Raw genomic sequence first — 57,671 nt, 5'->3', positions numbered from 1 at the left:
CACACGCCGATGACCGGGAGGATCAGCACGGCCACGCCGAAGGTGACGGTGATCCAGGTGCCCTGCCGGAGCAGCATCAGGCCCCGGCTGCCGACCAGGACGAAGTAGACGACCAGGACGGCGGCCGTGATGAAGTACGTGATCTTCGCGCGCATGGGACTACTGCCTCATCAGCCGAGGTCGAGGAAGTTTTCCAGGCCGAAGGTGAGGCCCGGGGTCTGCGTCACGCGGCGTACGCCGAGCAGGATGCCCGGCATGAAGCTGCTGTGGTGCAGGGAGTCGTGACGGATCGTGAGGGTCTCGCCCTCACTGCCGAGCAGCACCTCCTGGTGGGCCAGCAGGCCCCGGAGGCGGACGGCGTGCACCGGCACCCCGTCGACGTCCGCGCCGCGGGCGCCGTCGAGGGCGGTGGCGGTGGCGTCGGGCTGCGCGCCGAGGCCGGCCTCGGCGCGGGCGGCCGCGATGAGCTGCGCCGTACGGGTCGCGGTGCCGGAGGGCGCGTCGACCTTGTTCGGGTGGTGCAGTTCGACCACTTCGACGGATTCGAAGTAGCGTGCGGCCTGGGACGCGAACTTCATGGTCAGGACGGCCCCGATGGAGAAGTTCGGGGCGATGAGCACCCCGGTCCGCGGGGAGCCGGCGAGCCAGGTGTTCAGCTGTCCGAGGCGGCCCTCGGTCCAGCCGGTGGTGCCGACCACGCCGTGGATGCCGTGGCGGACGAGGAAGTCCAGGTTCTCCATGACGGAGTCGGGCGTGGTCAGCTCGACCACGACCTGGGCGCCGGCCTCGGCCACCGTCTCCAGCTTGTCGCCGCGGCCGAGGGCCGCCACCAGCTCCATGTCCTCGGCGGCCTCGACGGCCTTGACCGCCTCGGAGCCGATGCGGCCCCGGGCGCCGAGGACCGCCACGCGCAGCTTGCTCATGTTCCGTCCTTAAGTGTGTGCAGCCTTGTTACGGGTACGGGCCCGGGCCCGTACGGAGCTAGGCCACCGCTTCGTCGAGGCGGGCGGCCTGCTTCTCCTTCAGCGGCCCGATCACCGCGAGGGAGGGGCGCTGTGCCAGTACGTCCGCGGCGACCGCGCGGACGTCGTCCGGGGTCACGGCGGCGATCCGGGCCAGCATGTCGTCGACGGACATCTGGTCGCCCCAGCAGAGCTCGCTCTTGCCGATGCGGTTCATGATCGCGCCGGTGTCCTCCAGTCCGAGGACGGTGGAGCCGGAGAGCTGGCCGATGGCGCGGCGGATCTCGTCGTCGTCGAGTCCGTCGGCGGCGACCTTGTCGAGCTCGTCGCGGCAGATCCGCAGGACGTCGTGGACCTGGCTGGGTCGGCAGCCTGCGTAGACGCCGAAGAGGCCGGTGTCCGCGAAGCCCGAGGTGTACGAGTACACGCTGTAGGCCAGGCCGCGCTTCTCGCGGACCTCCTGGAAGAGGCGCGAGGACATGCCCCCGCCGAGGGCGGTGTTGAGGACGCCCAGGGCCCAGCGGCGTTCGTCGGTGCGGGCGAGGCCCGGCATGCCGAGGACGACGTGCGCCTGCTCGGTCCTGCGGTTGACGAGTTCGACCCGGCCGGAGGTGCGGATCCGTTTGGTTCCGGTGCGCGGGCCCACGGGTTCGGCGTCGGTGCGGGTGAGCGCGCCCGCCTTCTCGAAGGCGGCGCGGACCTGGCGCACGACCTTGTCGTGGTCGACGTTGCCGGCCGCGGCGACGACCAGGCGGGTCGGATCGTAGTGCTTCTTGTAGAAGCGGCGGATCCGGTCGGCGCCGAGGGCGTTGATCGTGTCGACGGTGCCGAGGACGGGGCGGCCGAGCGGCGAGTCCCCGTACATGGTGCGGGCGAACAGGTCGTGGACCACGTCGCCCGGGTCGTCCTCGGTCATCGCGATCTCTTCGAGGATGACGCCGCGCTCGGCGACGACGTCCTCCTCGCGGATCAGCGAGCCGGTGAGCATGTCGCAGACCACGTCGATGGCCAGCGGCAGGTCGGTGTCGAGCACCCGGGCGTAGTAGCAGGTGTACTCCTTCGCCGTGAAGGCGTTCATCTCGCCGCCGACCGCGTCGATCGCGGAGGAGATGTCGAGGGCACTGCGCTTCTCGGTGCCCTTGAAGAGGAGGTGCTCCAGGTAGTGGGTGGCGCCGTTGAGCGTGGGCGTCTCGTCCCGGGAGCCCACGTTCGCCCAGATGCCGAAGGTGGCGGAGCGGACGGAGGGCAGCGTCTCGGTGACGATGCGCAGTCCGCCGGGGAGGACGGTGCGTCGGACGGTGCCGATGCCGTTCTGCCCCTTGAGCAGGGTTTGGGTACGGGCGACGGCCCGCCCCTCCGAAGAGGGGCGGGCCGTCACACGGGAACTACGCGACGTCACTTGTCGGAGTCGTCCTTGTCGGCGTCGTCACCGGCGGCTTCGCCGTCGATCACGGGGATCAGGGACAGCTTGCCGCGCTGGTCGATCTCGGCGATCTCGACCTGCACCTTGGTGCCGACCGCGAGCACGTCCTCGACGTTCTCCACGCGCTTGCCACCGGCGAGCTTGCGGATCTGCGAGATGTGCAGCAGGCCGTCCTTGCCGGGCATGAGGGAGACGAAGGCACCGAAGGTGGTGGTCTTGACGACCGTACCCAGGTACCGCTCACCGACCTCCGGCATGGTCGGGTTGGCGATCGCGTTGATCGTGGCGCGGGCGGCCTCGGCGGCCGGGCCGTCGGAGGCACCGATGTAGATGGTGCCGTCGTCCTCGATCGTGATCTCGGCGCCGGTGTCCTCCTGGATCTGGTTGATCATCTTGCCCTTGGGGCCGATGACCTCACCGATCTTGTCCACCGGGATCTTGACGGTGATGATCCGCGGGGCGTTCGGGGACATCTCGTCCGGCGTGTCGATCGCTTCCATCATCACGTCGAGGATGTGGAGGCGGGCGTCACGGGCCTGCGTCAGGGCCGCGGCCAGGACGGAGGCGGGGATGCCGTCGAGCTTGGTGTCCAGCTGGAGCGCGGTGACGAACTCCTTGGTGCCGGCGACCTTGAAGTCCATGTCGCCGAACGCGTCCTCCGCACCGAGGATGTCGGTGAGGGCGACGTAGTGGGTCTTGCCGTCGATCTCCTGGGAGATCAGGCCCATGGCGATACCGGCGACGGGGGCCTTGAGGGGCACACCGGCGTTCAGCAGCGACATGGTGGAGGCGCAGACCGAGCCCATGGACGTCGAACCGTTGGAGCCGAGGGCCTCGGACACCTGACGGATCGCGTAGGGGAACTCCTCGCGGGTCGGGAGGACCGGCACGATCGCGCGCTCGGCGAGCGCGCCGTGGCCGATCTCGCGGCGCTTCGGCGAACCGACGCGGCCGGTCTCGCCGACGGAGTACGGCGGGAAGTTGTAGTTGTGCATGTAGCGCTTGCGGGTCACCGGGGAGAGGGTGTCCAGCTGCTGCTCCATGCGGAGCATGTTGAGGGTGGTGACGCCCAGGATCTGGGTCTCGCCACGCTCGAACAGCGCCGAGCCGTGCACGCGCGGGATGGCCTCGACCTCGGCGGCGAGGGTACGGATGTCCGTGAGCCCGCGGCCGTCGATGCGGACCTTGTCCTTGATCACGCGCTCGCGGACCACGGCCTTGGTGAGGCTGCGGTAGGCGGCGGAGATCTCCTTCTCGCGACCCTCGAAGGCCGGGAGGAGCTTGTCGGCGGCGATGTCCTTGACGCGGTCCAGCTCGGCCTCGCGCTCCTGCTTGCCCGCGATGGTCAGCGCCTGGGTGAGCTCGCCCTTGACGGCGGCCGAGAGGGCCTCGTACACGTCGTCCTGGTAGTCCAGGAAGACCGGGAACTCGCCCTCGGGCTTGGCGGCCTTGGCGGCCAGGTCGGCCTGGGCCTTGCAGAGGACCTTGATGAAGGGCTTCGCGGCGTCCAGACCGGAGGCGACGATCTCCTCGGTCGGCGCCTCGGCGCCGCCCTTGACGAGGGCGATGGTCTTCTCGGTGGCCTCGGCCTCGACCATCATGATCGCGACGTCGCCGTCTTCGAGCGTGCGGCCCGCGACGACCATGTCGAAGACGGCGTCCTCAAGCTCGGTGTGCGTCGGGAAGGCCACCCACTGGCCGCGGATCAGCGCGACGCGGACGCCGCCGATCGGGCCGGAGAAGGGCAGGCCGGCCAGCTGGGTGGACGCGGACGCGGCGTTGATCGCGACGACGTCGTACAGGTGGTCGGGGTTGAGCGCCATGATCGTCGCGACGACCTGGATCTCGTTGCGCAGGCCCTTCTTGAAGGACGGGCGCAGCGGGCGGTCGATCAGGCGGCAGGTGAGGATCGCGTCCTCGGAGGGCCGGCCCTCACGACGGAAGAAGGAGCCGGGGATCTTGCCGGCCGCGTACTGCCGCTCCTCGACGTCCACCGTCAGGGGGAAGAAGTCGAGCTGGTCCTTGGGCTTCTTCGACGCGGTGGTGGCGGACAGCACCATCGTGTCGTCGTCCAGGTAGGCAACGGCGGAGCCGGCGGCCTGGCGGGCCAGACGGCCCGTCTCGAAGCGGATGGTGCGGGTGCCGAAGGAACCGTTGTCAATGACGGCCTCGGCGTAGTGGGTCTCGTTCTCCACTAGCGTTTTCTCCATTTTCGTCGTCTCCGTCCGCCACCCGTGTGGTGGTGGACGGTTCCGGAGAAGCGCTCCTGGCGTGCGGGCCGGTCTTCGATCGAAGCACCCGGTTCTGAGCCCCGTGGCGGGGCTTTCCGGATACCACTACCGAGGACCGGCGGCGTAGGGAGGGCGCTCCTCCTCTTCCTCTTGTGCGCTGTTTCCAGACTACAAAGCGTCCGGTGCGTCGCGCACGTACAGCAAAGGGAGCGGCCCCATCGTTGTGGGGTCCGCTCCCTTCACAGCGTCTTTACTTGGCGCCGGCCGCACCGCGACGGATGCCGAGGCGCTCGACCAGCGCACGGAAGCGCTGGATGTCCTTCTTGGCCAGGTACTGCAGCAGGCGGCGACGCTGGCCGACCAGGATCAGCAGACCACGACGGGAGTGGTGGTCGTGCTTGTGGGTCTTGAGGTGCTCGGTCAGGTCCGAGATGCGGCGGGACAGCATCGCGACCTGGACCTCGGGGGAGCCGGTGTCGCCCTCCTTGGCACCGAACTCTGCGATGAGCTGCTTCTTGACTGCGGCGTCGAGCGGCACGCGTACTCCTTGTAATAGGTCTTCGTTGCCTTCGAGTGCCCCAGGTCGAATTCTCTGGGGATCTTCCGTGACTCGGGAGGCGGGGTCCGCTGAGCGCAGTCCACAGACCCTCTGTCGAGAGATCCGGGGGACGCGTACACAAACGGCCGTCACACAGCGTACCAGGCGTGCGGGTCTCGCCGTCTCAGCCGGTGAGAGCGCGGGCGCGGTCGTGGACGTCGAGCACGGCCAGGGTCAGCGGAACCAGGCTTAGCAGTACCGCCGCCTCGGTGAGGTCGAGCAGCCGTCCCCAGAAGGGTGACAGGCCCTTGCGGGGGATGACAAGCGCAATTCCCGTGAGGAGGGCCGCGCCGGCGGCGACGGCGCCGGCGAGACGGAGCGTACGGAGGTCCCCGTCTCCGCCCGGGTGGGGGCCGGCGGGCCCCTGGAGCAGGCCGTCGGGGGCGTGCAAGGCCAGGGCCAGGACCAGCAGGCCGATCGCGGCGATGCCCGCGGTCAGGGCGCAGACGACCTGCGCGGTGCGGCGGAAGAGACGGGCCCGCAGGAGCATCGCGAGTCCGGTGGCGAGGGCGAGCAGTCGGGCCCACGGGTCGCCCGAGGCGCCGAGGACGGCCGCGGAGGCGACGGTGACGGCCGCGCAGCCACCGAGCAGACCGAGGAGCAGTTCGTGTCCCCGGCGGGCCCGGGCCGCGATGAGGTCGGCGTCGAGGGGGGCGGCCGGGGCGGCGGCGGAACCGTACGGATCGGCGTCGGGGCGGTCCGGGGTGGTGGCGTACCCGGTGTCCTCGGGCGCGCTCCGGGGTGCCGCGTAGCCGATGGACAGCCGGGCGGAGCGAGCGGCGAGGCCCGGGAGGAAGGCGACGAGCCCGATGGCGACGGGGCCGCAGACGGCGGCGCCGGCGGTCGCGGAGGCCCCGGTGGTGAGGACGGCGAACCCGGCGAGGCTGCCGGTGGCGGCCAGGAACGCGGCGGCCACGAAGGGGGCGTCGCCCTGCGGGGTGAGGGCGACCAGGGCGGCGGAGGCGACGAGGACGCAGACGCAGCCGAGGAGGAACTGGAGGCGGCCCGGTCCGGCACCGGGCCCGGGGGCGACGAGACCGGCGCCGGCGATCATGAGGAGTGGGAGGGCACCCAGGCCGAGGACGGCGGCGCAGGCCCGGTCGCGGTGGACGCGGGCACGGGCCCCGGCCGCGGCGGTGAGGACGAGGCCCAGGGCTCCGGCGGTGAGGGCGGGCGGTCCGTGGACGTCGTGGCGGACCGGGTCGGCGTACCGGAGGACGACGGCGAGCAGGACCAGGAGCAGGGCGGCGCCGGTCAGGCCCGCGCCGCGCAGCATGTCGTCGTTCCAGCGGCGGCGGTCGCGGACGACGGCGGAGGCGACGGCGTCGCAGACGTCGTCGAACACGGCGGGCGGCAGCGACTCGGCGAAGGGGCGCAGGCCGAGCACCTCGCCGTCGAGGACGTGCTGGGCCGCGAGGGTGCGGGCGCCGTCGAGGACGGCGCCGGAGCAGCGTACGAGGTGGAAGCCGGTGGGGGCGCCGACGGGCTGGGGCGGGCGGGTGAGGCGCAGCAGTTCGGGGTACACGTCGGCGACGGCGATGTCCTCCGGAAGGGCGACGTCGACGCGGCTGTCGGGAGCCACGACGGTGACCCTGCGGAATCCCGTAGCCCCGGCCGTACTCACCTGTGTGACCCCCTTTTTTCGGCGCCTCGCGGCGGGCCCCGGTTCGGGGTCCGCGCGTACTGCGGGCGTCACCCTAACCGGGCTTTCGGGGGCCGTTCGGCCACTAGGATCACCGGCCCGCGATGGAATTCCCCTTTCTTGAGCGGGACTTGGGGGCGTCGGTCGTGGCGGCCCGGCCGTCGTCAAGGGACTGGTGCTCCGGTGAGTCAGATCGTCGTCAAACGCCCGCCCCGGTCGCTGCCGCCGGAAGTTCCCTCGGAAGAGGTGCGGTTGGAGCCGCCCCCGGTCCTGCCGCGGGGGCAGGAGGACGGGGTGCTGATGCAGCTCCTGCCGATGCTCGGCATGGGGTCGTCGGTCGTGTTCTTCTTCCTGCCGACCGGTGGTCCCTTCATGAAGGTGATGGGCGTGCTGATGCTGGCGTCCACGGTGGCCATGGTCATCGCGCAGTTGGTGCGCCACCGGCGCGGTACCCAGGGGCGGATGGCGGACGTGCGCCGGGACTACCTGGCGCACCTGGCGCGGACGCGCCGTCGGGTGCGCGGTGCCGCGCGGGCACAGCGCGACGCGCAGTTGTACCTGCACCCGGCGCCGGAGCAGCTGTGGGCGGTGGTGGCGGGCGGGTCCCGGGTGTGGGAACGGCGGCCCGGGGATGCGGACTTCGGCCAGGCCAGGCTGGGGCTGGGCCCGCAGCGGCCCGCGTCCGCGCCGGTGGCGCCGGAGACGGCGCCGGTGGACGACCTGGAGCCGCTGGCGGCGGGCGCGTTGCAGCGCTTCCTGGAGGTGCACTCCTGCCTGGACGGGCTGCCGGTGGCGGTGTCGGTGCGGGCGTTCTACCACCTGACGGTGTCCGGGGACGCCGGGTCCGCGCGCGGGACCGCGCGGGCGTTGGTGGCGCAGCTGGTGGCGTTGCACTCCCCCGACGACCTGGTGGTGGCGGTGGTGGCCGCGCGGGACGCGGCGCCGTTGTGGGACTGGACGAAGTGGCTGCCGCACGCGCAGCTGCCGGGCGAATTCGACGGCGCCGGTACCAGGCGGCTGTTCGGTGACGACCCGGGTGAGGTGGAGGAGCTGCTGGCGTCCCGGTTGGAGGGGCGGCCGCGGTTCGGCCGGGACGCGTCGCCGGTGCTGGACCGGCCGCACCTGCTGGTGGTCCTGGACGGGGCGGCGGTGGCGGCGGATTCGGCCTTCGCGGCGGTGGAGGGCCTGCAGGGCGTGACCGTCGTGGAGGTGGTCGCGGGCGAGCTGGACGCGCCGCGCGGTGGGCTGTCGGTCGTGGTCCGGCCGGGGCTGCTGCGCCTGGAGGCGGGTACGGGCGACGCGTACGAGGGCGTCCCGGACGTGCTGTCGCTGCCCGAGGCGGAGGCCCTGGCCCGGCAGCTGGCGCCGCTGCGCACGGATGGCGGTGACGACGAGCCCCTGCTGACGAACCTGGACTTCACCGACCTGCTGGACCTGGGCGACGCCGCCGCCGTCGACGTGGCACGGACCTGGCGTCCCCGGTCGGCCGGGGACCGGCTGCGGGTGCCCATCGGCGTGGGCGAGGACGGCGCGCCGGTGATGCTGGATCTGAAGGAGGCCGCGCAGGAGGGCATGGGTCCGCACGGGCTGTGCGTGGGGGCGACGGGTTCGGGCAAGTCGGAGCTGCTGCGGACGTTGGTGTTGGGGCTGGCGGTGACGCACGATTCGCAGACGCTGAACTTCGTCCTGGCGGACTTCAAGGGTGGTGCGACGTTCTCCGGGATGGGGCGGCTGCCGCACGTCGCGGCGGTCATCACGAACCTCGCGGACGATCTGACGCTGGTCGACCGGATGGCCGACTCGATCGGCGGAGAGCTCCAGCGGCGTCAGGAGCTGCTGCGCGCGGCCGGCAACCACGCGAACCTGCACGACTACGAGCGGGCCCGCGCGGCCGGGGCGCCACTGGAGCCGCTGGCCTCACTGGTCCTGGTGATCGACGAGTTCTCCGAGCTGCTGACGGCGAAGCCCGACTTCATCGACATGTTCGTGCGGATCGGCCGCATCGGGCGGTCGCTGGGCGTGCACCTGCTGTTGGCCTCGCAGCGGCTGGAGGAGGGCAAGCTGCGGGGGCTGGACACGTACCTGTCGTACCGGATCGGGCTGCGGACCTTCTCCGCGGCGGAGTCGCGGACGGCCCTCGGCGTGCCGGACGCCTACCACCTGCCGTCGGTGCCCGGTTCGGGGTACCTGAAGGCCGGTACGGACGGGATGACCCGCTTCAAGGCGGCGTACGTCTCGGGCGCCCACGGCGCCGGCGGCCCGGTTCCGGTGGCGGGGCCGTTCCCGGCGGTGCGGCGGCCCGCGCTGTTCACGGCGGGTCCGGTGGCGCCGGCCTGCGCGGATCCGGCGGCGGCGCCCGGGGATGCGGTGGACGCGGACGCGGTGGACCCGGCGTCCCGGGTGGATCCGGCCGGGGACGACACGCCGGGCGACACGGTGCTGGACGTGATCGTGGGACGGCTGGAGGGGCAGGGGGCGCCCGCGCACCAGGTATGGCTGCCGCCGCTGGACCAGGCTCCCCCGCTGGACCGGCTGCTGCCCGCCCCAGCGGTGGACGACGTACGGGGTCTGCACGCGCGGGGGTACGACCGGCCGGGCGGGCTGGTGGTGCCGCTGGGCCTGGTCGACAAGCCGTTCGAGCAGCGGCGCGAGGCGCTGCTGCAGGACTTCTCGGGGGCGACGGGGCACCTGTTGGTGGTGGGCGGGCCGCGGTCGGGCAAGTCGACGCTCGTGCGGACGCTGATCTCCTCGTTCGCGCTCACCCACACCCCGCGCGAGGTGCAGTTCTACGGGTTGGACTTCGGCGGGGGCGCACTGGCGTCGATCGCGGAACTGCCGCACGTGGGCGGTATCGCCTCCCGCCTCGACCCGGAGCGGGTGCGGCGGACGGTCGCGGAAGTGGTGGGCGTCCTCGGCCGGCGCGAGGAGTTCTTCCGGGCGAACGGGATCGACTCCGTGGACGGGTACCGGCGCCGGCGCGCGGCGGGCGAGCTGCCCGACGAGGCCTGGGGGGACGTCTTCCTCGTCATCGACGGCTGGGGCGGTTTCCGCGGGGAGTACGAGGGCCTGGAGCCGGTGGTCACGGACATCGCCTCCCGGGGTCTGGGATTCGGCATCCACGTGGTGGTCACCGCGTCCCGGTACATGGAGGTCCGCCCGGCGCTGAAGGACCAGATGCCGGGGAGGCTGGAGCTGCGGCTCGGCGACGTCATGGACTCCGAGTTCGACCGACGGGTCGCGGCGAACGTACCGGCGGGCGTCCCGGGGCGCGGCCAGGTCCCGGAGAAGCTGCACTTCCTGGGGGCCCTGCCGCGGATCGACGGGGGCCACGGCACGGACGACCTGGGGGAGGCCACGGCGGCTTTCGTGGCGGCGGTGCGATCGGGCTGGGCGGGGCCGCCGGCTCCCGCCGTGAGGCTGCTGCCGAGGTCGCTGCCCGCGGACCGGCTGCCCAAGGGCGGGGAGTTCCCCGAGCGCGGCATCCCGATCGGCGTCGGCGAGAGCGACCTGGAGCCGGTGTTCGTCGACTTCGCGTCGGACCCGTTCTTCCTGGTGTTCGGCGAGAGCGAGTCGGGCCGGACGAACCTGCTGCGCCTCATCGCCCACCGGATCGCCCAGCGGTACACCCCGGACGAGGCGAAGCTGGTCGTCGGGGACTACCGGCGCGGGCTGCTCGGGGCGCTCCCGGAGGAGCACCTGCTGGAGTACGCGCCGACGTCGGACTCGCTGCACCTGCACATGGAGGCGCTGGTCGGGGTGTTCTCGCGGCGCCGACCGCCGGCGGACGTCACCCCGCGGCAGTTGCGGGACCGCAGCTGGTGGACGGGCCCGGACGTGTTCGTCATCGTCGACGACTACGACCTGGTGGCCGGCGGCCAGGGCAATCCGCTGGCACCGCTGACGGAGTTCCTGCCCTTCGCCCGGGACGCCGGTGTCCGGTTCGTCATCGCGCGCGACTCGGCGGGGGCCTCGCGGGCGCTGTACGAACCGTTCATGCAGCGGATCAAGGAGTTGGGCGCGCAGGGCGTGGTGCTGTCGGGCGATCCGTCGGAGGGCGATCTGCTCGGCACGGTCCGGCCGCGTCCGATGTCCCCCGGTCGGGGCCACTTCGTGTCGCGCCGGCGCGGCACCTCGCTGGTGCAGCTCGGGCGGATGCCGGGGCTGTAGCGGGGATCACCCGGAAAACCGCACCCGGGAGCCGTGTTCCGCCGATAATCGGCAGCGAAGAGCCGAGCAGCACCGCACGACCGAGGGAAAGGCCGCACATGGGCACCCAGCAGGAGAAGGACGAGCTGTACGCGCTCGACATCAGCGGCGTCGAGTGGCAGGGCCCTCCGGGGACCAGCCCGGACGAGGAGCGGGTCGAGATCGCCAAGCTGCCCGAGGGCGCGGTGGCCATGCGGTCCTCGCTGGACCGGGAGACCGTGCTGCGCTACACGGCCGCCGAGTGGGAGGCCTTCGTGCTCGGTGCGCGGGACGGGGAGTTCGACCTGACCTGAGGTCCGGTGCGGGCGGGGAACCGCCCGTCGCGGGGGCGCGCCCGGTGCGGGCGCGCCTCTTCGTGCGCCGGGTACGGGGTTCAGTAGGCCTCGGTGAACAGGCGCGAGGCCTTCAGGTCGGTGGCGCGGTAGTCGCCCTTGCCCTGTTCGATGAGCCGGGCCACGGACTCCAGCTGCCGGCGCATGTGGTCGGCCCTGCGGTGGTACTTCGTCTGGAGCGCGACGTACTCCAGGTGCGCCTCGCCGTCCCAGGTGTCGGTGACCACCTTCACGGCCTGCTCCATCTCGGCCAGGTCCTTGACGATGTTGTTCGAGACGGTTCTGATGCGGTCCGCCATCTGCTGGACGCTGTCGTACCGGACCCGGGTGTAGCCGTCGGTGCCGGACATGTCGTTCTCCTTCGGGGGGTGGTTCGCCGGAGCTGGGGGCGGGCGGGCGTGGGGGTCAGACGCCGTTCAGGCCGGACGGACCGCCCGGGGTGATCGCGGCGAACACCGAACGGACCTCCTCGTCCTGCGCGTTGGTGAGGTTCTTGGTCTGCGCGACCGCGTGGTGCAGGACGCCGAGCAGGCGGCGGATCTCGTCGTGGTCGATGTTGAGGTCCGCCTGCGCCTTCTTGAACCCCTCCGCGCCGGCGCCGGTCCAGCCCGCGCCGGCGGTGGCGAGGATGTCGGCCAGTTCCCGGGACTGGGTGGTCACGGCGTTGGCCGTCTCGGAGATCTTGTTGGCGGCCCTGACGACCGGATCGTCGGCCAGTCCGAAGGTGTTCGTCATCCGAAGCTCCTCGCTCCTCGTTTTCTTGCGGGGGGTGTGACGGGTCCCGCCGGGCGTGACGACCGGCAGGCCGCGCGGAGGTCATCGCGGGGTCGGGCGGGTGCGGGCATCGCGGACCACGCTCGCCGTCCCGGCGATGACGGCCACCAGGAGCCCGCCCGCGCCGAGCGCGTACGTACCGATCCGCACCTCGCGCTCCCGCGCCGTCACGGCCGGGCCCAGCGGCGCCGCCTGTGGGGCGGGGGCCGGGCCGGGGTCGGGGGCGGGGGGTCCGGGTGGTACGAGGTCCCGGGTGACGGCGCGCACCGGGTCGACGACCCCCCAACCGAGCTGGTCGTCACGGCCGTTGATGCCGCGCTCGGCCGTGCTCTGGATCTGCCGCACCACCTCCGGGGCGGTCCAACGGGGGTGCTCGGCGCGCAGCAGGGCGGCGACGCCCGCGACCCAGGGCGCGGAGAAGCTGGTGCCGTTGTCGACGCACTGACCGGAGCCGGGGACCGTGGAGACCATGTCGACGCCGGGGGCGGCCACCCCGATGAAGTCGCCCGATTGGGAGAAGGGGGCGCGTTCGTTGTTGCGGTCGGAGGCGGCCACGGCGAGGACGCCGGGGAAGGCGGCCGGGTAGGTCCTGCGCCCGTGACCGGCCGGGCCGTCGTTGCCCGCCGAGGCGACGACCACGACGTTCGCGTCGAGGGCCCGTCGGACGGCCCGGGCCAGGTCGGAATCGGTGGTGAGGGGTGCGTCGGTGTCCTGGGAGATGTTGATGACGTGGGCGCGCGCGGCGACGGCGTGGTCGATCGCCCGGGCGAGTGTGGTGGCCCCGCCGTTGCCCCGGCCGTCGTTGTGCCGGATCGGGATGACGGTGGCCTCGGGGGCGAGACCGACGAAGCCGGTGCCCCGCCGGGGTCGGGCCGCGATGATTCCGGCGACCTTGGTGCCGTGCCCGACGGTGTCGTTCGTCCCGTCTCCGCCCTTCGGATCGACGAAGTCCTTCCCGGCGGCCGTGTCGAGGGCGCCGGCGAGTTGCGGGTTGATCCGGTCCACCCCGGTGTCGATGACCGCGACGCGCACGCCCTTGCCCTTCGTCCCGGCCCACAGGGCGTCGAGGAGGAGCCGCTGGAGGGCCCATGGCCGCTCGGCGATCTGCCGTTTCATGGGAAAGGTGCACTCGCCCGTGCCGTCGAGCACGAGCGCAGGCCCGCGCTCGTACGCCCTCCCTTGCTCGTACGGGGTGTGCGGCGCGGGCGTTCCCGCCGTGCCGCACGCCACGAGGAGCCCGCAGGCGGTCACGAGACGGCCGGCACGGGAGGGCACCGTGCGGGACGAAGGGGACTCCGGGGGCCGTCGGGTGAAGGGCCTCTTCATGAACCCTGCGTCCGGCGCGCGGAGTTGGTGTCCAGGCGCGGCCCCTTGGACAGGAACTCCGACCAGGCGATCGGCACCGGGACCGGGACCACGCCGGCGTAGCCGAGTCGCGCCTGGGCCTGACCGGGATCGGCCCGCCCGACCCCGGTCCCGCCCGTGTCGCCGTCGCCGGCCTGGACCGCGTAGCGCAGGCCGGTGTCGGTGAGCAGGAACAGGGTGCCGCCGGTATCGCTCCGGAGGCCCTGGATCTGCCGGTAGAGGAGGCCGGAGCCGGGGGTGACGTACGAGCCGGTGCCGCTCGCGGTGATGTCGACGGGGAAACCGGGGCCCGCCCAGGTGCTCAGGGTCGTGCCGCCGCGAGCGTCGACGGAACGCAGGACGCTGCAGACGGTGTCGCGTCGGGCGCCCGCCCGCCCCCCGCCCGGCGCGGTATCGACCCGGTTGACCTGGGCGCCCCGAGAGCTCGGCCATCGGGCCCCCGCCCCGAAGTCCGCGGTCCCGGAGGGGAGGGACTGGAGGTCGACCTCGCGGGCCCGGCCGTGCATGTCGAGGGTGTCGGTGGCGGGTGCGGCGATCAGCAGCCGGGCGACGAACTCGGTGACGGACGCGACCCGGCCGGGCAGGACGACGTAGTACTGGGTGCCGGAACCGGTCTGGGCGCTCAGGACCATGCCGACCCGGTCGTCCCCGGCAGCCAGGCCCCGGACGCCGGCGTGCGCGCCGGGGGTGCCGGGCAGGCGCGGGAAGCCGAGGCGGTCGCCGGAGCCGAGGGTGGCCAGCCACTGTTCGGTGACGGGTTGGGGAACGGCAGCGGCGCCGACCAGGGCTGTGGTCAGGGTGCCCGCTTCGGGCCCTCCCTCGGGGAACGCGTACTTGATGCCCGCCGCGTCGACCAGGTACCGCTCCTTGCCGGCGCCCGTGCTGCGGACGTACAACACCTGCCCGTCGGTGGTGCGGCGCCCGCCGTCGAGCAGGCCGGCCTCGCGGTCGGCGAGCACGAAGACGGCGCTCTGCACGCCCTCGCCGTTGCCGCCGGGCCGTTGGCATACGGCCCAGCGTTTGCTCCTCCCCGCGTCCTTCCCGTCGGGCAGCCGGTCGGGGGCGTAGGGGATGCCGATGACGGGCCCCCGCGGCGGCCGGCCGACGTCCAGCACCTTGTCCTCCACGTGGACGACCTTGAACTTCGCCGGATCGAGGAGGAGTCGGGCCGAGGCCAGGTTGAGCACCGGGTGCAGCCGCGGCCGGCTCACGCCGGCGACCTCGGTGGAGAGGACCACGTAGCGCGTCGTCGACTGCTTCCCGACGATGACCCGCGCGCCGGGCTCGTTCCACCCCTTGGGCGCCTGCGGTCGGAACATGCCCCAGGCCCCGAAGCCGACCAGTACGAGGGCGCCGACGATCAGGGAGGGGAGCACCGCGCGCAGCGGCCTGGGGGCGCCCTCCTCGCTCCCCGTGACGGAAGGCTGGAGGAACGCGGCCACCGTACGGCGCTTCGCAAACGTGTACGCATTGAACTCGTCGCGTCGTGATGCCAAGACCGCCTGCTCCCCCCACATCGCCCGGTCCGCGCGTCCGACCCGGGCCCCGACCCACGGACCGGGCCCTACTATGCCCCTTGACGGGGAGGCGACCCGGCGGCGCCGGCCGCACCACCCTCTCCCTGGGTGAACAATTCGGCTTTTGGCAGGGTGATTTGAGCGGGGGCCGGGTGGGGCGGCAGTGGTCGCACCGCACTGGAATCCCCTGATCCACCCGTTGCGGAGAGGGAGGTGCGCGTGTGGGAACCGGCGTGACGCAGCAGCGCGGGGACGTGGCCGCACCCTCGCACGAAGGGGTGACACCGCGTCCGGTGTCGAGCCCCGGGACGTGCGGACCGTTCCGATTGCAACAGCTCGTGCTCCTCCAGCTGGCGTGCGCGGCGCCGCTGGTGGCGGGAGTCGTGGAACCGCTCCTGGTGGTGCCCGCGGGCGTGGTGGCCCTGATCCTGGTGCTCCTCGCGGTCGTACGACGCCACCGGCTCTCCCTCCCCGAGTGGCTCGGCGTCGTCCTCGCGCTGCGGGGCCGCCGTCGTCGGGCCGCCGCCCTGCCCGCCGGGGTCGCGGCGGGGACGGTGGTGGAGGCCGATCCGGCGCTGCGCACGCTGACGTACGACTGCCGCGACCGCCGGCCGGTCGGAATGGTCGGCGACGGCACCTTCCTGACGGCGGTGCTCCGGGTGGACGCGGACGCCACCGCGCTGCGGGCGGACCGCACGGCCCGTCCGCTGCCCCTGGCCGCCGTACGGGACGTCCTCGAAGTGGACGGGATCCGACTGGAGTCGGCCCAGTTGGTGCAGCACACCCGGCCCGCCCCGGCTCCCCACCTGCCGGCCGACTCCGCGGCGGCCCGCTCCTACACCCCGCTCCAGGCCCTGGCGGGCACCCCTGCCGTACGGCTGACCTGGATCGCCCTCAAGCTCGACCCGGAACTGTGCCCGGAGGCGGTCGCCGCGCGCGGTGGCGGGTGGGAGGGGGCGCAGCGCTGCCTGGTGCGGGTCGCCGACCAGCTGGCGAGCCGACTGGCCGGGCACGGGTTCCGGGCCACGGCGCTGACGGAACAGGAGCTGACGTCCGCGCTGGCCACATCCGGCTGCGCGAACCCGACGGCCCTCCCCCGGTCCGACCGGCCGGCCGGCGCGGGCCGCCGCACGGAGGAGACCTCCCGCGCCTGGCGCTGCGACGACCGACGGCACGCCACGTACCGGCTGGGCCGTTGGCCCTTGCTGGGCGGCCCGGGGGCGGGGCTCCCGCAGTTCGTGGCGCTGCTGACCTCGCTGCCCGCCCTCGCCGTCAACTTCAGCCTCACGATGGCCCCGGCGGGGCGGCAGGGGGTGGCGCTGACCGGGCACGTCCGGGTGACGGGGCGCGGCGACCGGGACCTGGCCGTCGCGTGCCGCGAGTTGGAGCGGACGGCGCGCGGCGTACGGGCCGGGCTGGTGCGGCTCGATCGGGAGCAGGTGCCGGGGCTGCTCGCCTCGCTGCCGCTGGGAGGCTCCCGGTGAGGGGCGGGTCGGGCCTGTTCTCGGCGGCGCTGGGCGGCTTCGGACTGCCGGCCCCGCGCCGCGAGCGGCACGTCGTCACGGCGGCGGAACTCGACCTGTTGGCGGTGCCCGTCGGGGACGACGGGGTCGTCATCGGTGAGGACGCGGAGGGCCGTCCGGCGGTGCTCGGTGTCAACCGCCCCACCCCGTACGAGATCACACTGATCGGCGGCCTGTGGACGGCGCAGGTGCTGGCCCTGCGCACGGCCGCCGCGGGAGCCCGGGTCGCGGTGGAGACCGGACGCGGGCGGGCGTGGGCGGACCTGGCCCGCGAGGCGGGCGGCGGGCAGCCGTGCGTGACCCTGCACGAGGTGGGACGCGTACCGGCGCAGGGCGCTTCGGCGGGCGGTCCCGTACTGGTGGTCCGCGACTGCGGGATGCGGCCGCCGCGGGGGCGGGTGGTGGCGGGCGCCTGGCAGTCCGTACTGACCCTGCTGCCGTACCTGAGCCCGACGGCCCCCCGGCTGCTGCGGGGTTCCGCGCTGGTGGGGGTGCAACGGGTGTCCCCGGACGAGGCGGAGCGGATCGGTGAACTGATGCGGCTGCCGCGGTCGGCGGTGGAGGCGTTGCCCACCCTGGGGGACGCGGTGACGCTGTGGTGCACGCCACGGGACCGGAAGTTCGTCCGGACCCGGGGGACGCCGGAGGAGACGGCCCTGTTCGGGGCGGCCCGGCGCGTCGACTGACCGGGGCGGGGCTCGCGGTGGGCGGTGACGGTTGCTCAGGGCGCGGGGTCCCTGTAGGCAGGACTCCGGGGGCGCCACCTCGCGGGATATTGCGGGCCGGCCGCGATTAGGCTGAGCGCGGGGCGCGGCGTCGAGTGTCGAAAGTCGAGTGTCGAGTTGGGCGCCCGACCGTGTTGACAGACCAGGAGGACCAGTGACCGGCGATCGGAACGAGAGGCGCGGCGGGGCGTGGGACGTCCCGACGGACGATCAGTCCGACGCGGAGCCCGAGGGGACGGGCGAGTTCACCATCGACTACACCCCGCCGGCCTGGTACACCCAGGGCGCTCCCGCCCAGGACGTCCCCGGCCTCCCCGAGGGCAGCGGCTTCGAGCCGCACCGCCCGTCGGACGTGGTGTCACCCCCGACGATGCGGATCACCCCGTCGGCGATCCCCCGGCAGCCGCAGGCGGAGGGGGACCCGGAGTTCGCGGCGCCCGTGACGGGCGTGGAGGCCGCGAAGGCCCCGGAGTTCGACCCGAAGCCGGTCGACATCCCGCCGCCCTTCCCGCCCCCCGCGTTCCCGCCCGCCCCGCCGACCCCGCCGCACGCCCCGGAGCCGACACTCGCGGCGGACGCGGGCGGCACCGACGCCCCGGGTGCCGCCGACGGCACGGCGGCTCACACCCCGAGTGGGTCCGACGGCCCGGACCCGGCCGGCGCCCCGGGTGCGGCCCACGCCCCGGGTGCGGCCGTCACGTCGGGCGCGGCCGGTGCGCAGACCCCTGCCGCCCCGCCGTCCCCGGCCGACGCCCCTCGTCCGGGGGACGTTGCCGCCCCCGCCGCCACCCCTGATGTGACCGGACCACCGGCCGCCATCCACCCCCCGGCCCCGGCCGACGCCCCACCCGTGGCGGGCCCCCCGGCCGTACCCCGGCCCCCGGGAGCACCGGGCGCCGAGTCCCCCGTTCAGGACACGCCGCCCGCGGCCTACGCGGCCCAGGCACCGGCGTTCCCGGCTCCCCTCGGTGGCGCCCCGGCACCCGCCCACCCGGCCGTACCGCCGGCCCCGGTGCTCCCGCCCACGCCCGCCGCGGAAACCGCGCTCACGGATGCCCCACCCGCGGCGCCCGCCCACCCGGCCGCCGTACCGCCGGCCCCGGGAGCACCCCGCCCGGAAACCCCTGTGCGGGACACCCCGCCCACGCCCTACGGGTCCCCGACACCGGCACACCCCGCCGCGCCCGCCATGCAGGCCGCTGCCACGGCCGGTCCGCCCACGGCACCGGCGTACCCCGCCGCGCCCCACCCGGAGCTGCCCCGCACCGAAGCCGCCGCCACGGACGCGCCGCTCCCGCATGCGTACCGGTACCCGGGCGCACCGGTCGAAGTACCGCGCGTCGAGGCCCCCGTGACGGACGCCCCGCCCACGGCACCCGCGTACCCCGCAACGCCGGACGCGCAAGCACCGGTCGCAACACCGGCGTTCCCGGTTGCGGAGCCGGCGGCGGCGCCGGTCGCTGACGCCCCGCCCGGCCCCCACGAGCAGCCGTACGCGCCGGCGCCCACCGAGGAGCCCCTCGCGGACGCGGCGCGCGCTCACTCCGCCGTGCGGGCACCGGCACCGTACCCGCCCGCGGCACCCACGGATCCGGCCGCCGGAACGCCCGTCGCGGACGCCCCTCCCACGCCCTCCCCGGCTCCCGTACCCGCCGCCGCGCCGGTTCCGGGGTTCCCGGCGCCGCCCGCCCCGGGTGGCGCGGAGGAGCTGTCGGCGACCGACTCCGAGCGGACGCCCGCTCTCCCCGAACAGGGCCCGTACGCACCGCCGGCCGCCCCTGTGGCTCCCCAGCAGGGCCATGGGCAGCCGTCGTTCGAGGGGTCCACCGAGCAACTGCCGCCACCGCCTTATGAATTCAGTTCCCCGGTGACACCGCATGGCTCCGACTTCCCGCAGGCTCCGACACACGAGCAGGCACAGGCACCCCAGCAACCCCAGGGCTACGGCTTCCCGCCCACCGGCCAGCCACAGCCGGGGTACGGCTTCCCCCAGCAGCAGGCACAGGAGCAGGCACAGCCGCAGGGCTACGGCTTCCCGCCCACCGGGCAGCCGCAGCCACAGCCCGGCCACGGCCTCCCGCAGGCTCCGACACACGAGCAGGCACAGGCACCCCAGCAACCCCAGGGCTACGGCTTCCCACCCACCGGCCAGCCACAGCCGGGGTACGGCTTCCCCCAGCAACAGGCACAGGAGCAGGCACAACCGCAGGGCTACGGCTTCCCGCCCGGCGCCGCCCAGCCCCAACCCCAGGCCGACCCCCGGGCCTCCGCCGCTCCGTGGCCCCCCGGGGCCCAGCAGCCGCACGCCCCGTCGCCGGCCCAGCCGCACGCCCAGCCGCAGGCGCAACCGCACCCGCAGCAGGCAGCCGCGTACCAACAGCCCGGCCAGGGCCACGGCGGGGCGCCGCTCGGCTACACCGCGGCCGTCGAGCTGTCCTCCGACCGGCTGCTGCGCTCCAAGCAGAAGCCGAAGGGCGGCCGTTCCGGCTTCCGTTTCGGTGGCAAGGCCGCGGAGGCGGACCGTCAGCGCAAGCTGGAACTGATCCGGACGCCGGTGATGTCCTGCTACCGCATCGCCGTCATCAGCCTCAAGGGCGGCGTCGGCAAGACCACGACCACGACCGCGCTCGGCGCCACCCTCGCCACCGAGCGGCAGGACAAGATCCTGGCGATCGACGCGAACCCGGACGCCGGTACCCTCGGGCGCCGCGTGCGCCGCGAGACGGGCGCGACGATCCGCGACCTGGTGCAGGCGATCCCGTACCTGCACTCGTACATGGACATCCGGCGGTTCACCTCGCAGGCCCCCTCCGGTCTGGAGATCATCGCCAACGACGTGGACCCGGCCGTCTCGACGACCTTCAACGACGAGGACTACCGCCGCGTCATCGAGACGGTCGGCCGTCAGTACCCGATCATCCTCACCGACTCGGGCACCGGGCTCCTCTACTCCGCGATGCGCGGCGTGCTGGACCTGGCCGACCAGCTGATCATCATCTCGACCCCGTCCGTGGACGGTGCGAGCAGCGCCAGCACCACCCTCGACTGGCTCTCCGCGCACGGCTACTCCGAGCTCGTCGCCCGCTCCCTCACCGTCATCTCCGGGGTCCGCGAGACCGCCAAGATGATCAAGGTCGAGGACATCGTGCAGCACTTCGAGACCCGCTGCCGCGGCGTCGTCGTGGTCCCGTTCGACGAGCACCTCGCGGCCGGCGCCGAGGTGGACCTCGACCTGATGCGGCCGAAGACCCGGGAGGCGTACTTCACCCTCTCCGCGCTGGTCGCCGAGGACTTCACCCGGGCGCAGCAGCAGGCCGCGCAGGCGCATTGGGGTGCGCCCCGGTCCGACCAGCAGCCGTACCCCCAGCAGCCGGGCCCGTACCAACAGCCCCAGGCGCCGCAGCAGCCGTACGGGCAGGCCTACCCGCAGCCCGGCCAACCCTGGCAGCAACCCCAGGCCCCGCAGGCGCCGCAGCAGCCCGGCGGGCCCCCGCGCGACCCGCGCCTCGGCTGACGGATACGGATACGGCCACGGCCACGAGGGGCTGACGCGCGGAGGGCCCGTACCCCCAGGAGGACCTGGGACGGTACGGGCCCTCCGGCTCGTTCGCGGTGCGCGCTCCGGGCTCCGGGCGGCTCAGCGCCCGGCGCGCTCGCTGTCGTAGGCGTCGGTCAGCACCCGGGAGCGCTTCACGTCGTCCGCGATGGCCTCCAACAGGCCGTCCAGCGACTCGAACTTCGCCATGCCCCGCACGTAGGCGAGGAAGTCCACGGCGACGTGCATCCCGTACAGGTCCAGGCCGATCCGGTCGATCGCGTACGCCTCGACGGTCCGCTCCGTGGCGTCGAACTGGACGTTCGTGCCGACCGAGATCGCGGCCGGCATCCGCTCGCCGTCGGCCGTCAGCCAGCCCGCGTACACGCCGTCGGCCGGGATCGCCGTGTGCGGCTGCGTCTCGACGTTCGCCGTCGGGTAGCCGAGCTCGCGCCCGCGCTGGGCCCCGCGCACGACGACGCCCTCGACGCGGTGCGGGCGGCCCAGGATCTCCCCGGCGCCCTCGACGTCGCCCTCGGAGACCAGTCGGCGCGCCAGCGTGGACGAGAACGGCACGCCGCCGCCCGCCTCCCCGCGCACGACCAGGTCCACGACCTCGACCTCGTAGTCGTAGGTGGCGCCCAGCTCGCGCAGGAAGTCGACGTTGCCGGCGGCGCGGTGACCGAAGCGGAAGTTCGGGCCCTCGATGACGGCCCTCGCGTGCAGCTTGTCGGCCAGCACCTTGACGATGAAGTCCGCCGGGGACAGCTGGGAGAACTCCGCCGTGAACGGCAGGATCAGCAGCGCGTCGACCCCGAGGCCGGCCATCAGTTCGGCACGACGGTCGTACGAGGCGAGGATCGGCGGGTGGCTGCCCGGCCGTACGACCTCGCTGGGGTGCGGGCTGAACGTGACGACGACCGACGGGAGACCGAGCTCGCGAGCCCTGGCGACGGCCCGTCCGATGATCAGCTGATGTCCGCGGTGCACACCGTCGTAGGAGCCGATGGTGACGACGCTGCGTCCCCAGTCCTGGGGGATGTCCTCCAAGCCACGCCAGCGCTGCACTGTGACCGCTCCTCGCCCGAACCCGTGTAGTCCCTGTACCGATTGCCGATTGCAGGTCTAAGACTGCCATGCCGGTGGCCGGGGCCCCGCATCGGCGTCGGCGTCGGCCCGCTGCCGCCTCACGTGATGTCCGGGACGGTCCGGCTGAGCGTCTCCACCGTGCGCCGCGCACCCGGCCCGAGCAGCGCGGCGGCCTCCGCCCCCGCCTGTGCGAGCCAGCGCGCGACGAGCGCCCCGAAGGCCGGGTCGGTCCGGACCAGCTCGACCGTGCGGTGCTCGAACTCGGTGGGACCGCCCGGAACCCGCAACAGCTGCCGGCCGGTCCGACGGAGCAGCTCCCGGGTGCGTTCCTCGGGGCGGGCGCGCGTCCCGGCGGCGAGGGCGTCGAGGAAGGCGCCCAGCACCGCGGGGTCGCCCTCCTCGCGCAGCAGCACGTCGGCCAGCTCGCCGCGCAGCCCGTACGGGGGCGCCGCGCCGGGCGCGCCGAGGACCCGGGCCAGCTCGGCCCGTACGGGCGCCGGCCCGGTCCGCAGCAGGTCCAGTACGAGGGGGCGCACCACGGACGCCGCGGCCGGCCCCTGGTCGAGCCGCCGGTCCACGAAGGCGGCGGCGTGCGGGGCGTCCTCGGGGTGGCACGCCAGGTGCTCCCGTACGAGGTCACCCGCGCGGCGGGCCAACCCCGGTGTGGTCAGTGCGGCCAGGGCGCGGAGCACCTCCCCGTCGGCGCGGGCGCCCAGCGCGGCGAACACCGTGTCCGGGTCGGGGAGTACCGGCAGCGCCGCGACCAGCGCGGACGCGGGCAGCCGGGAGCCGCGCCCGGGGTCGCGGAAGCAGGCGAGGGCGTCGGGCAGGTAGCGGGCCCGGACCTGGGGATCCCGGAGCAGGATCCCCAGGGCGCTGCCGTGCAGGGCGCCGTCGGTCGGCCGGGCGAGCAGGGCCAGGGCGGCGTGACGCAGCAGTTCCCGGTCGGCCGGGGTACGGACGTGGGGGGCGGTGGCGAGCCCGTACGCGGCCGCCGCGACCCGGCGTCCGGGCCGCTCGTCCCGCGCCCAGCCGTCCACGGCCCGGCACAGGGCGGAGGGCTCGTCCTCGGCGAGGGCGGCGAGCAGTTCGTCGGCGCGGTGGTGCGCCGCACTCACCAGGGCTTCGGTGAGTGCGTCCACGGCGCGCCCCCGGTGGGTGTGCAGGAGGGCCTGCGCCGCGGTGGCGACGGTCGCTCCCGGGCGGTCGCGCAGCCGGCGTTCGTCGGTGAACCAGCCGCAGAGCAGGGGCTGGACGAGCCCCGGGGACCGCACGAGACGGCGGGCGGCGGCGTCCAGGTAGCGGTGGTCGGCGGGCAGCAGGCGGCGCAGCAGGTCGAGCCGGTCGGCCTCGGACAGTCGGAGCCGGTTCCAGAACCAGCCGCCGAACTCCTCGGGGCCGGCCCGCGCCACGTGTTCGGCGAGGGCGTGCAGGACGGGCAGGTGCGGGGTGGCGTCGGCGGCCCGCAGCAGGGACTCGCGCAGCAGCCGGCCGGCCCACCAGACCCGGTCGGGGTGAACGGCCGGGGTCTCCTCCGCGAAGGTGTTGAGGGCGCCGACCAGCCGGGTCAGCCGGGCTCCGATGTCGGGCGGGGGCAGCCTGCGCAGCGCCTCCAGGACGGTCCCGACGCGGTGCCGGGGCACCGGCGGGCCGGACTCGGCGGGGCCCGAGTGGACCAGGGCGTCGAGTGCGGTCGGCACGTCGAGGTGGCCGGCCTGGATCCAGTCGGAGAGTTCCTCGTGCGCGAAGCGGTAGCCGGCGGGCCCGGCCGGCGCGAACAGTCCCTCCGCGAGGACGGCTGCGGCCCAGCCCGTGCGTCGGGGGAACAGCTCCTCGAAGTCGGCGCGGTCCAGCCGCCCCTGGCCCAGGCACCGCCGGGCGGCCTCGTGCACCCGCCCGGCCACCCGCGCCGCGAGCCGCCGCACCCCGGGCCCGTACACCCCACCGAGACCACTGCCGGCGCACGCGACGGAGGCTTCGGCTTCGGCTTCGGCTCCGGCTTCGGGGGCGCCTACGGTACGGGCGGCCGGCCCCGGCCCGCGGCTGCCGGGGTACGCGCAGCCGTTCCCGTCGGGGCCGACGTTCGGGGAGCCGCTCCTCGGGAGGCCCGGGAGGGCGACACCGTACCCGTCGCCACCGGTCCGAACGGAGCCGTACCCGGACCCGTACCCGGTGGGCCGGGCGGGGTCGCGTTCCGCGGCGCCCGGGTGGGTCGGCCCGCCGACGGCGGAGTTCCGGTTCCCGGGACCACATCGCTCCGGACCCGGCCGGTCCGGGGCCGGGGCGCCCACGTCGGTCGGGACCGCGCGTCCCGGCCCGGGGTCGGTCCCGCTCGGTCCGTGCACCCCGGGGTGGTCACCCCTCGGCCCTCCGTGGCCGGCAGCGGCGGCGTCCGGGCCCTGCCCGTCGGGGCCGTCCACGGTGGGCCCCGGCGCGTCGGGGCCCACCGTGGACGGCCCCGACGGCCCGCTCCCGGTCGCCCCCGCACCGACTCCGGCGGGGTCGACCGAGCCGGTGCGGCGGTTCCCGGGCGCGGGTCGGCCTCCCTGCGGGCCCGGGGGCGACGGCAACGCGCCCGAGGTGGCGATCCGGACCGCCACCCGCAGGGCCACCAGGTCCAGGTGCGCGGCGAACACCTCGTCCCGGCCCGGACATCCGGCGGTGACCCCGGCGGCACGGATCCCGGCCAACAGGCGCAGGGTGAGCGGATGCCGCGCATCGACCTCCCGGATGCCGTCGGCGGGGATCCCGTACCGGCCCCGGGCGGTCTCCGCACCGGCCGGGTCCAGGTCTCCGACGGGAAGCGCGGCCGGTAGCCGCCGGGCCGGACGGGCCGGGGTGTGCAGCACCTCGGGCGGGTACATGGCTCCGGCCCGCTCCCAGTACTCGGGCCGCGTGGCCACGACGAGTCGGGCGCCGCTGGAGCGCAGCCACGCGGTGGTGGCTCCGGTCCAGTCCGCGAGGCGGCGCGCGAGGTGCGGCGGCATCTCCTCGGGCGTGTCCAGCACCACCAGCAGCGGTCGCCCGGCCGCCACCGCGACCCGGCACACCCGCTCGACCGCGACCCCCGGACCAGGTCCTCCCGAACCGACCCCGGAGGCCCCCGACCCCGCGCCCCCGCCGGGCCCCGGATCCGACGCCGGCCCGGGATCCCACCCGACCCCCTTCCCCGCCACCGTCCCGAGCCCGGGAACCGGCCCGGGAACCGGCCCCGCGCCCGTCCCGCCCCCCGCGCCCGCCACCACGGAGGCGGCCGATGCCAGGGCCCGGGAGACCGCGTCGGCCAAGGAGGAGTCGCCATCGCGCAGGTCCGCCCCGCGAAGCCACAGGGTGGGGGCCGGGCGGGGGCCGGCGGCGCGTTCGGCGGTCAGCGTGGCGAGGGCCGTGGTGCGGCCGGTGCCGGGGTTTCCGACCAGCCCGAGGACGAAGCGGTCGCCGGCGGTGAAGGCCGCGAGGCCGGCGGCGAGGTCGGGCCGGGCCACGGGTTCGGGTTCCGCCTCCGCCCCGGGCCGGCCGACCGGGCACGCGGCACGGACGGTGGCCGCGGTCAGCTCCAGGGTGCCCGCGAGGTTCAGGTCGGCGCCGTACCCGGGCACGGTCGCGGAGTTGCGGTCCAGCAGGCGCGCGAGGGGCCCGCCCGGAGCGGTCGCGGCGGCTTCCCGCAGGGGCAGGGCGAAGATCCCGGAGCGGTGCTCCGACTCCAGAGCGGTGCCCAGCACGGCGAGCACCGCCCCCGTCGCGGCGTCCAGGACCGGCCCCCCGCCCGCTCCACCGCCCGGACCGAGGGCATCCCGCCCGGCGGTGCCGATCGCCAGCTCGACCGTGACGGGCAACAGGTGGGAACGCCCCGCCGCGCCGTACGTGACCCCCGCACCCGCCCCGAGCACCCGCGCCTGTCGCCAGCCCCGGGCGAGGAGCCGTACGTACGTCCCCACGGAAAGACCCGACCGCACCGCGACCGGCAGGGGTCGCAGTCCGAGCCCGTCGGTCCGCACCAGGGCCAGCGCCACCTCGGGCAGCGGCGTCACGTCGGCCGCCTCCGCGAGCCAGGTCCGCCCTCCCGGCGCGTGCAACACGATCGGGCCCGGTCCGTCGACGGCGTCGTGGCCGGTGATCACCGTGCCACGGTCGTCGGCCAGGAACCCGGTCCCGCGCGGCCGGCCGGCCGGATCACAGACGCTGACGAGCCCCTCGAACCCCGGCCGACCCCCGAGCGCCGTCTCGCCGATCGCGCCCGGCTCAGCGCACCCGCCCCGGTGGCCGTCGCCGACACCGTCCGCGGTGGCGTCCGCGGCCGTGCCGGACTCCGCCGTCGCCGAACCAGCCGTGACCTCGTCCGTCATCGCCGCACCACTCCCCCGCCGCGAGCTCCGTGCTCATGACGGTAGGCAAGTGAAGATCAGCACGAAAAGAACGCGAGGCGAACGCGCCCCCGTACGCTCCCTCCATTCACTCCGAGCGCCTGCTCGGACGGGTGAACAAAGGGCTTCGGATGGATGGAGACTTAGCCCGAGGGGGGTCGTGGAGCGGTGAGCAGCAGACCTTGTGCGCTCACCGCTCCACGTCAACGCGCAGCCCTCGGACCGGGCCACGGGCCACGTCCCTCGGCCACGGGTCTCGGCGCTCGGCATCCGGCCCTCAGACGAAGACCGCGAGCGACTTCGCCTTGCCGCCCTTGCTCTCCACGAGGCCGAGCAGTTGACCCTGCGGGCCGTACACGGCGACCGTGCGGCCGTCCCGGTACTCGTCCGGCATCTCGATCCGCACCCCGTTGCCGAGGAGCGACGCCCGCCGGGAGTCCAGGTCCCAGCGCGGGAAGGCGGCGGCCGCGGCCTCGCCGATCGGCATGACGGTCAGCTCCTCCTGGAGCTGGTCCAGGGTGCGGGCCTTGTCGAGCTTGTACGGGCCCACCCGCGTGCGTCGCAGCGCCGTCAGGTGTCCGCCCACGCCCAGGTCCGCACCGAGGTCACGGGCGAGCGCGCGGATGTACGTACCGCTGGAGCAGACGACGGAGACGACCAGGTCGACGACCTTCGTGCCGTCCTCGGCCTCCGCCTCCCGCATGTCGTACACCTGGAACGACGAGATGGTCACCGGGCGGGCCGGGATCTCGAAGTCCTCGCCGTCGCGGGCGCGCTTGTAGGAGCGCACGCCCTTGATCTTGATGGCGCTGACCTTCGAGGGGACCTGCATGATCTCGCCGCTCAGCTTGGCGATGCCCGCGTCCACGGCCTCGCGGGTGACCCCGGAGGCATCGGTCGACGAGGTGATCTCGCCCTCGGCGTCGTCCGTGAGGGTGTACTGCCCGAGACGGATCGTCCCGAGGTACTCCTTCTCGGTCAACGCGAGGTGACCGAGGAGCTTGGTCGCCTTCTCGACGCCGAGGACGAGGACACCCGTCGCCATCGGGTCGAGGGTGCCGGCGTGGCCGACGCGTCGGGTCCTGGCGATCCCGCGCATCTTGGCGACCACGTCGTGCGAAGTGAAGCCGGACGGCTTGTCGACGATGACAAGGCCGTCCGGAGTCTTCCCTGCTTCGGTGCTCATTCCGCGGCTGCGTCCTCGTCGTCCTCGTCGCCCGGCTTCTTGTACGGGTCGGCGTCGCCGGCGTACTTGGCGCCGGAGGACACCTCGCGCACCTGGGCGTCGGAGGTGCGCGCCTTCTCCAGGAGGTCCTCGATGGTCTTCGCGTTCTCCGGGAGGGCGTCCGCGACGAAGGTCAGGGTGGGCGTGAACTTGGTTCCCGCCGCCCGGCCGACCGCGGAGCGCAGTACGCCCTTGGCGCTCTCCAGACCGGCAGCCGCGCTGGCCCGGTCCTCGTCGTCACCGTAGACCGTGTAGAAGACCGTGGCCTCCCGCAGGTCGCCGGTGACCCTGGTGTCCGTGATGGTCACGTGCGTACCGAGGCGGGGGTCCTTGACGCCGCGCTGCAGCTTCTCGGCCACCACCTCCCGGATGAGGTCCGCCAGCTTCTTCGCCCGCGCATTGTCGGCCACTGGTCCGTCTCCTTCTTTTTTCTTGCAGACAAGCAATCAGTCTTCATCACCGTGGAGGCGCCGTCGTACCGACAGCAACTCCACTTCAGGACGCGCCGCGACCAGCCTCTCGCAGCGGTCCAGTACGTCCGACACGAAACTCACGTCGCCACTCACCAGGGCCACCCCGATACGGGCCCTGCGGTGCAGGTCCTGGTCGCCCACCTCGGCCGCGCTCACCGAGAACTTGCGTTGGAGCTCGGCGACGATGGGCCGGACGACGGAGCGTTTCTCCTTCAGCGAGTGAACGTCGCCGAGGAGCAGATCGAAGGACAGAGTCCCCACGTACATGCAGTTCCGGATGTCCCGCCGGTTCGGGTTCGATGGCCTGCCGGGCCTTCGTCCGGCAGGTACCCGCCGAGTCGTGGTCCGGCGGGTTCACCCGGCCGTGTGCGGCAGGATCACCGGACTTTCGGCTGGGTCATCAGAACCGTACACGCAACGGCCGGGGCCGATCGACGGATATTCCGCCGACCGGCCCCGGTGTCACGAGCTACGAACTACGAACCTGTGCGATGTGCCTCGCGCTTACGCGCGGGGCTTCTCGCGCATCTCGTACGTCGCGATGACGTCGTCGATCTTGATGTCGTTGAAGGAGCCGAGGTTGATACCGCCCTCGAAGCCTTCGCGGATCTCGGTGACGTCGTCCTTGAAGCGGCGCAGACCGGAGATGGTGAGGTTCTCGGCGACGACCTTGCCGTCGCGCAGGAGCCGCGCCTTGGTGTTGCGCTTGACCTCGCCGGACCGGATGAGGACACCCGCGATGTTGCCCAGCTTGGACGAGCGGAAGATCTCGCGGACCTCCGCCGTACCGAGCTCGACCTCTTCGTACTCCGGCTTGAGCAGACCCTTGAGGGCCGCCTCGATCTCCTCGATGGCCTGGTAGATCACCGAGTAGTAGCGGACGTCGACGCCCTCGCGGTCCGCCATCTGCGCGGCACGGCCGACAGCGCGGACGTTGTAGCCGATGACGATGGCGTCGGAGCCCATCGCCAGCGAGATGTCCGACTCGGTGACCGCACCCACACCGCGGTGCAGGACGCGGATGTCGACCTCTTCGCCGACGTCGAGCTGGAGCAGCGAGGACTCCAGGGCCTCGACCGCACCGGACGAGTCGCCCTTGATGATGAGGTTGAGTTCCTGGACCAGACCGGCCTTGAGGACCGAGTCGAGGTCTTCCAGGGACACCCGGCGGACGCGCTTGGCGAAGTTGGCGTTGCGCTCACGCGCAGCACGCTTCTCGGCGATCTGACGGGCGGTGCGGTCCTCGTCGACGACGAGGAAGTTGTCGCCGGCGCCGGGGACGTTGGTGAGACCCAGGACCAGGACGGGGGTCGCGGGACCCGCTTCCTCGATGTTGTTGCCCTTGTCGTCGAGCATGGCGCGCACACGGCCGTAGGCGTCGCCCACGACCATCGTGTCGCCGACGCGGAGGGTACCGCGCTGGACGAGGACGGTGGCGACGGCACCGCGGCCGCGGTCGAGGTGGGACTCGATCGCAATACCCTGAGCGTCCTGCTCCGGGTTGGCGCGCAGGTCGAGCGAGGCGTCGGCGGTGAGGACGACGGCCTCCAGCAGGGAGTCGATGTGCAGACCCTGCTTGGCGGAGATGTCGACGAACATCGTGTCGCCGCCGTACTCCTCGGCGACCAGACCGAACTCGGTGAGCTGACCGCGCACCTTGACCGGGTCGGCACCCTCGACGTCGATCTTGTTGACCGCGACGACGATCGGGACGCCGGCGGCCTTGGCGTGGTTGAGCGCCTCGATCGTCTGCGGCATGACGCCGTCGTTGGCCGCGACCACGAGGATCGCGATGTCGGTCGACTTCGCACCACGGGCACGCATGGCGGTGAACGCCTCGTGACCCGGGGTGTCGATGAAGGTGATCTTGCGGTCCTCGCCGTTGACCTCGGTGCCCACCTGGTAGGCGCCGATGCCCTGCGTGATGCCGCCGGCCTCGCCCGCGACGACGTTCGTCTTGCGGATGGCGTCGAGCAGTCGGGTCTTACCGTGGTCGACGTGACCCATGACGGTGACGACCGGCGGACGCGGCATGAGGTATTCCTCGCCGCCCTCGTCCTCACCGAACTCGATGTCGAAGCCTTCGAGGAGCTCGCGGTCCTCTTCCTCCGGGCTGACGATCTGAACGACGTAGTTCATCTCGCCGGCCAGCATTTCGAGCGTCTCGTCGGAGACGGACTGCGTGGCGGTGACCATCTCGCCGAGGTTCATCATCACGGCGACGAGCGACGCCGGGTTGGCGTTGATCTTCTCCGCGAAGTCGGTGAGGGAGGCACCGCGCGACAGGCGCACGGTCTCGCCGCCACCGCGCGGCAGCATGACGCCGCCGACGGACGGGGCCTGCATGGCCTCGTACTCCTGGCGCCTCTGACGCTTGGACTTGCGACCACGACGGGCCGGACCGCCGGGACGGCCGAAGGCACCCTGCGTGCCACCACGGGCACCGGGACCACCGGGACGCCCGCCGAAGCCGGGACGACCGCCGCCACCGGCGCCGGCAGGACCGCCACCGAAGCCACCACCGGGACGGGGACCGCCGAAGCCGCCACCGCCGCCGGGACGCGAGCCCGGACCGGCCGGACGACCGGCGAAGCCGCCGCCCGCGGGACGACCGGCGCCACCGGGACGGGCGCCGCCCGCACCGGGACCACGGCCACCGGGGCCGCCGCCGGGACGGGGACCGGGACCACCGGCAGCGGGACGCTGCGGCATCATGCCCGGGTTGGGACGGTTACCACCGGGAGCACCACCGGGACGCGGGGCGCCGCCCTGCGGACGCGGCATGCCGCCCGGGGTCGGACGGGCGCCACCGGGGCCGCCCTGCGGACGCGGAGCGCCACCGGGGCCACCCTGCGGACGGGGAGCACCCTGGCCGCCACCGGCGCCGGGGGCACCGGGACGGGGAGCGCCGGCCGGACGGGGCGCCTGCGGGCGCGCCATGCCGGTCGAGCCACCGGAGGTGAACGGGTTGTTGCCCGGACGGGGACCGGCCGGACGGGCGCCCTGGGGGCGCGGGGACTGGGCACCACCGGCGGCGGGACGCTGTCCCTGACCACCGGGGGCGTTGCCGGCCGGACGCGGGGCGCCGGGACGGGCGCCACCCTGACCCTGGGCCGGACGCTGCTGCGCCGGACGGGGGCCGGGGGCGGCGGCGGGACGCTCGGTGCGCGCCGGAGCGGCCGGAGCCGCCGGGGGCGCGGAGAACTCGGTCGCCACGGGCGCCGCCGGAGCGGGCTTCGGGGCGGCCGGAGCCTTCGGACCGGGACGCGGGCCGGAAGCGGCCGGAGTCACCGGGGCGGGCGCCGCGGGGGCGGCCGGAGCCTCGGCGACGACCGGCTTGGGGGCCGGTGCACCGGGCTTGGGGGCAGCGGGACGCGCCGGGGACGGAGCCCCGGGCTTGGCGGGTGCGGCGCTGCGGGGCGCACCCGGCTTCGCAGCGGACTTGCCGGCGTTGCCGCCGGGCCCCTGCAGTGCGTCGGTCAACTTGCGTACAACCGGCGCCTCGATCGTCGAGGACGCCGAACGGACGAACTCACCGAGTTCCTGGAGCTTGGCCATGACGACCTTGCTCTCAACTCCGAACTCCTTGGCGAGTTCGTATACCCGGACCTTAGCCACTTCGCTCCTTTTAGGTCCGGGTTACGCCGGACCGTCGCTACTTCATGGGCGTACTCATCGCGTACTCATCGAGTGCTCATCGCAATCTCGACCTACTTCCAACTCGCGAGGTACCTGACCGCACGGGTTACCCGTGCCGTTCTTCTTGCTCTTACGGTGTCGCCTCGGCCGGTACGGCCAAAGCTGTGCGCAGTTCCGCCGTGTCGAGCGCTCCGGCGGACCGGAGGGCCCGGGGGAACGCCCGGCGGCGGACCGCCTGGTCGAGGCAGACCACGGCGGGGTGCACGTAGGCACCCCGGCCGGGCAGCGTACCGCGTGGATCGGCGACGCATTGGTCACCGATCGCCACGATGCGCAGCAGATCGCTCTTGGCCGCTCGCTCCCGACACCCCACACAGGTTCGTTCGGGGCATGCGCGGGCTTGCGTCCGGCCAGACACGCCTAAGTCTACCTCCCCGTAGCGACCTCACCCCTTCAGGTGAAAAATCGAACGGACGTCGTGGTGATCATCAAGGGACTCCGAGGTTTCGGAGTCCCTGTCTACCGGCCGGGAACCCCCGGCCGGTAGAGGTTTATTCCCGACCGCGTCCGTGGTCGCGGCCGCCGTCACGGTCGGCGCCGCGGTCCGAGCCGCGGTCGCGGTCGTCCCCGTCGGCGGCCGGCTCGGTGTCCGGGCGGATGTCGATGCGCCAGCCGGTGAGGCGCGCGGCGAGGCGGGCGTTCTGGCCCTCCTTGCCGATGGCCAGCGACAGCTGGTAGTCGGGAACGGTGACCCGCGCGGAGCGCGTGTCCCAGTCCACGACGTCGACCGCGCTCACCCGGGCGGGTGACAGGGCGTTCGCGACCATCTCGGCCGGGTCGTCCGACCAGTCGACGATGTCGATCTTCTCGCCGTGCAGCTCGGCCATGACGTTGCGCACACGGCTGCCCATCGGGCCGATGCAGGCGCCCTTGGGGTTCAGGCCGGAACGGGTCGACCGGACCGCGATCTTGGTGCGGTGACCGGCCTCGCGGGCGATCGCGGAGATCTCGACGCTGCCGTCGGCGATCTCCGGGACCTCAAGCGAGAAGAGCTTCTTCACCAGGTTCGGGTGGGTGCGCGACAGGGTCACGGACGGACCGCGGACACCCTTCGCCACCCGTACGACGTACGCCTTCAGGCGCAGGCCGTGCGTGTACTCCTCGCCGGGAACCTGCTCCTGCACCGGCAGGATGGCCTCCAGCTTGCCGATGTCGACGAGGACGTTCTTGGGGTCCTTGCCCTGCTGGACGACGCCGGTGATGACGTCGCCCTCACGGCCGGCGAACTCGCCGAAGGTCAGGTCGTCCTCGGCGTCGCGCAGACGCTGGAGGATCACCTGCTTGGCGGTCGTCGCGGCGATCCGCCCGAAGTCCGACGGCGTGTCGTCGAACTCCTTCGGCTCCTGGCCCTCTTCGAGGTCCCTCGGGTCCTCCGTCGCCCACACCACCACGTGACCGTTGGTGCGGTCGAGCACCACACGGGCGCGGCGGAAGCTGCCCTCGGTGCGGTGGTACGCGATGAGGAGGGCCGACTCGATCGCCTCGACGAGCAGGTCGAAGGAGATCTCCTTCTCGCGGACCAGACCCCGCAGGGCACTCATGTCGATGTCCACGACTACGCCTCCTCTTCCTTCTTGTCCTTGCGGTTGAACTCGATTTCGACACGCGCCTTGGCGATGTCGGCGAACGCGATGCGGCGGGTGGTCGCCTTGCGGCCCTTCACACCCGGGACTTCGAGGTCCATTCCCTCGTCGTCGACGTCGAGGATGCGGGCGACCAGTTCACCGGCACCCTTTTCACCATCGGAGGTCAGCTGAAACTTGACGAGACGGCCGGTCGCCCGAACGTAGTGACGGTGCTCGGTGAGCGGGCGGTCCGCGCCCGGGGAGCTGACTTCGAGGACGTACTCGTCCTCGCCCATCACATCGGAGGCGTCGAGCGCGTCGGACACCTCACGACTCAGCTCGGCACAGGCGTCGAGTTCCACACCCTCATCGGAATCCACGATGACCCGCAGCATCCGGCGCTTGCCCGCCTTGGACAGCTCGATCTCTTCGAGGTCCAGGCCCTTGGCGGCGACGAGCGGCTCCAGCAGTCCGCGCAGCCTGTCGCTCTGGGTCGTGCTCATCCGGGTGACTCCTCGGCCGCGTGTGCTGTTGTGGTTTTCCGTCGCGTGTCAGGTCAAAGGGTATCCGGTCGCGGGGGGTGTTGCCGTCCGCGCTGCGGACGGCACCCCCGGGTACCGTGATCACACCCTGTCCCGCCTTCACCCCGAGGACGACGCCCGTGCCCTGGACCCTGCCCTTGAGGCCCTCGCGTAGGCGCCTGCTCGTCGGAGCCGCCGGCGCGGCCGGGGCCCTCCTGCTCCCCGGGTGCTCCGGCGGGGGCGACCCCTCGGACGCCGACACCGGCGTTCCGCTCGAACGGCGCATCCGGGAGGGCGCCGTGCGTGACAGCGAGCGGCTGCTGGAACGTTACGACGCCACCACCGCCGCCCATCCGGCCCTCGCCGCACGCCTCGCGCCGCTGCGGACGGCCGTGGCCGCGCACGTCGCCGCCCTGGCCCTGCCGGGCCCGACCGCCGCCACGCCGTCGGCCACGGGCAAGCCGCTGTCCGCCGGTGCCTCCGGGACGCCCTCGGGGTCGCCGTCGACGCGCCCCGACCCGGTACCGCCCAAGGAGGCGGACGCCCTGACCGCGCTGGCCGACGCCGAACGGGACCTCTCCGAGGCCCGCACCGTGTCCCTGGCCGGCGCGCCCGGGGAACTGGCCCGACTGCTGGCCTCGGTGGCCGCGTGCGGGGCCGTCCACACCTACCTGCTGACCTCCACCCCGAACCCGGGAGCCGCTTCGTGAAGCCCGAACCTTCCCCCGCCGGCCGCCCGCTGGAGGCCGCGCAGGCCGCGCTGGCCGCCGAGCACTCGGCGGCGTACGCCTACGGGGTGATCGGCGCCCGCGCCTCGGCGGACCGGGCCGCCGAGGCGCGCGAGGCCTACGGCGGCCACCTCGCCCGCCGGGATTCCCTGACCCGGACGGTGCGGGAACTGGGCGGCTCGCCCCGGCCCTCGGAGGCCGCGTACGCCCTGCCCTTCGAGCTGCGCGGCCCGGCCGACGCCGAGCGGCTGGCCGCCGAGATCGAGGACCGGGTGGCGGGCGCGTACTCGGATCTGGTGCGGGCGGCCGACGGCCCGCTGCGCCGCGAGGCGGCCGACGCGCTGAGCGCCGCGGCCGTCCGCGCGGCACGCTGGCGCGGTGTCGGCGTAGCCTTCCCTGGGCTCACGGAAAAGCGCTGAGGAGGCGCGACGGGGCCCGGCACAGCTGAAAGGGACCACGCACGCATGGCTTTCGAACCGCCGCAGCGGCTTGTACGGGCGCTCGGCGAGATGCCCGGGACGGCGCAGGACACGGACTGGCTGGGGCGGTTGCCCCGGCTCGCCGAGGAGGCACTCGCCCGGCGGGACGTTTCCGCCCAGCGGGTCCAGGCCCCCGGCGGTCGCAGCAGTCTGGTGCTCCTCGTCCACTACTCCGACGGCACGCCGGCGGCTCTGAAGATGGCGCCGCCGGCCGCCCGGCCGGACCGGGAGCTGGCCGCCCTGGCGCACTGGGGCGGCTTCGGGGCCGTACGGGTCCTCGACTCGCGCCATCACGAGGACGACGGCGGGCTGCTCCTGGAACGGCTCCACCCCGAGGTGTCGCTGCGTTCGCTTCCCGAGGCGAAGGCGCTGCTGGAGGCCTGCGGCACGCTGCGCCGGCTGTGGGTGGAGCCGCCGCGGGAGCACGCGTTCGAGACGGTGGCCGCGCGCACGGCGCTCCAGTGCGAGGCCCTGCTCGCGGCCCCGCCGGAACTGCGGGCGCTCGCCGACGCGGCGGTGGCGGCGCGGGAGGAGCTGACGGCCGCGCCGACCGAGGAACTCCTGCTGCACGGCGCCTTCCGGCAGGGCAAGGTGCTGGCCGGGGAGCGGGCGCCGTGGCTGACGGTGGGGCCCGATCCGCTGGTCGGCGAGCGGGCGTACGACCTGGCCCGGCTGGTCCGGGACCGGCTGGAGGACCAGGTCGCCTCCTCCACGGGGGCTGCCGGGGCCCGGAGACGGGTGAACAAGCTGGCGGACTCGCTGGAGGTGGACCGCGAGCGGCTGCGGGGGTGGACGGTGTTCCGCGCGGTGGAGTCGGGCAACCGCGCGCTGGCCGCCGGACGGCGTCGGGACGCGGAGCTGTTGCTGGAGTTCGCGGCCTGGTTGTAGGGCATACCGTAAGAAAGAAGGTATGTCCGGCAGGGGGCCGTCATGGTCGAAGAACTGCTGACAGCGGCCATCGCCGCGGGTGTCGGAGTGGTCGTGTACGCGGCGGCCGCCGCCCGGGTGGTGAAGCAGTACGAGCGGGGCGTCGTGTTCCGGTTCGGCCGGCTGCGCGAGGGGGTCCGCGGCCCCGGGTTCACGCTCGTGGTGCCGGGGGTCGACCGGCTCCGCAAGGTGAACATGCAGATCGTGACGATGCCGGTGCCGGCCCAGGAGGGCATCACCCGGGACAACGTCACGGTCCGGGTCGACGCGGTCGTCTACTTCAAGGTCGTCGACGCGGCCGACGCGATCGTCGAGGTGGAGGACTACCGGTTCGCGGTCTCCCAGATGGCGCAGACGTCCTTGCGGTCGATCATCGGCAAATCGGACCTGGACGACCTGTTGTCGAACCGCGAGCAGCTGAACCAGGGGCTGGAGTTGATGATCGACAGTCCGGCGGTCGGGTGGGGCGTGCAGATCGACCGGGTGGAGATCAAGGACGTGTCGCTGCCGGAGACGATGAAGCGGTCGATGGCGCGCCAGGCGGAGGCGGACCGCGAGCGTCGCGCCCGGGTGATCAACGCGGACGCGGAGCTGCAGGCGTCGAAGAAGCTGGCGGAGGCGGCGGCGGTGATGTCGGAGCAGCCCGCGGCGCTCCAGCTGCGCCTGCTGCAAACGGTGGTCGCGGTCGCCGCGGAGAAGAACTCGACGCTGGTGCTGCCGTTCCCCGTGGAGCTCCTGCGCTTCCTGGAACGCGCGGCGCCGGGCGCACCGCCGCCGCCCCCGCCGCCGGCCCCGCCGGAGGTGGAGGCCGGTGGGGCGGACGCCGAAGGGGCCCCTAGGCGTTCGTGAGGCGGGCCAAGGCCTCCTCCAAGGGGAGTTCCTCGCGGGTGCCGGTGGCCCGGTCCTGGAGCTCGACGATGCCGTCGGCCGAGCGGCGGCCCGCCACCAGGATGTGGGGGACGCCGATCAGTTCGGCGTCGGTGAGCTTCACCCCGGGTGACAGGCCGGGGCGGTCGTCGAGCAGGACCCGTCGGCCGGCCGCGGCGAGCGTGGCGGCCGCCCGTTCCGCGAGGGCGAGCGGGACGGCCTTGCCGGCCGCGACCACGTGGACGTCGGCCGGGGCCACTTCGGCGGGCCAGCACAGGCCGCGGTCGTCGGCGGTCTGCTCGGCGAGCGCGGCGACGGCGCGGGAGACCCCGATGCCGTAGGAGCCCATGGTGACCCGGACCGGCTTGCCCTCGCGGCCGAGGACGTCGAGGCCGAAGGCGTCCGCGTACTTGCGGCCCAACTGGAAGATGTGGCCGATCTCGATCGCCCGGTCGAGCCGCAGCCCGGCGCCGCAGGCGGGGCAGGGGTCCCCCGGCTCGACGACGACCACGTCGAGGTGGCGGTCCACCTCGAAGTCCCGGCCGCAGACCACGTTGCGGGCGTGGGTGCCCGCCCTGTTGGCGCCGGTCACCCAGGAAGTGCCGGGCGCCACCCGGGGGTCGGCGAGGTAGCGGACCTTCTCCAGGCCCTGCGGGCCCACGTAGCCGCGGACCAGGTCGGGACGGTCGGCGAAGTCCTCGGCGGTCACGAGCTCCACGACCGCGGGGGCCAGGTGCTCGCCGAGCTTGCCGAGGTCGACCTCGCGGTCGCCGGGGACGCCGACGGCCACGATCTCCCCGTCGACCTTCACGAGGAGGTTCTTCAGGGTCGCCGAGGCGGGGACGTCGAGGAAGGCCGCGAGGGACTCGATGGTCGGGGTGTCGGGGGTGTCCAGCTCCTCGACGGGCCCGTGTTCGCCCGTGGCCGGGGTGAGGGCGAAGGTGACGGCCTCGGTGTTGGCCGCGTAGTCGCAGGAGGGGCAGTCCACGAAGGTGTCCTCGCCGGCTCCGGCGGGCGCGAGGAACTCCTCGGACGCCGAACCGCCCATGGCCCCGGACACGGCCGACACGATGCGGTGGTCGAGCCCGAGCCGCCGGAAGATCCGTACGTACGCCTCGCGGTGGAGCCGGTAGGACTCGGCGAGGCCCTCGTCGGAAACGTCGAAGGAGTACGAGTCCTTCATCTGGAACTCGCGTCCGCGCAGCACGCCGGAGCGGGGGCGGGCCTCGTCGCGGTACTTCGTCTGGATCTGGTACAGCATGACCGGCAGGTCCTTGTAGGAGGTGCACTGGTCCTTGACGACGAGGGTGAAGATCTCCTCGTGGGTGGGGCCGAGCAGGTAGTCGGCGCCCTTGCGGTCCTTGAGCCGGAACAGCAGGTCGCCGTACTCCGTCCAGCGGCCGCTGACCTCGTACGGTTCCTTCGGCAGCAGCGCGGGGAGCAGCACCTCCTGGGCGCCGATGGCGTCCATCTCCTCGCGGACGACGCGCGTGACGTTGTCCAGGACCCGCTTGCCGAGCGGCAGCCAGGTCCACACGCCGGCGGAGCTCCGCCGTACGTAGCCGGCCCGGACCAGGAGGCGGTGGCTGAGGGTCTCGGCGTCGGCCGGGTCCTCGCGGAGGGTCTTGGCCATGAGGCGGGACATGCGCTGCACGTGTTGCGTAGACATGTCCGGAGGCTACCGGGGGCGGCGGGGGCCCCGGCAACCCGTTTCAGGTCCGGTGGCCGGGCCGGAGCAGCGGCAGGGGCGCTCCCATGACGGCGTACGGGAGGCTCGCGCTCGGGAACTGGACGCGGCGGGCCAGGTCCCGGTAGCCGAGGGCGGTGTAGAGGCCGCGGGCCGGGCTGTCGGTGTCGATGGCGGAGAGGATGGAGCGGGGTTCCTCGGCGCCGTCGGTGATCCGGGTGATGAGGGCGCGGCCGACGCCGCGGCCCTGGAACCCGGGGTGGACGTGCAGTTCGGTGATGACGAAGGAATCGTCGAGCCAGCCGTCGGCGCCGCAGGCCCGCAGGTACGGCTCGACGATCGTGGACCACCAGTGGCCGCGGTCGTTGGGCATGCCGTAGACGAAGGCGGCGAGGGCTCCGTCGTCGGTGAAGGCGCCGAGGGCTCGGGCGCCGCGGCTGGTCATGTGGCGCTGGACGATGTAGCGCCGGATGCCGACCTCCTCCTCGCTGAGCCCGAAGGCCACCGCCTGCACGCGCAGGGCCTCGTCCACGCGCGCGGCGAGGTCGAGGGGGCCGATGCGGAGTCCGGCGGGCCGTGCGGGGTCGTCGCCCCCGGGGGTAGGCAGCATGCGGCGACCTTACTTCGGGGTAGGGGCGGTGCGGTACGGGCCGACCGGCGAAACCGGCCGCGGCCCGGGCGGCCGGTTCAGAACAGGACGCTCATGAACTCGCCGGTCTCGCGGAAGCCGACCCGTCGGTAGGCGGCGCGCGCGGCGGTGTTGAAGTCGTTGACGTAGAGGCTGACGACGGGCGCGACGTCGCGCAGGGCGTAGGCGACGACGGCGGCCATGCCGGCCTCGGAGTGACCGCGGCCCCGGTGGGCGGGGTCGACCCACACGCCCTGGATCTGGCAGGCACGGGCGGTGGCGGCGCCGATCTCGGCCTTGAAGACGACCTTGCCGTCGTCGATGCGGGCGAAGGAGCGGCCGGTGCCGACGAGCTCGGCGACGCGGGCCTGGTAGAGGAGTCCGCCGTCGCCGGCCATCGGGGAGATGCCGACCTCCTCCGTGAACATGGCGACGCAGGCGGGCATGATCAGGTCCATCTCGTCCCTGCGGACCCTGCGGACGTTCGGGTCGGCGGTGACCGTGCCGGAGGGCTGTTCCATGATCATGAGCGGCTGGCGGGAGCGGACGTCGCGGGCGGGGCCCCAGCTGGGTTCGAGGAGCTGCCACAGCAGCCGGGTGGCCTCGGCGGGGCCGACGATGGAGGAGCAGCGGCGGCCGGTGCGGCGGGCGCGTTCGGCGAAGGCGCGCACGGCGTCGGGTTCGGCGCAGACGGGGACGAGGTTGGCGCCCGCGTAGCAGAGGGAGCGGAGCTCGCCGTCGGCGTACCAGCCCCACATCTCGCCGCCCAGGCGCCAGGGGTCGAGGCCCGCCACCTGGACCCGGGAGGTGACGAAGGCGTTCTCGACCGGCGCGCGCCCGAGGACTTCGAGGGCTGCGTCGAGATCACTGGGCTCAAGGACCCGGGTCGTGGTCTGCGTCAACACTGGGGCCTCACCATGCAAGTCCGCTGATCTCCGCACTGTACCCGGCGGGGCTCCGCGATGCCGCCTCCCGGGGTCACGAAAGGGCCCCGACCCCGGCCCCGAGCTGGGGGAACGGGGCCGGGGCCGCAGTCGTGGGAGCTACACGCCGATGGCGACGGTCGGCTCGCCCGAGGGGATGCCGTCCTTCTCCATCTGCTCGGCGATCTTCATCGCCTCTTCGATGAGGGTCTCGACGATCTTCGACTCGGGGACGGTCTTGATGACCTCGCCCTTGACGAAGATCTGGCCCTTGCCGTTGCCGGAGGCGACACCGAGGTCGGCCTCGCGGGCCTCGCCGGGGCCGTTGACGACGCAGCCCATGACGGCCACGCGCAGCGGCACCTCCATGCCCTCCAGGCCCGCCGTGACCTCCTCGGCCAGCTTGTAGACGTCGACCTGGGCCCGGCCGCAGGACGGGCAGGAGACGATTTCCAGCCGGCGGGGCTTGAGGTTCAGCGATTCCAGGATCTGGTTGCCGACCTTGACCTCCTCGACCGGCGGGGCGGAGAGGGAGACGCGGATGGTGTCGCCGATGCCCTCGGAGAGCAGCGCGCCGAAGGCGACGGCGGACTTGATGGTGCCCTGGAAGGCGGGGCCGGCCTCGGTGACGCCCAGGTGCAGCGGGTAGTCGCAGGCGGCGGCGAGCTGGCGGTAGGCGTTGACCATGACGACCGGGTCGTTGTGCTTGACCGAGATCTTGATGTCGCCGAAGCCGTGCTCCTCGAAGAGGGAGGCTTCCCACAGCGCGGATTCGACCAGCGCCTCGGGGGTGGCCTTGCCGTACTTCTTGAGCAGGCGGGCGTCGAGGGAGCCGGCGTTCACGCCGATGCGGATCGGGGTGCCGGTGTCCTTGGCGGCCCGCGCGATCTCCTTGACCTTGTCGTCGAACTGCTTGATGTTGCCCGGGTTCACGCGGACGGCGGCGCAGCCGGCGTCGATCGCGGCGAACACGTACTTGGGCTGGAAGTGGATGTCCGCGATCACCGGGATCTGCGACTTCTTCGCGATGACGGCGAGTGCGTCGGCGTCGTCCTGCGTCGGGCAGGCGACGCGGACGATGTTGCAACCGGAGGCGGTCAGCTCGGCGATCTGCTGGAGCGTGGCGCCGATGTCGGACGTGCGGGTGGTGGTCATCGACTGCACCGAGATGGGTGCGTCGCCACCGACGGCCACGGAACCGACCTGGATCTTGCGGCTGACCCTGCGGTCGGCAAGCTTCGTCGGCACGGCCGGCATTCCGAGTGAGATGGCAGTCATCTGCTGTGCAACCCCAAGGTGTGGATCGAGGTCCCGAGATCGGCGGGCTCCAGTCTTCGAGATTACGCCAATCAGCACGTGCCCCTTGCATCCGAGGGGGTGTGCCACCCGAACGTAGGGAGCCGGGCACGATGCGTGCCCGGCTCCGTCCGGCCTGCTGTAGGGGAAACGGCGGCTAGGTGATCTTGATGGGGTTCACCACGTCCGCGACGAGGACCAGCAGCGTGAAGCAGACGAAGAGCCCGGCGACCACGTAGGCGGCCGGCATCAGCCGGGCCACGTCGAACGGGCCCGGGTCGGCGCGCCGCAGGAGCCGTGCCACGTTGCGCCGCAGGGACTCCCACAGGGCGCCGGCGATGTGCCCGCCGTCCAGGGGCAGCAGGGGCAGCATGTTGAACAGGAAGAGCGAGAGGTTGAACATGCCCAGGACGTTCAGCATGATCGACATCCGCTGCTCGCCCGGGATGTCCAGGGTGGCGATCTCGCCGCTGATGCGGGCCGCGCCGACGATGCCCATCGGGGAATCCTGCTCGCGTTCGGCTCCGCCGAAGGCCGCGTCCCACAGCGCCGGGATCTTGGCGGGGAGCTGGATCAGGCCCTGCACGCTGCCCTCGACGATCCCGCCCATGTGGTCGACGGACTCGCCGAAGCCGAGGGCGGCCACCTCGGTCTTCGGGCTGAAGCCGAGCCAGCCGGCCGTGACGTACTCGCCCTTGACGTAGCCGCCGTGGCCGTCGGTCTTGGCGACCTTGTTCTCGATCAGGTTCACCGGCAGGGTCAGCTCGCGCCCGTCGCGCGCGACGGTGACGGTGGCGGGGCCGACGGTGTCGCGGATCCGCTGCTGCAGGGCGGACCAGTCGGCGACCTCGCGGCCGTTGAAGGCGACGATGCGGTCACCGGCCGCGAGGCCTGCCTGCTTGGCCGGGGCGACGGGGTCGCTGTCCTTGCACACTTCCCGGTTCTCGCTCTGCTGGATCACGCAGGGCGAGACGGTGGCGATCTGGGTGGTGGTGCGGTTGATCCCGAAGGTCATCCAGACGCCGAAGAAGATCGCGAGGGCGAGCACCAGGTTCATGAAGGGGCCCGCGAACATCACGATCACCCGCTTCCACGGCTTGCGCGTGTAGAAGAGCCGCGTCTCGTCGCCGGGCTGGAGCTCCTCGTACGCCGCCGAGCGCGCGTCCTCGATCATCGAGCGGAACGGCGATGTGGAGCGGGCGGTGACCTTGCCGTCCTCGCCGGGCGGGAACATCCCGATCATGCGGATGTAGCCGCCCATCGGGATGGCCTTGATCCCGTACTCGGTGTCGCCCTTCTTGCGCGACCAGATGGTCCGGCCGAAGCCGACCATGTACTGGGGCACGCGGATGCCGAAGAGCTTGGCCGTGGAGAGGTGGCCGAGCTCGTGCCAGGCGATCGAGAAGAGCAGGCCGACCACGAAGACGACCACACCGATCAAGGTCAGCAGTATCGTCATGCGCTCGCCTCCACGGCGGCGCGAGCCGCCATCTCCCGTGCCCGGGCCCTGGCCCAGGTCTCCGCTTCCAGGACGTCCGCGACGGTCAGCGAGGTTCCCGCCCGCGGCACGCCGTGTTCATCGACCACGGCAGAGACCGTATCCATGATTGCTGTGAACGGCAGCCGACCGGCCAGGAACGCCTCCACGCACTCCTCGTTCGCCGCATTGAACACCGCGGGGGCCGTTCCGCCCAGGGTGCCGACGTGGCGGGCCAGGCCGACCGCGGGGAAGGCCTCGGTGTCCAGGGGGAAGAACTCCCACGTCGACGCCTTGGTCCAGTCGAAGGCGGGGGCCGCGTCCGGGATCCGCTCGGGCCAACCGATGCCGATCGCGATGGGGCCGCGCATGTCCGGCGGGGTGGCCTGGGCGAGGGTGGAGCCGTCCGTGAACTCGACCATGGAATGGACGTAGGACTGCGGGTGGACGACGACCTCGATGCGCTCGAAGGGGATGTCGTAGAGCAGGTGGGCCTCGATGACCTCCAGCCCCTTGTTGACCAGGGTCGCCGAGTTGACGGTGATCACCGGGCCCATGGCCCACGTCGGGTGCGCGAGCGCGTCCTGGACGGTGACCCCGGCCAGCTCCGCGCGGGTACGGCCGCGGAAGGGGCCGCCGGAGGCGGTGACCACGAGCTTGCGGACGTCGGCGCGGGTTCCGGCGGCCAACGCCTGGAAGAGCGCGGCGTGCTCCGAGTCGACGGGGATGATCTGCCCGGGCGCGGCGAGCGCCTTGACCAGCGGGCCGCCGACGATCAGCGACTCCTTGTTGGCCAGGGCCAGGGTCCGACCCGCCCGCAGCGCGGCGAGGGTGGGCGCCAGGCCGATGGATCCGGTGATGCCGTTGAGGACGGTGTGGCACGGCGAGGCGGCGAGTTCGGCGGCCGCGTCGGGCCCGGCCAGGATCTCGGGCAGCGGCTCGGACGGGCCGTACTGGGCGCCGAGCGCCTCCTTCAGGGCCGGCACGACGTCCTCGCGGGCGACGGCCACCGTTCCCACCCGCAGCAGCCGCGCCTGCTCGGCGAGCAGCCCGACGCGCCCACCGGCGGCGGACAGCGCCGTGACCCGGAAGCGGTCCGGGTGGCGCAGGGCGAGATCGATGGCCTGGGTGCCGATGGACCCGGTCGACCCGAGGATGACGATGTCCCGGCGGCCGGCCGAGGCGTCGAAGAGGAGGTGCGGGTCGGCGAGGGGGGCTGGACTGTCGGTCATGCCCCCCATTGTGGCCGCAACTCAGGAGCGCTTGGACACGGAGTCCCCGTCGGTGACGCGGGCGAGGAGTTCGGGGAGCGTTCCGGCGAAGTCGGGGAGCGCGCGGGCCGCCCGCCACCAGGCCCGCGGATCGTTCCCGAGGGCGGCGTCGAACAACCGGTCGGCCTCCGCCCGGGCGGAGAGGACGGCGGCCGGCCGGTCGTGGCGGTCCGGGTGGCCCATGTCGCCGAGCCACTGGTCCTCGTCGAGCGCCCAGCAGGCGGGGACCTTGTGCCGGACCACGTCGGCGCCGGTGATCAGGCCCCGGTCCAGGCAGTCGCGGACCCAGCGGACGTCCTCCTCGACGGTCTCCATCGGGACGGCGAGGCTCACCAGGGCCAGTTCCCGCTCCCATCCCCCCGTCGGCTCCGGCGCCGTGTCGGGGGCGAGCCGGCGCACGGCCCGGCCCAGCGCCGGGTCGTGCCGTACGAGGCCCAGCGGCGGCAGGGAGTCGGCGGCCAGCTCCGCGGCCAGCTCGGGCAGGGTGCCCCGGTAGCCGGGGGCCCGTCGCGGCAGTTCGGCCCACAGTCTCGGGTCCTCCCCCAGCGCGGGTCGCAGGGCCCGCTGCACCGCCGACTGCATCTCGGCCTGCTCGGGCAGGCTCCAGCGCAGCCCGCGCGTGACGGGAAGGTGTCCCAGCAGCAGCGTCCGGGCGGCGGGGGCCACGTGGGTGACGAGCTCGTCGCAGGTCAACAGCCCGGAACGGACCGCGCGGACGGCGGGCCGGTACCAGTGACGCCCGTACGGCTCGCCCGCGCGGGCGTCGAGCAGCGCCGGCCAGGCCTCCCGGGGCAGTCCGGCCGTCAGCAGCAGGGCCTCCACGGCTCCCGGCGGCAGCGGGGCACGGGCGTGCTCGCGCAGCAGTTGGTCCGGGTCGAGGTCGTGCGGCATGCGCAGCAGGGTGAGCGGGACCCGGGGCCGGCGGGCGTGCCGGCGCAGCAGGGCGATCAGCCCGGCGGAGTCGAGGGGGTCGGCTCCCGTCGCCCGGAGCAGTTCCGGGGAGGGGCCGGGGCGTGCGGCGTACCGGGCCGGGCCGGGCAGGCCCGGCAGCGGGCGGCCGACGACGTGGGGGTTGCGGGCGATGTAGTGCCGGTCGGTCTCGGCGCCGCCGCGCAGCAGCAGGGTGACGGCCGAGGCGGGCAGCCACTGGTCGCGGCACAGGTACTTGCGCGTCGGCCCGTCGAGCCGGTCGAGCAGCTCGCCCACCACCTGCTGCGGCGCGTGGCGCAGCAGGTGGGCCACGCACCAGGCCAGCCGCCTGCTGACCCGGTCCTCGTCGGCCGTCGGCATCGTCCTCGCCCGCCTCGCGCTCGTACCTGCGCCCGGGGTCGTACATCAGTCCGGGCTACTGCCGATGATGGCAGGTCAGCGTAGGGGGCGGTGGACGTTTTCGTGCACCGACGGGCCCGGTGTGGCGTCCGCGATCCAGGGGCCGTCGCCCGAGGGGTCGAGGACGCCCTCCTCCAGCCAGGTGTAGGCGCCGCCGAGGACCCCTTCGACGACCTTGCGGTCGAGGTCGTCGGTGTTGGACCAGAGCCGGCCGAAGAGCTCCTCGACGCGGATCCGGGACTGCCGGCAGAAGGCGTCGGCGAGCTGGTAGGCCTCGCGTCCGTGGTCGCCGGTCGCCCTCAGGTGTTCGGCGCGCACGCAGGCCGCGCTCATCGCGAAGAGTTCGGCGCCGATGTCGACGATGCGGCCGAGGAAGTTCTGTTTGGTCTCCATGCGGCCCTGCCAGCGGGACATCGCGTAGAACGTCGAGCGGGCGAGTTTGCGGGAGCCTCGTTCGACGTAGCGCAGGTGGGTCGCCAGGTCGGGGTGTCCGGTCGGGTGGAAGTCGCGGTAGGTGCCGGGTAGTTGGCCGGCTCCGGTGGCCAGTTGGGGTAGCCAGCGGGCGTAGAAGCCGGCCGCGCGGGCGCCCGCCCTGGCCTTGTCGCCGAGGTCCTTCTCGGGGTCGATGATGTCGCCGGCGACGGCGAGGTGGGCGTCGACGGCCTCGCGGGCGATGAGCAGGTGCATGATCTCGGTCGAACCCTCGAAGATCCGGTTGATCCGCAGGTCGCGGAGCATCTGCTCGGCCGGGACGGCCCGCTCGCCGCGCGCGGCCAGCGACTCGGCGGTCTCGAACCCGCGGCCGCCGCGGATCTGGACGAGCTCGTCGGCCATCAGGCAGGCCATCTCGGAGCCGTACAGCTTGGCGAGGGCCGCTTCGATGCGGATGTCGTTGCGGTCCTCGTCGGCCATCTGCGAGGCGAGGTCGACGACCGCTTCGAGGGCGAAGGTGGTGGCGGCGATGAAGGAGATCTTGGCGCCGACGGCCTCGTGCCGGGCGACGGGGCGGCCCCACTGCTCGCGGACCGCGGACCACTCCCGGGCGATCTTCAGGCACCACTTGCCGGCGCCGACGCACATCGCCGGCAGGGACAGTCGGCCGGTGTTGAGCGTGGTCAACGCGATCTTGAGGCCGGCGCCCTCGGCGCCGATCCGCTGGGCGGCCGGGACCCGGACGCCGTGGAAGCGGGTGACGCCGTTCTCCAGACCGCGCAGCCCCATGAAGGCGTTGCGGTGCTCGACGGTGATGCCCGGCGAGTCGGCCTCGACGACGAAGGCGGTGATCCCGCCGCGATGGTGCTCGCTCTTCGGGACGCGGGCCATCACGACGAGCAGGTCCGCGACGACCCCGTTGGTGGTCCACAGCTTCACGCCGTCGAGGACGTACGCGTCCTCCCCGTCGGGGACGGCCGTGGTGGCCAGGCGCGCCGGGTCGGAACCCACGTCGGGCTCGGTGAGCAGGAAGGCGCTGATGGCGGTGGTGGCGCAGCGCGGGAGGTAGGCGTCCTTCTGTTCCTGCGTCCCGAACATCTTCAGCGGCTGGGGCACGCCGATCGACTGGTGCGCGGAGAGCAGGGCGCCGATGGCCGGGCTCACCGAGCCGACGAGGGCGAGCGCCTTGTTGTAGTAGACCTGGGTGAGGCCCAGGCCCCCGTACTTGGGATCGATCTTCATGCCGAGGGCGCCGAGCTCCTTGAGCCCGCGGACCGCCTCGTCGGGGATCTTCGCCTCCCGTTCGATCCGGGCGGCGGTTCCGTCGGCGAGCATCGCCTCGCAGAACTCCCGCAGCCTGGCCAGGAAGGCCTCACCGCGCCGGACGTCCTCGTCCCCGGGGAGCGGGTGGGGGTGGATCAGATCGAGTCGGAAGCGGCCGAGGAAGAGCTCCTTGGCGAAACTTGGCTTGCGCCAGTCCTGCTCCCGGGCCGCTTCCGCGACCTGCCGCGCCTCGCGCTCGGTCACCTTGGGCTGTACGGGCCGTACGGGCTGTGTTGCGGACATCCGGGTACTCACCTCGCCGCATCGGGACACTACCGATCGGTGCTACCTGTGAGTCGTACCCGATTCCGGGGCGCGGGAAAAGGCCGCGTGGGCCGTCCGGGCGTCCGCCGGGGCCGTCCGGGAAAAGGGGGACGGCCGGAGCCCCCGCACAGTAGGCTCCGGCCGTCGGTCTGGGACCGTACGAGATCAGATGTCGAGGCCGGTCAGGACCAGGACGCGCTCGTAGGTGTAGTCGTCCATCGCGTAACGGACGCCCTCGCGGCCCACACCGGACTGCTTGACGCCGCCGTACGGCATCTGGTCGGCGCGGTAGGAGGGCGCGTCGCCGATGATCACGCCGCCGACCTCCAGCTCGCGGTGGGCGCGGAAGGCGACCTGGATGTCGCGGGTGAAGACGCCGGTCTGGAGACCGAACTTCGAGTCGTTGACGGCGGCGAAGGCCTCGTCGGTGTCCTCGACGCGCAGCAGCGTCAGGACCGGCCCGAAGACCTCCTCGGTGGCGAGCTTCACGCCGGCCGGGACGTCCGCGATGACGGTCGGCTCGACGGTGGCGCCGTCGCGCTTGCCTCCCGTGAGCAGCTTCGCGCCGGCGGCGACGGCCTCGTCGACCCAGGACTCGACGCGCTTGGCGGCGTCCTCGGAGACGAGGGGGCCGACGTCGGTGGCGGAGTCGGAGGGGTCACCGGTGACCTGCTCGCGGACCTTCGCGACGACCTTCTCGGCGAGGCGGTCGTAGACGGAGGCGTCGGCGATCACGCGCTGCACGGAGATGCAGGACTGGCCGGCCTGGTAGTTCGAGAAGGTCGCGATGCGGGTCGCGGCCCAGTCGAGGTCGGCCTCGGAGGACCAGTCGGCGAGGACGACGGCCGCGGCGTTGCCGCCGAGCTCCAGGGTGCAGTGCTTGTGCGGCACCGACTGCTGGATGGCGTAGCCGACGGTGTCGGAGCCGGTGAAGGAGATGACGGGCAGACGCTCGTCCTTGACCAGCGCCGGCATCTTCTCGTTCGCGACCGGCAGGACCGACCAGGAGCCGGCCGGGAGGTCGGTCTCGGCGAGCAGCTCACCGAGGATCAGCCCGGAGAGCGGGGTGGCCGGGGCCGGCTTCAGGATGATCGGCGCGCCGACGGCGATGGCCGGGGCCACCTTGTGGGCGCACAGGTTCAGCGGGAAGTTGAAGGGCGCGATGCCGAGGACGGGGCCCTTGACGAAGCGGCGGGTCAGGGCCAGCCGGCCGACGCCACCGGCGTCGGTGTCCAGGCGCTGGGCCTCTCCGCCGTTGAAGCGGCGGGCCTCCTCGGCCGCGAACCGGAACACGGACACGGCACGGCCGACCTCGCCGCGGGCCCACTTGACCGGCTTGCCGTTCTCGGCGGAGATCAGCTGGGCGATCTCCTCGGTGCGCTCGGCGAGGCGTCGCGACACGTGGTCCAGGGCCGCCGCGCGTACGTGGGCGGGGGTGGCGGAGAACTCCGCCGTCACGGCGTGCGCCGCGGCCACGGCCTCTTCGACCTGGGCGTCGGTCGGCACGCTGACGGTACCGACCAGCCGGCCGTCCCACGGGTTGTGGACGTCGAAGCTGTCCTCGCCGGAGGCCTGGCGGCCGGCGAGCCAGAAGGCGTGGGTGGAGGTCATGCGAATCCCGGCCCTTCGGATTGTGCGGGGGTACCTCGCAGCGGCAGCCGGAGGCGGGTCCTGTCCCCACCACGGTAGGACGCCGTCGGGGTTTCGTTGTTTATCCGACCTGGAGCGGCGACCTGTCCGGCTTCGCCGGTTTGTCAGTGTCGTGGGCCGGACGGGGTGTGGAGCGACCTCGCGCGGGCGACGTGTCGGGCGGCGGGGGTGTCGGGTGGGGCGCGTGTCGGTGTCAGGCGGTGGGGGTGGCCGCCTTCAGGGCGAGCCACAGTTCCATCCGGACGTCCGGGTCGTCCAGGGAGCGCCCGAGGATCTCCTCGACCCGCTTCATCCGGTACCGCAGCGTGTGCCGGTGGACGCCCAGGTCGGCCGCCGCGGCGTCCCACTGGCCATGGCGGGAGAGCCACGCCTGGAGCGAGGCCACCAGGTCCCCGCGGCCGGTCGCGTCGTGCTCCCGCAGCGCCCTGAGGGTGCCGTCCGCGAAGGCCCGTACGGCGTCGTCCGCGAGCAGCGGCAGGACGGAGCCCGCCGCGAGGTCCTCGTGCTCCACCATCGGCCGGCCCCGCCGCCGGGCCACGGCGAGGGCCTGGTCGGCCTGCTTGAAGGCGGCGGCCACCCCCGTCGCGGCCGCGGGCGCCGACAGGCCCACCACCAGCTCGTCCGGCTCGGGTCCGGTCGCGTCCCGGCCGCGACGGGCCTCCAGGGCCTCCGCGTGGTCGGCACACGCCCGCACGGCGGCTCCCCCGTCGGCGGCGAGCACCACGAGCCGTCCCTCCTCCGGGACGACCAGCAGTGCCTCACCCGTCCGGGCCGCCGCCGACTCCACGGCGTCGGCGAGCAGCGCGAGCCCCTCGGGCTGCGCCGTGCCCGGCAGCGCCGGCTCGGCCGTGACGATCCGGAACGGCGTGTCCAGCAGGGCCCCGTACAGGTCCCCGGCCACCGTCCTGGCCTGCTCGGCCCGCCCCTCCAGCAGCATCCGCAGCACGGCCGCGCCGAGCCGGGACTCGGCGTCGTGCAGCGACCGCGAGCGTTCCGTGGTCAGGGTCAGCAGGGCGACGGCCGAGTGCACCGCGTACCGCTCCGCGGTGCCGAGCGGGGCGCCCGTGCCGACGGCGAGGGCACCCCGGGCCCGGCGGCCGGTGCCCAGCGACTGGAGCTCGACCCGGTCCTCGGAGCCGCCCACCACCGCGCTCGCGGGCGCGGGCCGCTCGCGCAGCCGCTCCACGTCGGGGGTGAGGCGGGCGGCGCGGCGCGCCGCCCAGTCGGGGGCGGCGGCGACGACCGCGCCGGAGGTGTCGTACAGCGCGGCCCAGCCGTGCACGTGCGCCGCCAGCTTCGACAGCAGCTCGGCGGGCCCGTCGGCGGACAGCGCGGCCCGTGTCAGCTCGCGCTGCGCCTCGAAACCGGCCGTCACGGCCCGGTACTGGTCGGCGGCGAGGGCGGCGGAGACGGCCTTGCTGATGGCCAGGAACGGGGTCCGCCGGGGCACCTCCAGCAGCGGCAGGTCCTCCTCGCGGGCGGCCTCGACGAGCGCGTCCGGGACGGCGTCGTAGTTCACCCCGACGGCGAAGCCGATGCCGACGACCCCCGCGGCGGCGAGGCGCCGTACGTAGCGGCGCATCTCCTCGGGGTCGTCCGCGTCCAGCTTCATGGCGGTGACCAGCAACAGCTCGCCGCCCTCCATGTAGGGGACGGGGTCGGCCAGCTCGCTGACGTGGGCCCAGCGCACGGGCGTGTCGAGGCGGGTCTCCCCGGCCCGGACGCTGAGCTTGAGCGCCGAGTGCTGGACGAGCGAGGCGAGGGTGAGCGGCATCGGGTACCAGGTGCCTAACGCGGGAGGGCGGGTATCGGGGTTTTCGCCGTGTCGTATGAACGACTCTCTCGATTCTGCCACCCCGTACGGGTTCGCTCAGCTCTTCCCGGCCAGCCGGAGCAGCAGCGGAGCGGCCCGTTCCCCGCGTACGGAGGTCAACGAAAGCACCGCGCAGCCGGGCGGCACGGCGTGCGCGAGGTCGGAGGCCGACCAGCGTTCGCGCTCCACCTGGCGCACGGTCACCGCGTCGGTGGTGACGGCCTTGCCGGTGACGAGCTTGCGGAAGGCGTGGATGGCCCGGGTCAGCGGCTGGTCGGCGAAGACGGTCCGGTGCGTGACGTCACGGGTCTCGACCCACTCGGTGCCCCACGCCTCGGCGAAGCGCTTGCCGTCCCAGGTGGTGACCCCGGAGAAGGCCATCCGGCAGCCCACCGCACCGAGCAGCGGGGTGCGCAGGCCCTCCGGTACGTCGTCCAGGGTGCGCAGGGTCAACAGCACCCCGGCGTTCGCGGACCGCAACCGCTGGACGCCGCGCACGGTCTCCGGGGTCAGCGTGTGCGAGGCGTCGTCGAGGGCGAGGAAGGCGAAGAGCGAACGGTCGCCACGGGCCGCGACGGCCGCGTTGAACTGGGCGAGGATCAGCCGCGACAGCATCCGCGAGGCGTCGGCGTGGCCGCGCTCCGGGAGGTCGACGCGAACCCGGATCGGGTGTTCCAGGGCCCGCATCGAGAACGGCCGGCTCTGGCCGCCGGTGTCGAAGAACCCGGCGAACGCGGGCCGGTCGAGGAGCGCGAGCCGGTCGGCGAGCGCCGGGCCGGGGTCGCCGGGGGCACCGTGCTGGCGGGCCCGGGCGTCGAGCTCGCGGAGCAGGGCGTGCCGCCCGGCGCCCTCGGCGGCCTCCAGCGCCCGCCGGAGCGCGTCGACGGCGGGCGGCAACCCGTCGAGCAGCTCGCGCAGCTCGGGCACGGCGGGGAACCGGCCGTGGACGGCGTGGAACGGCCCCAGCAACTGCGCGAGCGCGGTGGCGGCGCGGCGCACGTCGACGCCGGGTACGTCCCCGACGAACGCCTCGGCGAGGAGGGTGGCGGCCTCGTCGGGGTCCACGGCACCGCCGTAGAGGTCAAGGTCGTAGAGGGAGGCGGGATCCCCGACGCGGACGACGACGTCGTACGCCGCGTCCGGCCCGAGCTGCGCCCCGGCCGCGCCGACGGCGACGACGGCGACCTGCCCGGCCAACGCCTGCAGGGCCAGGCTCTCGACGACCGGCCGCACGAGCCGGGAGGTCTTGCCGCTGCCGGAGGGCCCGACCGCGAGGAGGGAGGTGCCGAGCACCCCGGGATCGAGGGCCAGGGCGGTACCGCGTCGGGCGTAGGGGTTGCGCTCGCCGTCCTCGACGGTCCCGAGCAGCACCTGCCGGGCCAGCAGGTCGTGCCGCGCCACCCGCGCCGGCAGGTCCCGGGCCCCGGACGGGTGCACGCAGGCGGCGCCCCCGTTGTCCCGCACGGCCTCCGCGAACGCCTGCCGCCGCGACGGCTCGACCCGCACGGACTCCCAGGCCCGCCGAATCCGCACGAAGTCGACGTCATTCATCCGCCCCCCGACCACTTCCCCCTCAAGCAGATCGGCAACGTCCCCAAGCCCGTCCCGCCGAATGTCGCTCCAGGAGGCGGGGTCGGGGCCGGAGTCCGGGCGGCGAGCCTCCGGAACCGCGGCCCCGGACGTGGCCGACGGCCTCCGGGTAGTCCCCCGGAAGCGTCCCAGCAGGCGGTGCGCCCCGCCCAGCCAAATGAACACGAGGACGACGATGACGGTGACAGTCGACTTCAAGAAGCCGTCGAGGCTCTTGTTGGCCGCAACACCATCGTCCTGGAAGTCCGTGAACGAGAGCACCAGTTGCAAAACCGGAAACTGAAAGTTGCGAATGAGGACGAGCGTGACGTAACCGAACGGAACCACGGCCAGGGCTTGGACCAGCGGTCCACGCACGACCACTAGCCGTCGCCAGGCCATGGGCCAACTACCCAGCCTGCCGAATCCGTACAGCAATGCGATCACGAACAGAAGTTCGTAAATCGGCTTGGCCCTCATGCCGGCTGTCCCCGGGCGGGGCTCCCCGCTGTCCTTCCACCAAGCGTCCGGAGTGAATAGGTCCAGGGGTGCGTCCCAGAAGGGGATGTAGCCGTTGCGCATGAGCGACCATACGAGCGCACACGCCAAGAAGGAGACGACGGCACCAGTGACAAGCGCTCGGTCGGACGCGTCCTCCGCAGCTGCTTGGGCGCGCGGTACGTACCCGTACCTCCAGACCCCCGGTTCCGCTGCCGGCCGGGAACCCCTCAGCCAGTCGGCGAGCGACCCTCCCGTGCCGGCAACCGGCGCGGGCCGCGTCGGTGCGAAACCGGGCATCGGGGGGACTGACGCCGGGGTCGGCCCCGCCTGCATCGGCCCCTGCCCCGCCTGCACCCGCCGTCCGTCGTACGCACCGTCGGTGTCCATGAACCCCTGCCCCCTACCCGTGCCGTACCCGTGCCGTGCGCTGCGCTGCGGCGCTCAATCTAGTGCCCGGCCGGGGCCTTCGGCCCGTCGCCGGGCATGATCCACGAGACACCGCCGGGTCGCGTCCTATGGCCGTCGCGGACAAGGACACGCCGGCACCACTCCCGAACGGAGCATGCCTTACCCCCTCCCCCGGACCTAACCTGCGGACAAAGACACAAGTGCGTCCGAAAACACCCCCCAGGAGCCCCCTATGACCGCTGTCCCGCAGGAGCGCCGCATCGTCACCGCGATCCCCGGCCCCAAGTCGCAGGAGCTGCAGGCCCGCCGCCTTTCGACGGTGGCCGGCGGCGTGGGCTCCGTGCTGCCCGTGTTCACGGCCCGCGCGGGTGGCGGGATCATCGAGGACGTCGACGGCAACCGCCTGATCGACTTCGGTTCCGGTATCGCCGTGACCTCGGTCGGCGCCTCCGCCGAGGCCGTCGTGCGCCGCGCCTCCGCGCAGCTCGCCGACTTCACGCACACCTGTTTCATGGTCACGCCGTACGAGGGCTACGTCGAGGTCTGCGAGGCCCTCGCCGAGCTGACCCCGGGTGACCACGCGAAGAAGTCGGCGCTGTTCAACTCCGGCGCCGAGGCCGTCGAGAACGCCGTCAAGATCGCCCGTTCGTACACCAAGCGCCAGGCGGTCGTCGTCTTCGACCACGGCTACCACGGCCGTACGAACCTGACGATGGCGCTGACCTCGAAGAACATGCCGTACAAGCAGGGCTTCGGTCCGTTCGCCCCCGAGGTCTACCGCGTCCCGGTCGCCTACGGCTACCGCTGGCCCACCGGCGCCGAGAACTGCGGTCCCGAGGCCGCCGCGCAGGCGATCGACCAGATCAGCAAGCAGATCGGCGCCGACAACGTCGCCGCGATCATCATCGAGCCGGTCCTCGGCGAGGGCGGCTTCATCGAGCCGGCCAAGGGCTTCCTGCCGGCGATCGTGAAGTTCGCCAACGACAACGGCATCGTGTTCGTCGCCGACGAGATCCAGTCCGGCTTCTGCCGTACCGGCCAGTGGTTCGCGTGCGAGGACGAGGGCATCGTCCCCGACCTGATCACCACCGCCAAGGGCATCGCGGGCGGCCTGCCGCTCGCCGCCGTGACGGGCCGCGCCGAGATGATGGACTCCGTCCACGGTGGTGGCCTGGGCGGCACCTACGGCGGCAACCCGGTGGCGTGCGCGGGTGCGCTCGGCTCCATCGAGACCATGAAGGAGCTCGACCTCAACGCCGCGGCGAAGAAGATCGAGTCCGTCATGAAGTCCCGCCTGACGGCCATGCAGGAGAAGTACGACATCATCGGCGACATCCGCGGCCGCGGCGCCATGATCGCGATCGAGCTGGTCCAGGACCCCGCGTCCAAGACCCCGAACCCGGAGGCGGCCGGCGCGCTCGCCAAGGCCTGCCACGCCGAGGGCCTGCTCGTCCTCACCTGCGGCACCTACGGCAACGTGCTCCGCTTCCTCCCGCCGATCGTCATCGGCGAGGACCTGCTGAACGAGGGCCTGGACATCCTGGAGACCGCTTTCGCGGGCATCTGATCCACCGGGATCCGGTCCACGGACGTCCGGTCCGCGGGCGTCCGCTGCACGGGCACGTGATCGAACGACTAGAACGTCCGGTCGCAACATTCCGACCCTACCGGCGGTAACGGTCGGGCACTGTGAAGAAGCTGTGCGGGGCCGATGGCGGGAGCGCGTTCCCGCTGTCGGCCCCCCTTCCGTTGGCGTACGGTTTCTGCAGATGAGTGAGACAGACCGTTCGCGGGAAACCGAGGACGACACCAGTACCGGGCTTCCCCAGCGCCGTACTGGGTATGCGTTCGCGCACACTCCTCACCGATCGGACGGCCGTCCGCCCCAAACCCCCCGGGGCTCGCGGCAACCCGATCCGGGCGGCCGTCCCGGAACCATCCCCCCTGTTCCGGGACGGCCGGCCACTCTCCTCCTCGTGGCCCTGTGCCCCCTCCTCCTCGCGCTGATCACCTGGCAGGTCCTGGTGACCGGGCCGCTGCTGGCCCCTGATCTGGCGCTGAGCCGCGCGCTCGTCCGCACGGTCCCCGACGTGGTCACCGAGGCCCTCGCGGACCTCGGCAACGTGCCCGTCGCCGTGCCCGTCCTGCTCGTGGCCATCGCGTACGCCCTGTACCGCGGGGACCGCCGCGGGCCGCTCGCGGCGGCCGTGGCGATGGCCCTGGTGCCGGCGCTCGTCATCCCCCTCAAGGAGTGGACCGCCCGGCCGGGCCCGCTGGAGCCCTGGGCCGCCGGCTACTTCCCCTCGGGCCACACCGCCACCGCCCTGACGGCCTACGCGGGCGCGGCCCTGCTCGTCGCCCCGTACGCGCGCCGCCGCAGGCCCTTGGCCCTCGCGGCCGCGCTGACCGGCCTGACCGCGACGGGGCTGATCCTGCGGGGCTTCCACTGGCCCCTGGACGTCCTGGCCAGCCTCCTCCTGTGCGCCCCGCTCCTCGCGTGCGTCCACCGGGCGGTGGCCGCCGATGGACGCACGCGGGGCGTGGACGGCCCGGGTCAGCCGCCGAAGTAGGAGTCGAAGTTCCGGCTGAACTCCCAGCCGCCGAAGCGGTCCCAGTTGATGGACCAGGTCATCAGGCCCCGCAGGGCCGGCCAGGTGCCGTGCGTCTGGTAGCCGCCGCAGTTCTGCTTCTTCGTGAGGCAGTCCAGCGCCTTGTTCACCTCGGCCGGGGAGGTGTGGCCGTTGCCGGCGTTCGTGGTCGCCGGCAGGCCGATGGCGACCTGGTCGGGCCGCAGGGGCGGGAAGACACGGGCGGTGTTGCCGGCGACGGGGAATCCGGTGAGCAGCATGTCGTTCATGGCGATGTGGAAGTCCGCGCCGCCCATGGAGTGGTACTGGTCGTCGAGGCCCATGATCGGCCCGGAGTTGTAGTCCTGGACGTGGAGCAGGGTCAGGTCGTCGCGCAGCGCGTGGACGACGGGGAGGTAGGCGCCGGCGCGCGGGTCCTGGCCGCCCCAGGGGCCGGATCCGTAGAACTGGTAGCCGAGCTGGACGAAGAACGTCTCGGGGGCCATGGTCAGGACGAAGTCCGGACCGTACTTGGCCTTGAGGGTCTTCACGGCAGCGATCAGGTTGACGATCACGGGGGTGGTGGGGGCGCGGAAGTCGGTGTCGCCGGTGGCGAGGGAGAGGGAGTGGCCCTCGAAGTCGATGTCGAGTCCGTCGAGTCCGTACTCGTCGATGATCCTGCCGACGGACGTGACGAAGGCGTCGCGGGCGGCGGTGGTGGAGAGCTGGACCTGGCCGTTCTGGCCGCCGATCGAGATCAGGACCTTCTTGCCCGCGGCCTGCTTGGCCTTGATGGCGGCCTTGAACTCGGCCGGGGACTCGACGTTCGGGCACTCGGCGACGGGGCACAGTTGGAAGCGGATGTCGCCCGAGGTCACGGACGTCGGTTCACCGAAGGCGAGGTTGATGACGTCCCATGAGGCGGGGACGTCGGCCATGCGCACGTAGCCGGAGCCGTTGGCGAAGCTCGCGTGGAGGTAGCCGACGAGGGCGTGCGCGGGCAGGCCGGGGCCGCCCGGGCCGCCGCCGCCGGGGGGCGTGGTGGCGGAGGCGGGGGCGCTGCGCGGGGATTCGCCCGCCGCGTTGACGGCGCTGACCTGGAAGGTGTGCGTGGTGGCGGGGGCGAGTCCGGTGACCGTGCCCGACGTGCCGGAGGCGGTCTGCGGCTCGGCGCCCGCGCGGTGGATCCGGTAGGAGGCGGCTCCCGGGACCGAGGACCAGGTGAGGGCCACCGATCCGCCGGAGGTGGCGGTCGCGGTCAGGCCGGTGGGGGCGGCCGGCGGCTGGGGTTGGCCCGGGCCGCCGGGGTCCGGGCCGATCAGGGTGACGCCGTCGGTGTGGTGGGCGGGCTGCCCGTACCAACCGTGGGTGTACACGGTCACCGAGGTGGTCGACGGGCCGGTGCGGAAGCCGGTGGTGAGCTGCTTCCACGCGCCCGCGCTCTGGGTCCAGACCGCGGTGTCGGTGGTGCCCGTGCCGGTCGCCCCGAGGTAGACGTAGGCGCCCTGGACCCAGGCGGCGAGCGTGTACGTCGAGTCGGGCTTGACGGTGACGGTCTGGGAGCAGCGGGCGTTGTCCTGGCCGGCCGGGGTCGCCCTGAGCGCCGAACCGCCGCTGTGGACAGGGCTGGTGACGGTGGCTCCGCTGCCGCCGGAGCAGCTCCAGCCGTCGAGGCCCGCCTCGAAGCCGCCGTTGCGTACGAGGTCGGCGTCCGCCGCCGCGGCCGGCGGGCCCGCGGCGAGGAAGCCGGCCGCCGCCAGGGCGGC

The 57,671-nt window shown here is 73.4% G+C and carries 42 protein-coding genes (2 of these 42 cut by a window edge); 11 read left to right on the top strand and 31 right to left on the bottom strand.

Annotation, left to right across the window (positions count from 1 at the left end):
* The 6 genes from ACZ58N_RS28695 to eccD form a co-directional block, all read right to left on the bottom strand.
* A protein-coding gene (locus ACZ58N_RS28695) for a hypothetical protein (RefSeq protein ID WP_471165477.1) crosses the window boundary here: on the bottom strand, positions 1-155 show its start. Its footprint begins 298 nt before the window's first position; only the first 155 of its 453 coding nucleotides appear in the window; its start codon is at positions 153-155; its stop codon lies beyond the left edge, outside the window.
* A gap of 15 nt (positions 156-170) precedes the next feature.
* The gene (gene dapB, locus ACZ58N_RS28690; protein ID WP_471165474.1) at positions 171-923 is read right to left on the bottom strand and encodes a 4-hydroxy-tetrahydrodipicolinate reductase; all 753 of its coding nucleotides are present in this window, start codon (positions 921-923) and stop codon (positions 171-173) included.
* Positions 924-981: 58 nt separating this feature from the next.
* Entirely contained in the window at positions 982-2,361 is a 1,380-nt protein-coding gene (locus ACZ58N_RS28685; protein WP_471165471.1) for a M16 family metallopeptidase, read from the bottom strand.
* Positions 2,358-4,580, bottom strand: a complete 2,223-nt coding sequence (locus ACZ58N_RS28680; RefSeq protein ID WP_471165510.1) for a polyribonucleotide nucleotidyltransferase — start codon at positions 4,578-4,580, stop codon at positions 2,358-2,360. Before ACZ58N_RS28680 ends, ACZ58N_RS28685 begins: the two co-directional genes overlap by 4 nt.
* Before the next feature lie 286 nt (positions 4,581-4,866).
* Positions 4,867-5,154 carry a 30S ribosomal protein S15 gene (gene rpsO / locus ACZ58N_RS28675; RefSeq protein ID WP_267011887.1) on the bottom strand — a complete coding sequence of 96 codons (288 nt, stop codon included), beginning with the start codon at positions 5,152-5,154 and terminating at the stop codon, positions 4,867-4,869.
* A 184-nt stretch (positions 5,155-5,338) separates the two neighbouring features.
* Positions 5,339-6,838: a type VII secretion integral membrane protein EccD gene (gene eccD / locus ACZ58N_RS28670; protein ID WP_471165467.1), complete on the bottom strand. Its 1,500-nt coding sequence runs from the start codon at positions 6,836-6,838 to the stop codon at positions 5,339-5,341.
* A gap of 201 nt (positions 6,839-7,039) precedes the next feature.
* Between eccD and eccCa the strand changes: the two genes are divergently transcribed.
* A complete protein-coding gene (gene eccCa, locus ACZ58N_RS28665) occupies positions 7,040-11,023 on the top strand; it encodes a type VII secretion protein EccCa (RefSeq protein ID WP_471165464.1) in 3,984 nt (1,327 codons plus the stop codon).
* A 98-nt stretch (positions 11,024-11,121) separates the two neighbouring features.
* The gene (locus ACZ58N_RS28660) at positions 11,122-11,355 is read left to right on the top strand and encodes a DUF397 domain-containing protein (RefSeq protein ID WP_266573624.1); all 234 of its coding nucleotides are present in this window, start codon (positions 11,122-11,124) and stop codon (positions 11,353-11,355) included.
* A gap of 80 nt (positions 11,356-11,435) precedes the next feature.
* Here the strand turns inward: ACZ58N_RS28660 and ACZ58N_RS28655 are convergent, their stop codons facing one another.
* The 4 genes from ACZ58N_RS28655 to eccB form a co-directional block, all read right to left on the bottom strand.
* A complete protein-coding gene (locus ACZ58N_RS28655; protein WP_389708671.1) occupies positions 11,436-11,744 on the bottom strand; it encodes a WXG100 family type VII secretion target in 309 nt (102 codons plus the stop codon).
* Between the two features lie 55 nt (positions 11,745-11,799).
* Positions 11,800-12,129 (bottom strand): WXG100 family type VII secretion target, encoded by a 330-nt coding sequence (locus ACZ58N_RS28650; RefSeq protein WP_471165460.1) that lies wholly within the window; start codon positions 12,127-12,129, stop codon positions 11,800-11,802.
* 81 nt (positions 12,130-12,210) lie between these two features.
* On the bottom strand, positions 12,211-13,284 hold the full coding sequence (gene mycP / locus ACZ58N_RS28645) for a type VII secretion-associated serine protease mycosin (protein ID WP_471165458.1): 1,074 nt from the start codon (positions 13,282-13,284) through the stop codon (positions 12,211-12,213).
* 206 nt (positions 13,285-13,490) lie between these two features.
* Positions 13,491-15,029, bottom strand: coding sequence for a type VII secretion protein EccB (eccB, locus tag ACZ58N_RS28640; RefSeq protein WP_471165455.1), 1,539 nt, complete (start codon positions 15,027-15,029; stop codon positions 13,491-13,493).
* Between the two features lie 242 nt (positions 15,030-15,271).
* Here eccB and eccE point away from each other — a divergent pair, with 242 nt between their 5' ends.
* From eccE to ACZ58N_RS28625, 3 genes are all read left to right on the top strand, one after another.
* Positions 15,272-16,534, top strand: a complete 1,263-nt coding sequence (gene eccE / locus ACZ58N_RS28635; RefSeq protein WP_471165453.1) for a type VII secretion protein EccE — start codon at positions 15,272-15,274, stop codon at positions 16,532-16,534.
* On the top strand, positions 16,531-17,259 hold the full coding sequence (locus ACZ58N_RS28630; RefSeq protein ID WP_471165451.1) for a hypothetical protein: 729 nt from the start codon (positions 16,531-16,533) through the stop codon (positions 17,257-17,259). Before eccE ends, ACZ58N_RS28630 begins: the two co-directional genes overlap by 4 nt.
* Before the next feature lie 193 nt (positions 17,260-17,452).
* On the top strand, positions 17,453-20,812 hold the full coding sequence (locus ACZ58N_RS28625) for an SCO5717 family growth-regulating ATPase (RefSeq protein ID WP_471165449.1): 3,360 nt from the start codon (positions 17,453-17,455) through the stop codon (positions 20,810-20,812).
* Between the two features lie 123 nt (positions 20,813-20,935).
* Here ACZ58N_RS28625 and ACZ58N_RS28620 read toward each other — a convergent pair whose 3' ends face one another.
* From ACZ58N_RS28620 to rimP, 9 genes are all read right to left on the bottom strand, one after another.
* Positions 20,936-21,901 (bottom strand): bifunctional riboflavin kinase/FAD synthetase, encoded by a 966-nt coding sequence (locus ACZ58N_RS28620; protein WP_471165446.1) that lies wholly within the window; start codon positions 21,899-21,901, stop codon positions 20,936-20,938.
* A gap of 119 nt (positions 21,902-22,020) precedes the next feature.
* Positions 22,021-26,265: a hypothetical protein gene (locus ACZ58N_RS28615; protein WP_471165443.1), complete on the bottom strand. Its 4,245-nt coding sequence runs from the start codon at positions 26,263-26,265 to the stop codon at positions 22,021-22,023.
* Positions 26,266-26,560: 295 nt separating this feature from the next.
* Positions 26,561-27,469: a tRNA pseudouridine(55) synthase TruB gene (gene truB / locus ACZ58N_RS28610; protein WP_385572597.1), complete on the bottom strand. Its 909-nt coding sequence runs from the start codon at positions 27,467-27,469 to the stop codon at positions 26,561-26,563.
* Positions 27,466-27,918: a 30S ribosome-binding factor RbfA gene (gene rbfA, locus ACZ58N_RS28605; protein ID WP_281211222.1), complete on the bottom strand. Its 453-nt coding sequence runs from the start codon at positions 27,916-27,918 to the stop codon at positions 27,466-27,468. The genes truB and rbfA overlap by 4 nt, the downstream gene beginning before the upstream one ends.
* A 36-nt stretch (positions 27,919-27,954) precedes the next feature.
* The gene (locus tag ACZ58N_RS28600) at positions 27,955-28,248 is read right to left on the bottom strand and encodes a DUF503 domain-containing protein (protein ID WP_389708656.1); all 294 of its coding nucleotides are present in this window, start codon (positions 28,246-28,248) and stop codon (positions 27,955-27,957) included.
* 237 nt (positions 28,249-28,485) lie between these two features.
* Entirely contained in the window at positions 28,486-31,599 is a 3,114-nt protein-coding gene (gene infB, locus ACZ58N_RS28595; protein WP_471165439.1) for a translation initiation factor IF-2, read from the bottom strand.
* Positions 31,600-31,750: 151 nt separating this feature from the next.
* A complete protein-coding gene (locus tag ACZ58N_RS28590) occupies positions 31,751-32,038 on the bottom strand; it encodes a YlxR family protein (RefSeq protein ID WP_281209765.1) in 288 nt (95 codons plus the stop codon).
* Positions 32,039-32,171: 133 nt separating this feature from the next.
* On the bottom strand, positions 32,172-33,233 hold the full coding sequence (gene nusA / locus ACZ58N_RS28585) for a transcription termination factor NusA (protein ID WP_389708652.1): 1,062 nt from the start codon (positions 33,231-33,233) through the stop codon (positions 32,172-32,174).
* A 2-nt stretch (positions 33,234-33,235) separates the two neighbouring features.
* Entirely contained in the window at positions 33,236-33,748 is a 513-nt protein-coding gene (gene rimP / locus ACZ58N_RS28580) for a ribosome maturation factor RimP (RefSeq protein WP_471165435.1), read from the bottom strand.
* A 158-nt stretch (positions 33,749-33,906) separates the two neighbouring features.
* Here rimP and ACZ58N_RS28575 point away from each other — a divergent pair, with 158 nt between their 5' ends.
* Genes ACZ58N_RS28575 through ACZ58N_RS28560 form a run of 4 tightly spaced genes read left to right on the top strand, consistent with a single transcriptional unit; the run spans position 33,907 to position 36,749 of the window.
* Positions 33,907-34,476, top strand: coding sequence for a hypothetical protein (locus ACZ58N_RS28575; protein WP_471165432.1), 570 nt, complete (start codon positions 33,907-33,909; stop codon positions 34,474-34,476).
* Positions 34,473-34,913 carry a ferritin-like domain-containing protein gene (locus ACZ58N_RS28570; protein WP_471165430.1) on the top strand — a complete coding sequence of 147 codons (441 nt, stop codon included), beginning with the start codon at positions 34,473-34,475 and terminating at the stop codon, positions 34,911-34,913. The genes ACZ58N_RS28575 and ACZ58N_RS28570 overlap by 4 nt, the downstream gene beginning before the upstream one ends.
* A gap of 45 nt (positions 34,914-34,958) precedes the next feature.
* Complete coding sequence (locus tag ACZ58N_RS28565) at positions 34,959-35,861, top strand: aminoglycoside phosphotransferase family protein (RefSeq protein ID WP_471165427.1); 903 nt, start codon at positions 34,959-34,961, stop codon at positions 35,859-35,861.
* 42 nt (positions 35,862-35,903) lie between these two features.
* Positions 35,904-36,749: a slipin family protein gene (locus tag ACZ58N_RS28560; protein ID WP_471165425.1), complete on the top strand. Its 846-nt coding sequence runs from the start codon at positions 35,904-35,906 to the stop codon at positions 36,747-36,749.
* Here the strand turns inward: ACZ58N_RS28560 and ACZ58N_RS28555 are convergent.
* The 11 genes from ACZ58N_RS28555 to ACZ58N_RS28505 all read right to left on the bottom strand — a co-directional run bounded on the left by ACZ58N_RS28555 (position 36,736) and on the right by ACZ58N_RS28505 (position 53,317).
* The gene (locus tag ACZ58N_RS28555) at positions 36,736-38,436 is read right to left on the bottom strand and encodes a proline--tRNA ligase (protein ID WP_471165422.1); all 1,701 of its coding nucleotides are present in this window, start codon (positions 38,434-38,436) and stop codon (positions 36,736-36,738) included. The two genes, ACZ58N_RS28560 and ACZ58N_RS28555, sit on opposite strands and share 14 nt — an antisense overlap.
* Before the next feature lie 43 nt (positions 38,437-38,479).
* Complete coding sequence (locus ACZ58N_RS28550; protein ID WP_471165419.1) at positions 38,480-39,064, bottom strand: GNAT family N-acetyltransferase; 585 nt, start codon at positions 39,062-39,064, stop codon at positions 38,480-38,482.
* Positions 39,065-39,141: 77 nt separating this feature from the next.
* On the bottom strand, positions 39,142-39,987 hold the full coding sequence (locus ACZ58N_RS28545; protein ID WP_471165417.1) for a GNAT family N-acetyltransferase: 846 nt from the start codon (positions 39,985-39,987) through the stop codon (positions 39,142-39,144).
* Between the two features lie 138 nt (positions 39,988-40,125).
* Positions 40,126-41,283, bottom strand: a complete 1,158-nt coding sequence (ispG, locus tag ACZ58N_RS28540; RefSeq protein WP_385572591.1) for a flavodoxin-dependent (E)-4-hydroxy-3-methylbut-2-enyl-diphosphate synthase — start codon at positions 41,281-41,283, stop codon at positions 40,126-40,128.
* Positions 41,284-41,458: 175 nt separating this feature from the next.
* Positions 41,459-42,760 (bottom strand): M50 family metallopeptidase, encoded by a 1,302-nt coding sequence (locus ACZ58N_RS28535; protein WP_471165414.1) that lies wholly within the window; start codon positions 42,758-42,760, stop codon positions 41,459-41,461.
* The gene (dxr, locus tag ACZ58N_RS28530) at positions 42,757-44,010 is read right to left on the bottom strand and encodes a 1-deoxy-D-xylulose-5-phosphate reductoisomerase (RefSeq protein ID WP_471165411.1); all 1,254 of its coding nucleotides are present in this window, start codon (positions 44,008-44,010) and stop codon (positions 42,757-42,759) included. The genes ACZ58N_RS28535 and dxr overlap by 4 nt, the downstream gene beginning before the upstream one ends.
* A gap of 21 nt (positions 44,011-44,031) precedes the next feature.
* On the bottom strand, positions 44,032-45,339 hold the full coding sequence (locus ACZ58N_RS28525; RefSeq protein WP_471165408.1) for a hypothetical protein: 1,308 nt from the start codon (positions 45,337-45,339) through the stop codon (positions 44,032-44,034).
* Between the two features lie 75 nt (positions 45,340-45,414).
* On the bottom strand, positions 45,415-47,376 hold the full coding sequence (locus tag ACZ58N_RS28520; RefSeq protein WP_471165406.1) for an acyl-CoA dehydrogenase family protein: 1,962 nt from the start codon (positions 47,374-47,376) through the stop codon (positions 45,415-45,417).
* A gap of 186 nt (positions 47,377-47,562) precedes the next feature.
* Positions 47,563-49,008: an aldehyde dehydrogenase family protein gene (locus tag ACZ58N_RS28515; RefSeq protein ID WP_471165403.1), complete on the bottom strand. Its 1,446-nt coding sequence runs from the start codon at positions 49,006-49,008 to the stop codon at positions 47,563-47,565.
* A 232-nt stretch (positions 49,009-49,240) separates the two neighbouring features.
* Complete coding sequence (locus ACZ58N_RS28510; RefSeq protein WP_471165400.1) at positions 49,241-50,821, bottom strand: PucR family transcriptional regulator; 1,581 nt, start codon at positions 50,819-50,821, stop codon at positions 49,241-49,243.
* Between the two features lie 96 nt (positions 50,822-50,917).
* Entirely contained in the window at positions 50,918-53,317 is a 2,400-nt protein-coding gene (locus tag ACZ58N_RS28505) for a type IV secretory system conjugative DNA transfer family protein (RefSeq protein WP_471165397.1), read from the bottom strand.
* 253 nt (positions 53,318-53,570) lie between these two features.
* Between ACZ58N_RS28505 and gabT the strand changes: the two genes are divergently transcribed.
* Together gabT and ACZ58N_RS28495 are read left to right on the top strand one after the other, a co-directional pair.
* On the top strand, positions 53,571-54,905 hold the full coding sequence (gene gabT, locus ACZ58N_RS28500) for a 4-aminobutyrate--2-oxoglutarate transaminase (protein WP_389708624.1): 1,335 nt from the start codon (positions 53,571-53,573) through the stop codon (positions 54,903-54,905).
* Positions 54,906-55,314: 409 nt separating this feature from the next.
* Entirely contained in the window at positions 55,315-55,908 is a 594-nt protein-coding gene (locus ACZ58N_RS28495) for a phosphatase PAP2 family protein (protein ID WP_471165394.1), read from the top strand.
* Here ACZ58N_RS28495 and ACZ58N_RS28490 read toward each other — a convergent pair.
* Positions 55,893-57,671: the 3' portion of a chitinase gene (locus ACZ58N_RS28490; RefSeq protein ID WP_471165507.1), read on the bottom strand. 12 nt of this gene lie beyond the right edge of the window; 1,779 of the gene's 1,791 nt are visible here — the last part of the coding sequence; its start codon lies off the right edge, out of view; the stop codon is at positions 55,893-55,895. The two genes, ACZ58N_RS28495 and ACZ58N_RS28490, sit on opposite strands and share 16 nt — an antisense overlap.

It is taken from the genome of Streptomyces sp. NPDC040432 (assembly GCF_055595445.1).
Note: the sequence above shows the minus strand (reverse complement) of the source record. Positions and strands in the feature narration are given on the sequence as shown.

What these genes read in the sequence shown, in the direction of transcription:
- dapB (WP_471165474.1), bottom strand. Translation starts at nt 923, where the DNA reads ATGAGCAAGCTGCGCGTGGCGGTCCTCGGCGCCCGGGGCCGCATCGGC.
- ACZ58N_RS28660 (WP_266573624.1), top strand. Translation starts at nt 11,122, where the DNA reads ATGGGCACCCAGCAGGAGAAGGACGAGCTGTACGCGCTCGACATCAGC.
- ACZ58N_RS28655 (WP_389708671.1), bottom strand. Translation starts at nt 11,744, where the DNA reads ATGTCCGGCACCGACGGCTACACCCGGGTCCGGTACGACAGCGTCCAG.
- ACZ58N_RS28650 (WP_471165460.1), bottom strand. Translation starts at nt 12,129, where the DNA reads ATGACGAACACCTTCGGACTGGCCGACGATCCGGTCGTCAGGGCCGCC.
- mycP (WP_471165458.1), bottom strand. Translation starts at nt 13,284, where the DNA reads ATGAAACGGCAGATCGCCGAGCGGCCATGGGCCCTCCAGCGGCTCCTC.
- ACZ58N_RS28615 (WP_471165443.1), bottom strand. Translation starts at nt 26,265, where the DNA reads ATGACGGACGAGGTCACGGCTGGTTCGGCGACGGCGGAGTCCGGCACG.
- truB (WP_385572597.1), bottom strand. Translation starts at nt 27,469, where the DNA reads ATGAGCACCGAAGCAGGGAAGACTCCGGACGGCCTTGTCATCGTCGAC.
- ACZ58N_RS28600 (WP_389708656.1), bottom strand. Translation starts at nt 28,248, where the DNA reads ATGTACGTGGGGACTCTGTCCTTCGATCTGCTCCTCGGCGACGTTCAC.
- rimP (WP_471165435.1), bottom strand. Translation starts at nt 33,748, where the DNA reads ATGAGCACGACCCAGAGCGACAGGCTGCGCGGACTGCTGGAGCCGCTC.
- ACZ58N_RS28565 (WP_471165427.1), top strand. Translation starts at nt 34,959, where the DNA reads ATGGCTTTCGAACCGCCGCAGCGGCTTGTACGGGCGCTCGGCGAGATG.
- ACZ58N_RS28560 (WP_471165425.1), top strand. Translation starts at nt 35,904, where the DNA reads ATGGTCGAAGAACTGCTGACAGCGGCCATCGCCGCGGGTGTCGGAGTG.
- ACZ58N_RS28555 (WP_471165422.1), bottom strand. Translation starts at nt 38,436, where the DNA reads ATGTCTACGCAACACGTGCAGCGCATGTCCCGCCTCATGGCCAAGACC.
- ACZ58N_RS28550 (WP_471165419.1), bottom strand. Translation starts at nt 39,064, where the DNA reads ATGCTGCCTACCCCCGGGGGCGACGACCCCGCACGGCCCGCCGGACTC.
- ispG (WP_385572591.1), bottom strand. Translation starts at nt 41,283, where the DNA reads ATGACTGCCATCTCACTCGGAATGCCGGCCGTGCCGACGAAGCTTGCC.
- ACZ58N_RS28535 (WP_471165414.1), bottom strand. Translation starts at nt 42,760, where the DNA reads ATGACGATACTGCTGACCTTGATCGGTGTGGTCGTCTTCGTGGTCGGC.
- dxr (WP_471165411.1), bottom strand. Translation starts at nt 44,010, where the DNA reads ATGACCGACAGTCCAGCCCCCCTCGCCGACCCGCACCTCCTCTTCGAC.
- ACZ58N_RS28525 (WP_471165408.1), bottom strand. Translation starts at nt 45,339, where the DNA reads ATGCCGACGGCCGACGAGGACCGGGTCAGCAGGCGGCTGGCCTGGTGC.
- ACZ58N_RS28520 (WP_471165406.1), bottom strand. Translation starts at nt 47,376, where the DNA reads ATGTCCGCAACACAGCCCGTACGGCCCGTACAGCCCAAGGTGACCGAG.
- ACZ58N_RS28515 (WP_471165403.1), bottom strand. Translation starts at nt 49,008, where the DNA reads ATGACCTCCACCCACGCCTTCTGGCTCGCCGGCCGCCAGGCCTCCGGC.
- ACZ58N_RS28510 (WP_471165400.1), bottom strand. Translation starts at nt 50,821, where the DNA reads ATGCCGCTCACCCTCGCCTCGCTCGTCCAGCACTCGGCGCTCAAGCTC.
- ACZ58N_RS28505 (WP_471165397.1), bottom strand. Translation starts at nt 53,317, where the DNA reads ATGGACACCGACGGTGCGTACGACGGACGGCGGGTGCAGGCGGGGCAG.
- gabT (WP_389708624.1), top strand. Translation starts at nt 53,571, where the DNA reads ATGACCGCTGTCCCGCAGGAGCGCCGCATCGTCACCGCGATCCCCGGC.